65 protein-coding genes and 3 pseudogenes (1 of these 68 cut by a window edge) are annotated in these 57,671 nt (G+C 42.5%); 35 read left to right on the plus strand and 33 right to left on the minus strand.

Features of this window, described 5'->3' with window-relative positions; genetic code table 11:
* Nucleotides 1–595: 595 nt before the first annotated feature.
* The 9 genes from MKP07_RS21460 to MKP07_RS21500 form a co-directional block, all read right to left on the minus strand.
* Nucleotides 596–853 carry an arsenate reductase/protein-tyrosine-phosphatase family protein gene (locus tag MKP07_RS21460; protein ID WP_317236068.1) on the minus strand — a complete coding sequence of 86 codons (258 nt, stop codon included), beginning with the start codon at nt 851–853 and terminating at the stop codon, nt 596–598.
* Nucleotides 854–868: 15 nt separating this feature from the next.
* Entirely contained in the window at nt 869–1,600 is a 732-nt protein-coding gene (locus MKP07_RS21465) for a hypothetical protein (protein WP_240849007.1), read from the minus strand.
* 63 nt (nt 1,601–1,663) lie between these two features.
* The gene (locus MKP07_RS21470; RefSeq protein WP_240849008.1) at nt 1,664–2,227 is read right to left on the minus strand and encodes a DUF4097 family beta strand repeat-containing protein; all 564 of its coding nucleotides are present in this window, start codon (nt 2,225–2,227) and stop codon (nt 1,664–1,666) included.
* Between the two features lie 261 nt (nt 2,228–2,488).
* A complete protein-coding gene (locus MKP07_RS21475; protein ID WP_240849009.1) occupies nt 2,489–3,250 on the minus strand; it encodes a hypothetical protein in 762 nt (253 codons plus the stop codon).
* A gap of 69 nt (nt 3,251–3,319) precedes the next feature.
* Nucleotides 3,320–3,490, minus strand: coding sequence for an RNA polymerase sigma factor (locus MKP07_RS21480; protein ID WP_317236069.1), 171 nt, complete (start codon nt 3,488–3,490; stop codon nt 3,320–3,322).
* Nucleotides 3,454–3,867 carry an RNA polymerase sigma factor gene (locus tag MKP07_RS21485; RefSeq protein WP_240849011.1) on the minus strand — a complete coding sequence of 138 codons (414 nt, stop codon included), beginning with the start codon at nt 3,865–3,867 and terminating at the stop codon, nt 3,454–3,456. Before MKP07_RS21485 ends, MKP07_RS21480 begins: the two co-directional genes overlap by 37 nt.
* Nucleotides 3,868–4,010: 143 nt before the next feature.
* Nucleotides 4,011–4,352 (minus strand): hypothetical protein, encoded by a 342-nt coding sequence (locus MKP07_RS21490; protein WP_240849012.1) that lies wholly within the window; start codon nt 4,350–4,352, stop codon nt 4,011–4,013.
* Between the two features lie 216 nt (nt 4,353–4,568).
* Nucleotides 4,569–5,270, minus strand: a complete 702-nt coding sequence (locus MKP07_RS21495) for a helix-turn-helix domain-containing protein (RefSeq protein WP_240849013.1) — start codon at nt 5,268–5,270, stop codon at nt 4,569–4,571.
* 140 nt (nt 5,271–5,410) lie between these two features.
* Nucleotides 5,411–6,217 (minus strand): tetratricopeptide repeat protein, encoded by an 807-nt coding sequence (locus MKP07_RS21500; RefSeq protein WP_240849014.1) that lies wholly within the window; start codon nt 6,215–6,217, stop codon nt 5,411–5,413.
* A gap of 747 nt (nt 6,218–6,964) precedes the next feature.
* Between MKP07_RS21500 and MKP07_RS21505 the strand changes: the two genes are divergently transcribed.
* From MKP07_RS21505 to lipA, 11 genes are all read left to right on the plus strand, one after another.
* The gene (locus MKP07_RS21505) at nt 6,965–9,352 is read left to right on the plus strand and encodes a hypothetical protein (RefSeq protein WP_240849015.1); all 2,388 of its coding nucleotides are present in this window, start codon (nt 6,965–6,967) and stop codon (nt 9,350–9,352) included.
* 325 nt (nt 9,353–9,677) lie between these two features.
* Nucleotides 9,678–9,881 carry a hypothetical protein gene (locus MKP07_RS21510; protein WP_240849016.1) on the plus strand — a complete coding sequence of 68 codons (204 nt, stop codon included), beginning with the start codon at nt 9,678–9,680 and terminating at the stop codon, nt 9,879–9,881.
* A 667-nt stretch (nt 9,882–10,548) separates the two neighbouring features.
* Nucleotides 10,549–11,217, plus strand: a complete 669-nt coding sequence (locus tag MKP07_RS21515) for a MarR family winged helix-turn-helix transcriptional regulator (RefSeq protein ID WP_240849017.1) — start codon at nt 10,549–10,551, stop codon at nt 11,215–11,217.
* A 134-nt stretch (nt 11,218–11,351) separates the two neighbouring features.
* On the plus strand, nt 11,352–12,143 hold the full coding sequence (locus MKP07_RS21520) for a phytoene desaturase family protein (RefSeq protein WP_240849018.1): 792 nt from the start codon (nt 11,352–11,354) through the stop codon (nt 12,141–12,143).
* Entirely contained in the window at nt 12,110–12,490 is a 381-nt protein-coding gene (locus MKP07_RS21525) for a phytoene desaturase family protein (protein WP_240849019.1), read from the plus strand. The genes MKP07_RS21520 and MKP07_RS21525 overlap by 34 nt, the downstream gene beginning before the upstream one ends.
* Before the next feature lie 208 nt (nt 12,491–12,698).
* Nucleotides 12,699–13,424 carry a phytoene/squalene synthase family protein gene (locus MKP07_RS21530; RefSeq protein ID WP_240849020.1) on the plus strand — a complete coding sequence of 242 codons (726 nt, stop codon included), beginning with the start codon at nt 12,699–12,701 and terminating at the stop codon, nt 13,422–13,424.
* Between the two features lie 143 nt (nt 13,425–13,567).
* Nucleotides 13,568–14,026 (plus strand): SRPBCC family protein, encoded by a 459-nt coding sequence (locus MKP07_RS21535; RefSeq protein WP_240849021.1) that lies wholly within the window; start codon nt 13,568–13,570, stop codon nt 14,024–14,026.
* A 4-nt stretch (nt 14,027–14,030) separates the two neighbouring features.
* Nucleotides 14,031–14,486 (plus strand): sterol desaturase family protein, encoded by a 456-nt coding sequence (locus tag MKP07_RS21540; RefSeq protein WP_240849022.1) that lies wholly within the window; start codon nt 14,031–14,033, stop codon nt 14,484–14,486.
* Nucleotides 14,483–14,818: a lycopene cyclase domain-containing protein gene (locus MKP07_RS42825; RefSeq protein WP_394803592.1), complete on the plus strand. Its 336-nt coding sequence runs from the start codon at nt 14,483–14,485 to the stop codon at nt 14,816–14,818. The genes MKP07_RS21540 and MKP07_RS42825 overlap by 4 nt, the downstream gene beginning before the upstream one ends.
* On the plus strand, nt 14,719–15,192 hold the full coding sequence (locus MKP07_RS21545; protein ID WP_240849023.1) for a lycopene cyclase domain-containing protein: 474 nt from the start codon (nt 14,719–14,721) through the stop codon (nt 15,190–15,192). The genes MKP07_RS42825 and MKP07_RS21545 overlap by 100 nt, the downstream gene beginning before the upstream one ends.
* A gap of 303 nt (nt 15,193–15,495) precedes the next feature.
* Nucleotides 15,496–16,410 (plus strand): lipoyl synthase, encoded by a 915-nt coding sequence (gene lipA, locus MKP07_RS21550; RefSeq protein ID WP_240849024.1) that lies wholly within the window; start codon nt 15,496–15,498, stop codon nt 16,408–16,410.
* Between the two features lie 130 nt (nt 16,411–16,540).
* Here lipA and MKP07_RS21555 read toward each other — a convergent pair whose 3' ends face one another.
* From MKP07_RS21555 to MKP07_RS21570, 4 genes are all read right to left on the minus strand, one after another.
* Nucleotides 16,541–17,035, minus strand: coding sequence for a VOC family protein (locus MKP07_RS21555; RefSeq protein ID WP_240849025.1), 495 nt, complete (start codon nt 17,033–17,035; stop codon nt 16,541–16,543).
* Between the two features lie 217 nt (nt 17,036–17,252).
* A complete protein-coding gene (locus MKP07_RS21560; protein ID WP_240849026.1) occupies nt 17,253–17,432 on the minus strand; it encodes a hypothetical protein in 180 nt (59 codons plus the stop codon).
* Entirely contained in the window at nt 17,429–18,220 is a 792-nt protein-coding gene (locus MKP07_RS21565) for an ROK family protein (protein WP_240849027.1), read from the minus strand. Before MKP07_RS21565 ends, MKP07_RS21560 begins: the two co-directional genes overlap by 4 nt.
* 77 nt (nt 18,221–18,297) lie before the next feature.
* Nucleotides 18,298–19,740, minus strand: a complete 1,443-nt coding sequence (locus tag MKP07_RS21570; protein WP_240849028.1) for an MFS transporter — start codon at nt 19,738–19,740, stop codon at nt 18,298–18,300.
* Between the two features lie 154 nt (nt 19,741–19,894).
* On the opposite strand from MKP07_RS21570, the gene MKP07_RS21575 reads away from it, so the two are divergent.
* From MKP07_RS21575 to MKP07_RS39210, 9 genes are all read left to right on the plus strand, one after another.
* Nucleotides 19,895–21,316 (plus strand): glycogen synthase, encoded by a 1,422-nt coding sequence (locus tag MKP07_RS21575; protein ID WP_240849029.1) that lies wholly within the window; start codon nt 19,895–19,897, stop codon nt 21,314–21,316.
* Between the two features lie 59 nt (nt 21,317–21,375).
* The gene (locus tag MKP07_RS21580) at nt 21,376–22,191 is read left to right on the plus strand and encodes a sugar phosphate nucleotidyltransferase (protein WP_240849030.1); all 816 of its coding nucleotides are present in this window, start codon (nt 21,376–21,378) and stop codon (nt 22,189–22,191) included.
* Nucleotides 22,188–22,655, plus strand: coding sequence for a glucose-1-phosphate adenylyltransferase (locus MKP07_RS21585; RefSeq protein ID WP_240849031.1), 468 nt, complete (start codon nt 22,188–22,190; stop codon nt 22,653–22,655). Before MKP07_RS21580 ends, MKP07_RS21585 begins: the two co-directional genes overlap by 4 nt.
* 188 nt (nt 22,656–22,843) lie before the next feature.
* A complete protein-coding gene (locus MKP07_RS21590) occupies nt 22,844–23,137 on the plus strand; it encodes an MFS transporter (RefSeq protein WP_240849032.1) in 294 nt (97 codons plus the stop codon).
* Nucleotides 23,119–23,811: an MFS transporter gene (locus MKP07_RS21595; protein ID WP_394803684.1), complete on the plus strand. Its 693-nt coding sequence runs from the start codon at nt 23,119–23,121 to the stop codon at nt 23,809–23,811. The genes MKP07_RS21590 and MKP07_RS21595 overlap by 19 nt, the downstream gene beginning before the upstream one ends.
* Nucleotides 23,812–23,837: 26 nt before the next feature.
* Nucleotides 23,838–24,104, plus strand: coding sequence for a hypothetical protein (locus MKP07_RS21600; RefSeq protein WP_240849034.1), 267 nt, complete (start codon nt 23,838–23,840; stop codon nt 24,102–24,104).
* 22 nt (nt 24,105–24,126) lie between these two features.
* Nucleotides 24,127–24,447, plus strand: coding sequence for a cyclomaltodextrinase N-terminal domain-containing protein (locus MKP07_RS21605; protein WP_240849035.1), 321 nt, complete (start codon nt 24,127–24,129; stop codon nt 24,445–24,447).
* A gap of 8 nt (nt 24,448–24,455) precedes the next feature.
* Nucleotides 24,456–24,812 (plus strand): alpha-amylase family glycosyl hydrolase, encoded by a 357-nt coding sequence (locus MKP07_RS39205; protein ID WP_262919411.1) that lies wholly within the window; start codon nt 24,456–24,458, stop codon nt 24,810–24,812.
* 20 nt (nt 24,813–24,832) lie between these two features.
* A complete protein-coding gene (locus MKP07_RS39210; RefSeq protein ID WP_262919412.1) occupies nt 24,833–25,990 on the plus strand; it encodes a cyclomaltodextrinase C-terminal domain-containing protein in 1,158 nt (385 codons plus the stop codon).
* Nucleotides 25,991–26,061: 71 nt separating this feature from the next.
* Here MKP07_RS39210 and MKP07_RS21620 read toward each other — a convergent pair whose 3' ends face one another.
* Nucleotides 26,062–26,466, minus strand: a complete 405-nt coding sequence (locus MKP07_RS21620; protein ID WP_240849036.1) for a VOC family protein — start codon at nt 26,464–26,466, stop codon at nt 26,062–26,064.
* A gap of 443 nt (nt 26,467–26,909) precedes the next feature.
* On the opposite strand from MKP07_RS21620, the gene MKP07_RS21625 reads away from it, so the two are divergent.
* The 8 genes from MKP07_RS21625 to MKP07_RS41345 all read left to right on the plus strand — a co-directional run bounded on the left by MKP07_RS21625 (nt 26,910) and on the right by MKP07_RS41345 (nt 34,865).
* On the plus strand, nt 26,910–27,086 hold the full coding sequence (locus MKP07_RS21625; protein ID WP_240849037.1) for a hypothetical protein: 177 nt from the start codon (nt 26,910–26,912) through the stop codon (nt 27,084–27,086).
* Between the two features lie 11 nt (nt 27,087–27,097).
* Nucleotides 27,098–27,544 (plus strand): hypothetical protein, encoded by a 447-nt coding sequence (locus tag MKP07_RS21630; RefSeq protein WP_240849038.1) that lies wholly within the window; start codon nt 27,098–27,100, stop codon nt 27,542–27,544.
* 98 nt (nt 27,545–27,642) lie between these two features.
* The gene (locus MKP07_RS21635; protein ID WP_240849039.1) at nt 27,643–28,023 is read left to right on the plus strand and encodes a hypothetical protein; all 381 of its coding nucleotides are present in this window, start codon (nt 27,643–27,645) and stop codon (nt 28,021–28,023) included.
* A gap of 23 nt (nt 28,024–28,046) precedes the next feature.
* Nucleotides 28,047–29,318, plus strand: a complete 1,272-nt coding sequence (locus tag MKP07_RS21640; RefSeq protein WP_240849040.1) for a hypothetical protein — start codon at nt 28,047–28,049, stop codon at nt 29,316–29,318.
* A gap of 29 nt (nt 29,319–29,347) precedes the next feature.
* Nucleotides 29,348–30,703, plus strand: a complete 1,356-nt coding sequence (locus MKP07_RS21645) for a hypothetical protein (RefSeq protein ID WP_240849041.1) — start codon at nt 29,348–29,350, stop codon at nt 30,701–30,703.
* A gap of 33 nt (nt 30,704–30,736) precedes the next feature.
* The gene (locus MKP07_RS21650) at nt 30,737–31,105 is read left to right on the plus strand and encodes a DUF6443 domain-containing protein (RefSeq protein ID WP_240849042.1); all 369 of its coding nucleotides are present in this window, start codon (nt 30,737–30,739) and stop codon (nt 31,103–31,105) included.
* A complete protein-coding gene (locus tag MKP07_RS21655; RefSeq protein WP_240849043.1) occupies nt 31,030–32,460 on the plus strand; it encodes a DUF6443 domain-containing protein in 1,431 nt (476 codons plus the stop codon). Before MKP07_RS21650 ends, MKP07_RS21655 begins: the two co-directional genes overlap by 76 nt.
* A gap of 5 nt (nt 32,461–32,465) precedes the next feature.
* Nucleotides 32,466–34,865, plus strand: coding sequence for an RHS repeat domain-containing protein (locus MKP07_RS41345; RefSeq protein WP_240849044.1), 2,400 nt, complete (start codon nt 32,466–32,468; stop codon nt 34,863–34,865).
* An 800-nt stretch (nt 34,866–35,665) separates the two neighbouring features.
* Here the strand turns inward: MKP07_RS41345 and MKP07_RS21665 are convergent.
* The 8 genes and pseudogenes from MKP07_RS21665 to MKP07_RS21690 form a co-directional block, all read right to left on the minus strand.
* Nucleotides 35,666–36,592, minus strand: a complete 927-nt coding sequence (locus tag MKP07_RS21665; RefSeq protein WP_394803685.1) for an IS3 family transposase — start codon at nt 36,590–36,592, stop codon at nt 35,666–35,668.
* 21 nt (nt 36,593–36,613) lie between these two features.
* A pseudogene (locus MKP07_RS42830) lies at nt 36,614–36,762 on the minus strand (transposase); the annotation flags it as partial.
* 21 nt (nt 36,763–36,783) lie between these two features.
* Complete coding sequence (locus MKP07_RS21670; RefSeq protein WP_240849046.1) at nt 36,784–37,443, minus strand: DDE-type integrase/transposase/recombinase; 660 nt, start codon at nt 37,441–37,443, stop codon at nt 36,784–36,786.
* A 49-nt stretch (nt 37,444–37,492) separates the two neighbouring features.
* Nucleotides 37,493–37,782, minus strand: a pseudogene (locus MKP07_RS42835) (transposase).
* Nucleotides 37,783–38,025: 243 nt separating this feature from the next.
* The gene (locus tag MKP07_RS21680; RefSeq protein ID WP_317236070.1) at nt 38,026–38,436 is read right to left on the minus strand and encodes a DDE-type integrase/transposase/recombinase; all 411 of its coding nucleotides are present in this window, start codon (nt 38,434–38,436) and stop codon (nt 38,026–38,028) included.
* Nucleotides 38,433–38,816 (minus strand): helix-turn-helix domain-containing protein, encoded by a 384-nt coding sequence (locus tag MKP07_RS42840; RefSeq protein WP_394803593.1) that lies wholly within the window; start codon nt 38,814–38,816, stop codon nt 38,433–38,435. The genes MKP07_RS21680 and MKP07_RS42840 overlap by 4 nt, the downstream gene beginning before the upstream one ends.
* A 703-nt stretch (nt 38,817–39,519) precedes the next feature.
* Nucleotides 39,520–40,059 carry an energy transducer TonB gene (locus tag MKP07_RS21685; RefSeq protein WP_240849050.1) on the minus strand — a complete coding sequence of 180 codons (540 nt, stop codon included), beginning with the start codon at nt 40,057–40,059 and terminating at the stop codon, nt 39,520–39,522.
* Nucleotides 40,060–40,076: 17 nt separating this feature from the next.
* Nucleotides 40,077–40,703, minus strand: a complete 627-nt coding sequence (locus tag MKP07_RS21690; protein ID WP_240849052.1) for a L,D-transpeptidase family protein — start codon at nt 40,701–40,703, stop codon at nt 40,077–40,079.
* A gap of 292 nt (nt 40,704–40,995) precedes the next feature.
* Between MKP07_RS21690 and MKP07_RS21695 the strand changes: the two genes are divergently transcribed.
* The 7 genes and pseudogenes from MKP07_RS21695 (at nt 40,996) to MKP07_RS21720 (ending at nt 48,499) form a co-directional block, all read left to right on the plus strand.
* Nucleotides 40,996–42,081 (plus strand): 5-(carboxyamino)imidazole ribonucleotide synthase, encoded by a 1,086-nt coding sequence (locus tag MKP07_RS21695; protein ID WP_240849053.1) that lies wholly within the window; start codon nt 40,996–40,998, stop codon nt 42,079–42,081.
* Between the two features lie 65 nt (nt 42,082–42,146).
* Nucleotides 42,147–42,758: a GNAT family N-acetyltransferase gene (locus MKP07_RS21700; RefSeq protein WP_240849054.1), complete on the plus strand. Its 612-nt coding sequence runs from the start codon at nt 42,147–42,149 to the stop codon at nt 42,756–42,758.
* A gap of 155 nt (nt 42,759–42,913) precedes the next feature.
* Entirely contained in the window at nt 42,914–43,234 is a 321-nt protein-coding gene (locus tag MKP07_RS21705; RefSeq protein ID WP_240849055.1) for a hypothetical protein, read from the plus strand.
* Complete coding sequence (locus MKP07_RS21710) at nt 43,231–43,968, plus strand: efflux RND transporter periplasmic adaptor subunit (RefSeq protein ID WP_240849057.1); 738 nt, start codon at nt 43,231–43,233, stop codon at nt 43,966–43,968. Before MKP07_RS21705 ends, MKP07_RS21710 begins: the two co-directional genes overlap by 4 nt.
* Before the next feature lie 147 nt (nt 43,969–44,115).
* Nucleotides 44,116–44,577 (plus strand): efflux RND transporter permease subunit, encoded by a 462-nt coding sequence (locus tag MKP07_RS39220; RefSeq protein WP_317235870.1) that lies wholly within the window; start codon nt 44,116–44,118, stop codon nt 44,575–44,577.
* Between the two features lie 32 nt (nt 44,578–44,609).
* Nucleotides 44,610–47,241, plus strand: a pseudogene (locus MKP07_RS21715) (efflux RND transporter permease subunit).
* Between the two features lie 4 nt (nt 47,242–47,245).
* Nucleotides 47,246–48,499: a TolC family protein gene (locus MKP07_RS21720; protein ID WP_240849059.1), complete on the plus strand. Its 1,254-nt coding sequence runs from the start codon at nt 47,246–47,248 to the stop codon at nt 48,497–48,499.
* 381 nt (nt 48,500–48,880) lie between these two features.
* On the opposite strand, the gene MKP07_RS21725 is transcribed toward MKP07_RS21720, so the two are convergent.
* The 11 genes from MKP07_RS21725 to MKP07_RS21775 all read right to left on the minus strand — a co-directional run.
* Entirely contained in the window at nt 48,881–49,222 is a 342-nt protein-coding gene (locus MKP07_RS21725) for a hypothetical protein (protein ID WP_240849060.1), read from the minus strand.
* 35 nt (nt 49,223–49,257) lie between these two features.
* On the minus strand, nt 49,258–49,518 hold the full coding sequence (locus MKP07_RS21730) for a hypothetical protein (protein ID WP_240849062.1): 261 nt from the start codon (nt 49,516–49,518) through the stop codon (nt 49,258–49,260).
* Nucleotides 49,519–49,610: 92 nt separating this feature from the next.
* Nucleotides 49,611–50,993, minus strand: a complete 1,383-nt coding sequence (locus MKP07_RS21735; RefSeq protein WP_240849063.1) for a TolC family protein — start codon at nt 50,991–50,993, stop codon at nt 49,611–49,613.
* Nucleotides 50,994–51,082: 89 nt separating this feature from the next.
* Nucleotides 51,083–51,769, minus strand: coding sequence for an ABC transporter ATP-binding protein (locus MKP07_RS21740; RefSeq protein WP_240849065.1), 687 nt, complete (start codon nt 51,767–51,769; stop codon nt 51,083–51,085).
* Between the two features lie 39 nt (nt 51,770–51,808).
* The gene (locus tag MKP07_RS21745; protein WP_240849066.1) at nt 51,809–53,068 is read right to left on the minus strand and encodes an ABC transporter permease; all 1,260 of its coding nucleotides are present in this window, start codon (nt 53,066–53,068) and stop codon (nt 51,809–51,811) included.
* Between the two features lie 17 nt (nt 53,069–53,085).
* Nucleotides 53,086–53,787: an ABC transporter permease gene (locus MKP07_RS21750; RefSeq protein ID WP_240849067.1), complete on the minus strand. Its 702-nt coding sequence runs from the start codon at nt 53,785–53,787 to the stop codon at nt 53,086–53,088.
* Nucleotides 53,748–54,164, minus strand: coding sequence for an ABC transporter permease (locus tag MKP07_RS21755; protein WP_240849068.1), 417 nt, complete (start codon nt 54,162–54,164; stop codon nt 53,748–53,750). The genes MKP07_RS21750 and MKP07_RS21755 overlap by 40 nt, the downstream gene beginning before the upstream one ends.
* Before the next feature lie 68 nt (nt 54,165–54,232).
* A complete protein-coding gene (locus MKP07_RS21760) occupies nt 54,233–54,757 on the minus strand; it encodes an ABC transporter permease (RefSeq protein WP_240849070.1) in 525 nt (174 codons plus the stop codon).
* 8 nt (nt 54,758–54,765) lie between these two features.
* Nucleotides 54,766–55,137 (minus strand): ABC transporter permease, encoded by a 372-nt coding sequence (locus MKP07_RS21765; protein WP_394803686.1) that lies wholly within the window; start codon nt 55,135–55,137, stop codon nt 54,766–54,768.
* On the minus strand, nt 55,065–56,666 hold the full coding sequence (locus tag MKP07_RS21770) for an ABC transporter permease (protein WP_240849073.1): 1,602 nt from the start codon (nt 56,664–56,666) through the stop codon (nt 55,065–55,067). Before MKP07_RS21770 ends, MKP07_RS21765 begins: the two co-directional genes overlap by 73 nt.
* A gap of 14 nt (nt 56,667–56,680) precedes the next feature.
* On the minus strand, nt 56,681–57,671 hold the 3' portion of the coding sequence (locus MKP07_RS21775) for an FtsX-like permease family protein (protein WP_240849075.1). The gene runs 533 nt beyond the window's last position; 991 of the gene's 1,524 nt are visible here — the last part of the coding sequence; its start codon lies beyond the right edge, outside the window; the stop codon is at nt 56,681–56,683.

A 57,671-nucleotide genomic window follows, 5' to 3' on the forward strand; every position in this document is an offset into this window, starting at 1 on the left:
ATTAGCAGCCATTATCAGTTGGTCACTACGTAATATTACGTTTTGGTGACCTCTTTGAGAATAAACCCTGGTTATTTTGCCATTCAGTAACATAGGGTAGAAAGGTGATGGAAAGATGAAGTCGCCTCAGCAATCTAAATCAAAACACATAAAGATATTAAAGAGCGTGTTAGTAGGGCTAATACGAAAACCCCAGCTATAAAGCTGGGGAGGGCTTATACCTCCTGTTTCTACAGGGGGTCTTTTTTGAAAGATAGTAAAGTTTGAACAAAGTAGAGCATAAATCGTTCATTTTTAATTAAATGTAATTTTTTGTTTGCGTTTAAGCAGGGCAGCCCTGAACAATATGCTAAATTATTTTCAACCGAATGGAATACTTGGGCCTAATACTACTGGCATTTTAGGTAGATGAAAATGGATAGGTTTGCTTGCAAGCTACAGCCAGGTAAAAGGAACCCTTGTAACCACTCTTGCTGAACTGGTTGTAGCGCTAAGCCGAACATGGAATCAGCTATTAAAAGGATGTTTGGATCGACAGCTTTTAAATGTCGCATCTTCAGCAGGGTCAAAAATGTGGTGTCTCGAATCTTCAGTGTTACAGGTATTGATCTGCGAATTCCCTGCAATAGTTCTTAATCAGATCACGGGTATAACGGAATCGTTCATCTATTTCCGCCGGTGTTCCTGTAGCTTTGGCAGGGTCGGGGAAGTTGTAATGAAATTGCTGTGCTTTGCCTGGAAGCACGGTACAACGTTCTTTAGCGTGATCGCATACGGTGATGACGAAATCGAATTCGATACTGCTATGTTCATTAATGTTGTTGGATGCATGATCCGAAATATCAGCATGGATGTTGGCCGATCCCCATCATTTACTATTACGCAAATAAATATTGCCGAATTTTGAGCTTAGTTCGTAAGCCGGACCTTTACCAGGAAGCGCAGTAAGCGATGTGTAAAATGTTTTATCTTCTTTTTCAGTAGGCTTCAGATCAAAATCGGAATAGATCTTACCGTAGTGATTGGTAAGCTTGATTTTCCCGACCTCGGTTTCTTTCAGACGCGCATCTATCTTTCCATACTCTGTTTGAACTGTTAGCGGTCCCTGGTAGCTTTGCACTTCTACTAAACCAAATTTAGATTGAATCGTGATATAATCTTTTTCAGGTAACATTATTTCGATCTGAACATCCACATTATTTGTGCTGCTATAGGCTGCTATTTTTTCGCCCTTATGAGCGGCTCTGTAGCTTTCAAAATCTGCTTTCGTTTCAAATTGTTTTTTAACGCCATCCACCTCTACAAAATATTGCGGGTCTATATTTTTTAGGTCAACAGAATCGGAAATAATTAGCTTGCCGCCATTTATTTCGTCCTGCAAGGCAAAACGATCGTTTTGTTTGTTGTTATTGATATTTACCGTGGCTTTTACATAGATCTCGTCCTTGTTCCAGCTACTTACCTTTACTTTCGGATAGCTAAATTGTAGTAGTACCGGCTGGTCCTTCGATGCTTTATACCTTTTTTCAATAATAGTTTGTGCCAGTAAAAACTGTAAGCTACCTGTAAGTAACAGGCACAGCAATGCCCTTTTCATCATAGTATGAATTTTTTAGTAAGCAGTAAATAGAATTAGAAATACGTAAGGTAGAGGAACCGGCGTTTAAAGTTTACGCAGGTATATCTTTCCATAGCTTGTTTTTAAGATCAGGTCGATGCCACCACCATTCAGCCTGCCTTTGATTTCCGAAGACCGGCCGTGTTCGGTTAAGCCTGAAAGATCGGTACCGTCGCTGGTTTTATCTTTCAGCGGCTCTTTCTGTATATCCAGGCCTTCGGCAGCATAAATACCACCATTCCTCGCTGAGAAATTAACATTAGCTTTTAGGTTCTGCGGTATGCTTACATCTACAAATTTATTAACCGCAACCAGCGATATCGGGCCTTTTATTGTATTGGTAAATGTGGCGATCAGCTCTCCATAAATGGTTTTAGCATTTACCGGGCCTACTATATTATTTAAGTTAATAGCATTGTACATGGTACTTACTTCCACCGCCCCTTTAAAATCTTTGATATCTACCGACCAGCCTGCATTCATAATGCTGGTTGTGGTTACCTTTATAGCCATTGTGTTGGGTACTTTAATGACAATCGGTTCTTTTTCTCTTTTACCTACATCCTCTATGTCTACTGCTGTGCCATTTTCGCGAACACTTAAATTCAACCCGGTATTATCTGTTAAACCAGAGCCATTAACCAGCCTGAGTCCTGCAGCCCTTTCGTCTTTGTCCTCATTTTTTAATGGGGGTGCAGAAAAGAGAATTTCACTGCCATCATAGCCTTCGATTTTTACACCGGCCGTGTTAATATTAAGGGTGCCTGTTTTTTTAGATAACTTAAATTGACGATCCTGCGCGCCGCCATAGAAACGAGTACTACCGACAGTATAATGGTTGCTATTATTTTTTTCATTGTATCTTTTGTTTTAAAAATTAGTATTAGATCTCAGCAGCACTGCATAAGCCTCATTACGCACTGCATCAATAGTTAACGGGTTTTGGGTAATATCCAGCAATTGTTGCTCTACTTTTATTGCCTGAGCTGGTGATAAGGATGCAAGTAATTCTATTTGTACCAAGGGATCATCTTGTTTTTCAACAGACTGTAGAATAAGGTTGGTAGCTTTATCTCTCTTTTTCAGTACCTCCAGGGCCGCCAGGCGTACGTTGCTGTTTTCATCATGGTTCATAGTAGAGTAAAGTGTTTTCAGATCATTATCGGATAGTGTAGTGGTCTTATCCGAAGCCAACACTGCTGCCAGTCGCACCGATGAGCTTTCGTTTTGTAAACCTGCACGCCAGTTATCTGTTACAGGAGCCAATTTCGTTGTTACAGTAGCGGTGGCGGACTGAGCCTGCTTCGATTCTGTTATCCTGATCACCTGTGGCGCTTTAACTATTTGCTTGGGTTCTGTTTGCGCAATCGTTCCGTGTACAGGCGATAAACCGCCCGCTGGATTTTCCTTATTGTTAAGCGGAGCAGGTGCCACCATTTGCGTATCCGTTTTATTTGCAATTGTTTGCTTCGGGCCTGGAACTTGTTGCAACAAAACCGAAATGCCCGTGATCACCGCAATTACTGCGGCAGCCGCCCACCAATAGCGAAACTTCACCAATTTTGCCGGCTTTGGCTCAGCAGCGGCTGGTTGAATGCCTAGCCTGGCCTGTAATTGACCCAGTATATCCACATCGGGCAACTGATCGTCAAAATCGTCCCGGTTTTCGTCAACAAATTTTTTAAAATATCTTCCTTCATATTATACGGTCTCTTTTTGTAACAGCGTCAATATTTTCTTTTTGGCCCGGTGGTATTGGGTACGCACGGTGGCGTGTGAAATGCCCAGCAGTTCAGCGATCTCCTGTTGGGGGATTCCTTCCATTACATAAAGGTTTACGATAGTTCTGAACCCCTCGGGCAGCGCTTCAATGGCTTTTTTACACCTTCCACTTTCATTTCAAAAAGATCTTCGTCTTCAGCTTCATCCTCCACTATATTATCGCGACTATCCTCAAAAACCAGTACGTGTTTACGGGCACGCAAAAAGCTGATGGCTTTGTTGGCTGCCACACGTCTTGAAAAATGGGCGAAATGCTGAATGTCCCTGCCTTTCATAATCTCCTGGTACAGGGCAATAAAAGCTTCCTGCAGCAGGTCCTGCGCTTGGGCAAAATCAGTAATCAAACGCAGGATAGTATTGAAAACAGCCTTATTATAACGCCTATAGAGTTCGGTGAAGCCCTCGGCATGGCCCTGCCGGCACAGTTTCATCAGTTCCTGATCCTCTAATTGTGTTGATCTTTGCAATGCGTGTTTCTTATTTCCTGTTTGGTATAATTACTATATTTTTCCCATTCCTGGTATTAAGGCGCAAGGTGCTATAAAATGTTGCATGGATCACAAAAATATTTTTTTGATTATTCTGCGACGGGAACCGGTGTAGTGCCCATCTATGAAGCATATAACAAATCAATGCTCGGCGGATGATGATTGTTCCTGTCTTCGTTGTGCCGGATAGAATCTCCGGAGAGGTTGTCTGCCTGGATGAGATCGTCAGACCAGCATGAATCTTTACTCAAATTGGGATACCCGTTTTTAATGGATGATCTATGCTGCCCTTTCCGGGCGCATGTCTTTGCCGTTAATCCGGCGGCATAGCCACCGGTTGATATCATAGAGCTTTCAGCCTTTAAGGGGTAGTTATCTAATGTGCAAGCCTGAAGGGTTATATATAACCCGGCCCAGCAGGCCAGGGCAAGACGGGAATAGGGCACAACCTGATAGGGTAGCATATAGATTGTTGTTATATCCAGCGACGATGCATAAGGTTGATTTAATGTAAGGGGGAAGTTGCCTAATGTGCAAGCCTAAAAGGGTTGTATATATAGCCGGCCCGACGGGCCCAGGTAGGATATAGGTACGACCGCGCCCTGAAAGGGCAGCATACACTAGATGAGTGGCTGGCTCGAACCATCGTTTGTGCGATCGCTTATCAGCAATACCGACACTCAGTTTCCGGGCTCATTTTGCAGATGTTGTATAAATACCGAAGGCGACAAGCCTGTAACGCCCTTAAATATGGTGGTGAATTTGCCATGGGAGGAAAAACCCGCTTTTTCCGCGAGTACACTAATTTTATAAGTTCGCCATTGCGGTTGTTCCGTTAACTGATTAATGATATAATCTACCCTGAGCCGGTTGATATAGCTGTTAAAGTCCTGTTCTTTATAAGTTTTAATAATATACGATAGGTATTTGATATTGGTGTTAAACTGTGCAGCCAGCTGCGACAGCGTGATGGTGCCTGAGGTAAACTGCTGCTGTTGTTCAAAATCTTTCAGGCTATGCAACAGCCTTTGCAGGGTTTCCTCACCTGGAATAGAGCTAATATCACGTTTCTTCGGCCCCTGGGCTTCGTCCGGCTGTTCATCTATCTGCTCAATATCGGCTGGGATCACTTCTGGAATGTTATCATTTTTCGTGGCGGTATCTGGCAATACTGGTTCGGGTAGGAAAGCCTGCTGCTGCGGCGCCGGGTACTTTTTCTCTTCGAAATAAGCCATAAAAAGCCGCTGCTGCTGTTTTTGTTTGCGCCGGTAAACATAAAAATAGCCGCTGCCAAAAAGCAGGGCCAGACCGCCAGCTGCCAGCGGAATATTTTTGGCATTACTGTCTTGTTGTGCCTGTTGCGTTGTTTTTTCCAGCTCCACAAAGCTGCTGTCCAGGAAACTGTTATTGCGCTGGGTAATCTGTTCCCGTATCGAATCCTGTTTCTGGCGGGCTTCTTCAAACCGGGCCAGGTCTTTTACTTTTAAAAAATAGCTTTGGGTGGTTTTTAATATTTCATTCTTCAGTTGCAGGTATTGTGACTTCGCCGCCAGGGCATGGGCGCTATCCAGGTATTTTTTGCATCCGGTAGCTTGCCCTGGTGAATGTATACCGCGCTAATGCCGTTATAGGCCAGTCCGTGTATATGATTATCAGGCATATCTTTTAGCAGCGCCAGGCTTTTTGCGTAATGCTGCAGGGCTTTGTCTGGTTGATTCAGCTTAAAATAATTCAACCCGAGCAGCTGCTCATTTTCGGCGGTGAAGAATTTTTTGTTTTGGGTGATCTGGTCAAAATGCTGCTGGGAGCTTCGGATATGGTTAATAGCCGCTTCGTAACGATTAACCGACATAGCAGCATAAGCCAGCTCCTGGTTTACCAGTCCGGCTGCACTATGGGCGGCGCCCGGCTGCTGTATCTGCGGGATCAGCGCTAGTGCTCGTTCGCAAAAAGCCTTTGATTTTTTATACAATCGCAGGGTGCGGTATTGGGTAGCCAGGAAACCGCAGATCCGTACCTGCCAGTCTACATGATCGGTGGGGATGATGATATCAAATGCCTGTTCTGCCGTTTGTGTAGCTTTTTCCAGCTGTTGCTGCTGCTGGTATAAGGTTGCACTTAACATCAGGCTGCGGGTTTTAAATAAGGGGGTGGTAGACACGCCATACAGGGAGTCGGCAATGAAATGGGCACTGTCTATACTCGAAGGCGCTACTTCCAGGAAAGCCCGCTGGTAGATCTTATTGAAGGCATCGGCGTCCTGTGCCATTGCTTGTGTACCCCAAAAACAGTTCAACAAAAGCGCCAGCAGGCAGGATATATATTTCATTTTTTTAAAAGATGCGGCTGCAGCGCAGCCTATAGAAGGTGGTTGAGGAAGTAAAAATAGTCATTTGTACATTAAATGGAACCTGCTGATTTTGAGCGGTTTCAACTTGTCTTGCCGATTTCCGGAATATGGTAAGCTGGCTGTTCATATATATATGTTATCCAGTTGTTTAAATATTTTTTATTGTTGATCTATGAGGGTGTACACGCCACTTTTTGTGCATACTGTCAAAGGCCTTTTTCTGCATAATAGCAAGATAAACAGTTGTCTGTAATCAATACAGCAGCTATATTAGCGCCAGGTATTAAGGATCGGGAAATGCTTTCAGGCAACCCATTATAAACCCTGCGGTTTCTGCCAGGCGCATAGAGCTACCGGAGCGGGTAACTGCGGGGTTTGCTTTTTCGGTAACAACTGATAGATACTGGATGACAGATGCGGAGCCATCCAGGATCGGATGTCGATCAGGTAATCAGCAAACACAGGTTGAAGTTTTTGTTCCCTATCTTTTGGTTTTGTAACAGATGGCTTCTATCTTGCGCCTCTGCAAACAAACAACCCTCAATAACTGGTGTAGTACCAAAACTGCCCAAAGTAACTCTAAACTATTAAACCTCTTAAATAAGTAATACAAACTAAACACTTAAAACAACCCTTACATGTTTAAAAAACCTTCTAAGCTGCCGGCGGCGCTGTCGCTGGCAATGGCTCTCTGTTATGGGGTGGCACCCAATCGGCACAGGCACAATGCGGCTTTTTAGCGGCGACGGCTGCCCCGGCACCAACTACAGTAATTATGGCGTAGCATCAAGTGGTGCCGCTACACTGGAGTACGACAACCAGGTATCTACCTTTCACGCTACGGTAACCAGGGAATATACTGGCGTGTTCAAAATTTGGGGTGAGGGCGCAGCGGCAGATGGTGTTGCCAATCTGCTTTCACCCACCGAAATTAACGCCATGAATTTTCCGGGGCTCACTGGTCGGGTATTAAAGGCAGCTGTTGGTGGAAACACTACTCCCGGGCAAACTGTTGTGTTAACAACCGATGGACTTTTTATATGGGGTAATGTAGGTTCAGTGGTAAATGCTGCTATTGCACCTGGTACCGCTGTACAAGATATTACCGTTGACGGCAACAGCACGGGCCTGCCTGCCGGTGTTGCACCTACCCAGGTGAAAATGATGTATGTAGGGCCGCAAATGATAGCCATTACTACTTGTGACGGCAATGCTTACGTATTAAACAATAATGCTAGCCCTAATCTTCGTGGCGATGGAGGTACTGGCAATACTACCTGGGCCCATGTGCAGGAGTCAACTGCCGGAAACCCATTTTTAACCGGTGTGGTAGCTGTGAGGGGATCGCTAGGCCGTTTGATGGCCCTGAAAAGTGATAATACTGTATGGACCTGGGGCACTTCCGTTTACCCGGGAGGGGGCGGAGCTGCTGCTCAGGCAACCAGGGCTGTGCAAATGGTTTTGCCGGCCGGCGAAGCAGGTAACCCCATAAAAATGATAGGGGCTAATGTAGCCTCTCATTATGTATTGTATGAAAACGGGCATTTATATACGTTAGGATTTAATAATTTAAGGCAGTTAGGCGACTGGGGTAACACTACTACGGCCCGTCTTAACTGGGTGCAACCCCGCTATACCTCGGCTGCAGGCCCGGTTATGAACGATATATTATGGATATCGCCTAACGAACACATTGGAAACAACGCGGCTATTAATGTTATTAACGGCGCCTACCAGGTGTATAGCTGGGGTAGTAATAGTGGTTTGATGATTGGCCGACCAGTAGATGGCACCAGTTATGACCCCGGTATCCCTGCAGGTATTAGCCCTACCGTGTTTTCAGTAGAAACAGGGGGGCATACCAGTATGCTTACGAAAGCCTGTAGCCAAAATTTTGGTTATGTAGGGCATAGAACTTTTGGTAGTATGGGTAATGGTGAAGAGAGTGACGTAAATGAATCTTCTTATACATTTGCTACAGCCGATGTACAGATATGTGGTGCAACTACTGTACCTCAAATATTTACCGGCGGCAGTGGTACTACCGGTGCTTTAGGTCAGTATTGCAATGGAAGTTCGTTAACGCTATCTGGCCTGCCCACCGGCGGCACCTGGGCGGTGGTATCTGGTGCGGCAACTATCACCGGCAACCGTCTTACTTTTACGGGTGCAGGAGCCGGAGCGGTTACCATTTCTTATACAGCCACCACAACTGAGTGTGGATCGTCTGTAGCTACCGAAACCTTCCAGGTAGGCGATTGCAAAATGAATTCCGTATCCGGAACTATTTGGAACGATGCAAACGGCAATGCCAACCTTGATGGCGCAGAAGCAGGTATCGACAATGGGCTTTGGGTAAACCTGGTAGCGCCCGATGGTACGGTAGCCGGTTCGGCTAAAATAGCTAACGATGGTACTTATACTATTGCCATTTTGCAGGAAAATACCGTTGCGGGTAACTACTCCATTATTATTACCAATGGCCAAAAGCCGTTGGGAACAACTTTGGCTAGTGCCGATGCACCTAATGCTGATTATGGCTATACCGGAACCAGCGTAGGCGGTGTACCTAATGCCGGCAACCGTACCGGTATTATATCTATTGGTGCCATGTCTGGTGCCATTACTGCAGTAGACTTTGGTATCAGCAACGACCCCGCTGTATTGCCGGTGAAATTTGGCTTTGTAGCCGCTGAGATCTTAAACAACCAGTTACTGGTAAAATGGAATACAACCAGCGAAACCAATAACCGTTATTTCGAAATTGAAGCATCGGTTGATGGTACTAATTTTATCAGCATTGGCAAAGTAGATAGTAAAGCAACCAACGGTATTTCTGCCGATGCACTGGAATATGAGTTTACTAAAGACGCCAGTGCAGGTGTGGTAGCAGCAGGTATTGCTTTATTAGCTGTAGGCGCTGGTTTATTTAAAACCCGTCGCACACGTTATGCAATGGCAGCTGTTGCTTTGGGCATTATCGTTTTTGCAGCAGGCTGTAATAAAAACAGGCGCGATGTATTGCCGGAAGGTAAAGTATATGTACGCGTGGCGCAGGTGGACAAAGATGGCACCAAGAGCTACTCGAAAGCAGTGGCGGTGGTGAAGCGATAAGGATAGTGAATAGTGAATAGTGAATGATGAACGTACATCAAACATCATACACAGTAGAACGTACATCTTACACAATAAAAATCCCTGTGGTTATTCTTCTTAAGAGGAAGGTAGCCGCAGGGCTTTTTTATACTGTACCTTCAAGGCCCATATGTTTATAACCCGGTACAGCCGCGGCATTGCCCCTGCCTGGCACATGAAAGGCCTTCCACCTTTGAACGGTTATTGCAGGAGTAAGAGCCGGCACGAAAGGCTTGTAGATCCATAACCTGGCATATGCGCCGGGTTTGTTGCGTAATCAGAAGTAAGAATAAATGCCAGCGTATTGGCTGCCTGGATATCAGCTATGGTAGCGAAACCTGCTGCCTTCGTGGGAGCAAAAACGGCGAGCGGACCTGTACCTGATAATGCGGCAGCAACATACGTAGAGCTGATACTGGCTCTTACTACTGCAGCCATCAGTAATGAAAAATTAGAATGGATTGAGCAAATTGCACAACGTTGGCCAACGGCGTCAATACTTTATTAATTGCATGAACTACGCCATTTTTTGCATTAACATCGGCTGGCCTGCTTTAGCGCCGCTCACAAAAAAAGCCTGAACCGTTCTTAGTTACATCGGTTTTAATATTGGCTGCGGCATTTAACTCCGTGATGCCTGAGGGAATGCTTCCCGATGTATATTTTAACCCAATACGTGCTAGAGTAATATTTTTAAGGTCATCTACCCGTATCGCATTAACGGCAGCATCTGTGCTCAGCCCGGCTACCTGGAAAGCGCTGTATCCGGCGTAATACTGTGATGATACTATTGGACGATAAAGTTTCAGTAAGGCCGGCTCTTATTACAGCCGTTTTTAAAGAGATAAACTGGAGTTTTCACTTGCCGGTATAGTATGACTTTAGAATTGTCCGAGGGCTTGTCTTCATCTTGCGATAAGCACGGGTGTGAGTAACTAAATCATGTTGTTTGTTTTTTAATTATTGTCTTATTTAGTTTTATAAAATACCTTTTTTGTGTATTTATATACCACGGTAGCGATGAAATATAAATGCTTATTTCAGGTAAGGTATATATTTGTACTTTTTATTTAATTTTGATACTCTTTTACGCAAACGGTAAGATTTATTTGGTTTATTTATACACTATTTTTAATTTGCTTTGAAATAAGTTGTTTAATAAAAAAGTAAGAGCTATGAATTATAGTTTGATTACAGATGTGATCCGTCTTACTGAGTCGTTTGAGTTGGCCAGCCAGTCAGGGTCGTATACTGCCGATATCAATGGTTTCAGGCAGTGGATAATGGATACACAGGCCGGAGTACAGGAAAATGCCGAGCCCTACTGGGAAGGTAAGGAGAAGGGACGTAGCCCGGAAAGTGCTATCAGCACGTTGTTGGTGCACATGAACCGTTATGCAAAATCTTATTCCAGGTCGGCCATTTACGGTTCGGAATTTTCTACACAGGAGGAGTTTTTTTATCTGATCAACCTGAAGGCCTACGGGGCTATGAGTAAAATGAAGCTGATCAGGAAAAACATACAGGACAAGCCAACCGGTATGCAGATCATTAACCGCCTTTTGAATAATGGGTGGATAGCGCAGCAGCCTTCGTCTGAAGACAGGCGAAGTAAAGTTGTTGACATTACCCCAAAAGGAGAGCAGGTGCTGCAACAGCAGATGGGCCAGATCAGGCAGGCTACCCAAGTGGTTAGCGGGGATCTTTCGCGGCAGGAAAAAATGGAATTGATCAGGCTGCTTAACCGGCTCGACCATTTTCATAAGCCCATATTCGAAGCCGGCATTGAGAGTGCCGCACTGCTGGAGCGCGTAACCCACGACTTTATGCCAACCCGTAATTAATATTGGTATGCCCAAAAAAATTGCAATCATAGGATCTGGATTTTCCGGAATTTCAGCGGCAGCCTATGCGGCGAAGGAGGAAATGAAGTGCATGTTTTTGAAAAAACGATGCAATTGGCGGTCGCGCCAGGCAGATGATTACTTCTAATGGCTATGTGTTTGATATGGGCCCCAGCTGGTACTGGATGCCGGATATTATTGAGCAGTTCTTTAAAGATTTTGGCCACCAGACCACGGATTTCTTTGAGCTTGTGCCACTGGATCCGCAATTTGAGATGGTTTTTTCGGATGAGACGATTGCTGTTCCAAGGTCTTATGACAAGTTGAAAGAACTGTTTGAAACCCTTGAAAAGGGGGCGGGTGCCCGGCTTGATACTTTTATGCAATCGGCCCGCCATAAGTATGATGTAGGAATGCGTGAATTAGTGACCAGGCCTTGTTATAGCTGGCTGGAGTTTGCTACGCCTGCCGTAATCAGGAGTGTGTTTAAATTGAACCTGCTATCTCCATTCAGGCGGTATGTGGCCCGTTATTTTACCAATCATAAATTAAAAGCGCTGATGGAGTTTCCGGTAATCTTCCTCGGAGCTTCTCCCAAAAATATACCTGCTCTGTATAGTTTAATGAACTATGGAGGATATGTACTGGGAACCTGGTATCCTAAAGGAGGTTTTCATGAACTGGTGAGAGCAATGAAAACCGTAGCCGAATCGAAGGGTGCGCAATTCAACACCGGTTGTAATGTAGAGCAGATCATCACAAAAAACAACAAAGTGACAGGTATTGTAGTAAATGGCGAACAACTGGAATTTGACTTTGTTATAGGCTCGTCTGATTATCAACACACCGAATCCCTGCTGGATGCGTCTTTGAGAAATTATGGAGAACATTTTTGGGAGAAAAAACTTTTGCGCCCTCTTGCCTGATCTATTACCTGGGATTTAAAGAGCGGATACCTAACCTGGGGCATCATACGCTTTTTTTTGAAAACGATCTGGACGATCATATCGATGCTATTTACAAGGACAAGAAGTGGCCGGAGCATCCGCTGTTCTATACATGTTGTCCTTCTAAGACAGATGCCGGAGTCGCACCCAAAGGTCATGAGAATGTTTTTTTGCTGATGCCGCTGGCTACGGGTATTAACGACGATGAGCCGACAAGAGAGCGCTACCTGCAATTGATGATAAAAAGACTCGAACGATTTACGGGTACCACCGGTTTGACAGAGAAGCTGGACTATAAAAAAGTTACTGTGTCAGCAACTTTATAGCTGATTACAATGCCTACAAAGGAAATGCTTATGGTTTGGCCAACACACTTCCTCAAACTGCTGTATGGAAGCCCTCTATAAAAAATAGACATCTTGATAATTTGTTTTATACAGGGCAATTAACCGTGCCCGGACCGGGTGTGCCGCCTTCTATTATATCCGGTAAGATTGTAGCAACAGAAGTTAATAATATCAAAATGCCCTCGTTATGAAAAAGATATTTGATGACCTGTCTTACCAGGTAAGTAAGCAAACCACTCATCGGTACAGTACCAGTTTTTCAATGGGCATTTTTGCGCTTCAACCTTCCATCAGGCCTGCTATTTATGCCATTTATGGTTTTGTAAGGCTGGCTGATGAAATTGTAGACAGCTTTCATGGTTATAACAAGTCTTTATTACTTACCCGCTTTAAAGAACAGGCCATAGAAGCTATTAACGAGGGTATTTCGCTTAACCCTATTATTAATGCCTTTCAGCAAACTGTAAGGCGCTATAATATTGATACTTCATTGATCGGCCAGTTTCTGCATAGCATGGAAATGGACCTGGAGCAAGTATTGTACAATTCGGAGTTGTACAAACAGTATATCCTGGGATCGGCAGAAGTGGTAGGACTGATGTGCCTGCAGGTTTTTGTAAATGGCGACGCCCGCCAATACGAACGGTTAAAGCCGCAGGCCATGAAATTGGGTTCGGTCTTTCAGAAAGTTAATTTTTTAAGAGATCTGAAAGATGACTACCATACTCTTGGAAGAACCTATTTTCCCAACGTGGATATGCAGGTATTTAATAATACCATCAAGAAACAGATCGAAGAAGATATTACAACAGAATTTGACGAAGCGCTTGCTGGTATTAGGCAATTACCCCGTTCGTCCAGGTTTGGCGTGTACCTGGCGTACAAATACTATTGGTCTCTTTTTAAAAAATAAAAAGAATGCCGGCCGAACGTATTTTAAAAGAAAGAATACGTATTCCCAATGGCAGGAAGTTGTCTTTGGCCATGAGTAGTTACTTCCAGTATAAAATTGCATGGTTCTAAATTAGCTCAACAGCAGCATAATAATAATGAATCATGTATAGTCTGGAAAGAACGCAGCAATTGAATTGTACATTACCTGAAGCATGGCGATTTTTTTCGTCGCCGCATAATTTATCAGGCATCACACCGCCGGATATGAATTTTGTGGTATTGTCCGAATTGAACGACGGTGAGTTTTATGAGGGTATGATTATTGACTATAAAGTATCGCCCCTGTTGAACTGGCCTTTACAATGGAGAACGGTGATCACACAGGTACAGGAACTAAAAAGCTTCATCGATTTTCAGCAGAAGGGACCCTATCAATATTGGGAACATTTTCATGAGTTCACTCCCAACGAAAACGGAGTGCTTATGAAAGACTTAGTGAAATATGAACTACCCTTCGGCTTTTTGGGGAGTTGGATGCATCGCCTGGTAGTTCGTAAAAAATTACATGATATTTTCGATTATCGTTACAGAGTATTGGAGAAGTTGTTTAATAAAAAATAATGCTGTGAATTTTTTGATTGTACTGATTACGTTTGTGTTGATGGAAGGGGCTACCTGGCTCATTCATAAGTACATCATGCATGGGTTTTTATGGGCCCTGCATCGCGATCACCACGATCATAGCAATGAAGGAGATCTGGAAAGGAACGATTGGTTTTTCGTGATTTTTGCTATACCTACAATTATTTTATTGTATTGGGGTGTAAGAAATGATTTTAGTGCAGTGTTTTATATGGGGGTGGGCATTTTTTTATATGGCATGTCTTACTTTTTTGTTCACGACATTTTTATACACCAGCGTATTAAAATATTCAGGCATACCCAAAATCCTTATTTCCTGGCTATTCGCAGAGCCCACAAGCAACACCATAAGCATATTGATAAGCATGAGGGAGAATGCTTTGGCTTTTTGTGGGTGCCGGTAAAATATTTTAAAATGTATTTTAAGAAAAGCCAGTGATACAGTCTTATACCTATTTGTTGATCAATTTTTTTACGGTAATTATCTGTTTTGTTTTTTCGTTTGATAAGCGTATTCGCTTTGACGTGTATTTTAGGGCTTTTTCTATAGCTGCATTGCTCACAGCTATTCCTTTTATAGCCTGGGATGTATGGTTTACAGCTCACGGTGTTTGGTGGTTCAATAAAGATTATACAATAGGTGTGATGTTGGCTGGCTTACCCGTTGAAGAATGGCTTTTTTTATTTGTATTCCTTTTTCCTGCACATTTACCTATTTCTGTCTGCGTAAATTTTTCGACATCAGCTGGGCTAACGGATTTAATAATATGATCGCGTTCACTACCTGTATTGGCTGTGTATTGATCGCCCTGCTATACCATGACCAGCTGTATACATTTGTAACCGTTGTGGCTGCAACATTGACCATGATCTTTCTTCACTTTATTTCCAGGGCTGCGTGGATTGGAGAAGCTTCTCTAATCTACTTTTGTCTGATGCCTGGCTTTTTTATGGTGAATGGTATTTTGACAGGCACGGGCCTGGAAGCGCCCATTGTGAACTATAATCCGGACGAAATTTTGAATATAAGAATGCTGACCATCCCGGCAGAAGATGCGGTGTATGGATACACACAGTTTCTGCTGGTGATTTATTTTTTCAAGCGGTTTTCTCCGATGCTGACCCCGCAGAAGACAAATAATTAAACACTGTTCGTCTGCATGGTCCTTCTGCTATTTGTTTAACTATATCAGAACCATTTACAGCAGGTGGCAATTCAGTAGTTCATTCTCAACCTTCCTTAATACCTCGTATTGATTTACAGCGTTTATAATGCGAACAACTGTTGTTATTTATTGTTAGTAGAAGGGCTGCCGTGCCTGGAAGGTTTAGCCCCAAAGGGGCCGAAGCCTGGAAGGGACGGAACAGGGCCTGGATATATTCGCAGTTGACAGCCCACAACTATACCATAGAACGGCTTTCAGCTTAAAAAACATTATTTTCGCAGCATGACGGAATTACCTGTTACAACAAAGATTAAAAAACCAGATTGGCTACGCGTAAAACTACCGATAGGTGAGGAGTACAAGCATGTACGCGGGCTGGTGGATACGCATAAATTACATACGATTTGTGAAAGCGGCAACTGTCCCAATATGGGCGAATGCTGGGGCGCCGGTACGGCAACTTTTATGATATTGGGCAATGTGTGTACCCGCAGCTGTGGCTTTTGTGCCGTGGCTACCGGCCGCCCTTTAGCAGTGGATTATGATGAGCCTCAACGCGTAGCGGAAGCTATTTACCTGATGAAGGTGAAACATGCGGTAATTACCTCGGTAGACCGCGACGAACTTAAAGATGGTGGCGCTGAAATATGGCATAACACCATCAAGGCGGTAAAAACCCTGAATCCCGGCACTACGCTGGAAACCCTGATTCCTGATTTTAAGGGTAAAAAAGAAGATATTCAAACCGTAATGGCGGCAGCGCCGGAAGTGATCTCTCATAATATTGAAACGGTTGAACGCCTCACCCGCCAGGTACGCATACAGGCCAAATATTGGCGCAGTATGGAAGTGATCCGTACCCTGAAGGAAGGTGGTATTCGCACCAAAAGCGGTATTATGCTTGGACTGGGGGAAACCAAAGAAGAAGTAGTGCAAACTATGCAAGACTTAAAAGACAATGGTTGTGATGTAGTAACTATTGGACAATACCTGCAGCCTACCCAAAAACATTTACCGGTACAACGCTTTGTACATCCCGATGAATTTGCTTATTATAAGGATGCGGGTTATGAAATGGGCATTGATTATGTAGAAAGCGGCCCCTTGGTACGTTCATCCTACCATAGCGAAAGACATGTATTTCCAGGCCTTGGCCGCAAAGAGTGGGAGCAGAGCAAGAAGTTTTTGGTGGGATAGAGTAGTTCATGGTCGATAGTTGATCGTTCATGGCGCGTAATATATGAGATTTTACAGGATGTACCAGGTACTATAGTAGCGTTGGTTCGAGAAATATGATCCATGAACATTTTCCGCTGTCCACTATCAACTATTCTCTCTGTCCGCTTCTTTCAGTAGTCCGTCTATGTCCAATCTCTTTGTAAACATATCCAATGAGCCGTCGGGTTTCGTTGGCCATTCTTTTTGGCTTGTCCCAATAAAGTTCTACACCATTGCCATCCGGGTCATCCAGGTATAATGCTTCAGATACGCCGTGGTCGGCCGCACCACTGAGCGGGTAACCGGCATCGATCAGTCTTTGAAGGGCTACGGCCAGGTCTTTGCGGGTAGGGTATAATATGGCTGTATGGTACAGTCCGGGTGCGGTTTCTGGCGCAGACTTACCACCCAGGCTATGCCAGGTATTTAAACCAATATGATGGTGATAGCCCCCGGCAGAAATAAAAGCTGCCTGCGAACCATATAAGGTTGTTATTTCAAAGCCCAGTAGTTCAACATAAAAATCGAGAGACTTTTGCAGATCGGATACCTTTAAATGTACATGCCCGATACGGGTTTGTGCAGGAATTTTGTAAGAGGCCATGGTAATGAGTGATGAATGATGAATGGTGAGTAGTAGATAGTGAATGGTGAGTAGTGAATAGGATGTTTCTGCTTGTCGCGTTAAAAGTACCTGCTTGTCTGAACTGGCTACTGAATTTCTGGCAAAGTACGCAGAACAATGAAGACGCGTAGGTAAGAAACTTTGAACATGAAACCTTAAACCCTACTTGCCACTAGCCATTCCCCACTAGCTTCTCTCACTGTTCCCAAACCAGCGCACTCGCGCCCAAAATAGCTGCATCTGCTTCTTTCAGCTCGCTAAACACGAGCTTTACTTTATCCTGGAAAATAGGCAATAGGTTTTTCTCCATATGCTCTTTGGTAGGCTTCATAATATAGTCGCCGGCTTTGATCACGCCACCAAATAATACAATCACCTCAGGGAGGAAAACATAATAAAATTAGCCAGGGCCTCGCCGAGTATCTGGCCGGTATACCGGAATACTTCACGCGCTACCGCATCGCCTTTTTCAGCAGCATCAAATACCGATTTGGAATCGACCTGTTCTTCGGGTATATGGTTCAGGATGGAATCAGGATTTTCTGCTCTCAGTTTCTTCGCAGTTACTGTGATACCTGTTGCCGAGCAATAGGCTTCCAGTGAACCATGTGCGCCTGTACTGTAATGCTTACGTCCGCCGGGGCGCACAATTACATGTCCCAGTTCGCCGGCAAACCCGTCATGCCCATATACTACCTGCCCGTTACAAACAATACCGCTACCTACTCCGGTACCCAGGGTGATCATAATAAAATCTTTCTTACCGCGGGCAGCGCCATACATCATTTCGCCCATGGCTGCTGCGTTGGCATCGTTGGTGAGGGTGCAGGGTACGCCAAATCTTTTGCTGATCAGGTCGGCGATCTGGAGCGTTCCTTTCCATGGCAGGTTGGGCGCATATTCGATAGATCCGGTGTAATAATTACCATTGGGGGCACCAACGCCAATTCCTTTTAGCTGGTAGTCTTTTTCAAATTTTTGTATTAAAGGGTATATGGCCGAATGCAACGCATCTACATATTCTTCAATAGTAGCATAGCCATCGGTCTTGATGTCACCTTTATCAAATATCTGCCCCCGGTGGTTAACTAAACCATACTTGGTATTAGTACCACCTATATCAATGCCAATCACCATTTCATTTGATAAATCATATATGCCCATTAGTTTGAATTAAATTTTTGTTATTAATGAATCAGGCGTAAAAATACTTAGATGTGTTATAACTACACATTTTTTTCTTAGTGTCCGCCGCTCACCTGGCTATCATAACTAATTCCCTGTGATTTTAGAATGCGTTTCACTCTAATTGCGTAAAATGTTAAATAGGCGAAGCAAATAATGCCTACAATATAACTATAATGTATAGAAGTGGAATCTGCGATAATACCTTGCAGCCAGCTGACAATACCGCCGCCCATGATCATCATTACCAGGAAACTACTTCCCTGACTCGTGTTCTTGCCCAGTCCGGCCAATGCCAAAGTAAATATACAAGGCCATAAAGTGCTGCAGAAAAGGCCCACACTTGTGAATGCATAAACGCTAATCATTCCGGTCGTAGCCATTCCTATTGCCGTAGCAATGATTCCCAGTATAGAGAAAATAAGCAGCATTCTCACCGGACTGCCCTGGCTCATATAGTCGGCAGCAATCAAAACCAGAATGATCGCAGCATAAATGTAAAAAGCCCCCAATTCGTGTCCGGCGATAAAATTTACCAGTAAGAAAACGCTAAATGCAAGATAGGGAGCAAGTAATTTTACAAATTTTTCTGTCGATTTACTTAGATTAAAAGCTTCTACAGCGCCGGACCAGCGGCCGATCATCATGCTTGCCCAATAGAGTGAGATGTAGGGAGCTACGTCTTTAACAGAAAATCCAAGGTCTTTTTCCATATAAGCTGGCAAATTACTGGCTGTTGAAACCTCAACGCCTACGTACACGAAAATGGCTAACATTCCTAAAACCAATTGAGGATAATGAAGTGCAGACTTCCTGGAGATCACATTTTCGTAATTGGTCCCATCGGTCGCCGCTTCTTCAACCTCAGGTTTGTTAGGCACTTTTGAAAATTTCAAAAAGATTGCTACCAGCAAAAAGGCAACGCCCAGGCATAAATAAGGAATTTTAACACTCTCAATACTTGCCGTTGTATCAGAATTAGTTGCCGAGCCAAAAATGGCAAAGCTTACAATTAACGGGCCGATGGTTGTTCCAAAATTATTGATGCCGCCAGCCAGCGTTAGCCTTTGTGACCCCGTTTTCTCGGGGCCCAACGCAATAGCCAGAGGATTAGCAACTGTTTGCTGAAGTGAAAAGCCCAGGCCAACTATAAATAAGCCGGATAGCATTAACGTAAAAGATCCTGTATTAGCGGCAGGATAGAATAAAATAGTGCCCAGCGCAGAAACCACAAGCCCTAGTACCAGCGCGTTTTTATATCCTATTTTATTAACCAGGTCTTTTCCGATTGCCAGGGAGATAATCATGTAAATCACGGAGCCAACAGTGTATGCCACGTAAAATGCAACTGCTACTAACTGACTCTGCCCCTGGGTTAAGTCAAAGGCCTCTTTAAATACTGGAATTAGAATATCGTTACTGGCTGCAACAAACCCCCAAAAGAAAAAAACAGTAACAAGAGATATAAACTGACCCCATTGGGTAGAGCTTTTATTCATATAGCAAAATTGATTTTTCAGTTTTTATTTGATGGGTAAATATAAAATAAACCATTCACATTAGCGGTGATTTTTATCAGGTTAAATATGTTTGCATAAAATGATGTTTGTTCATATTTTCTTCCTACATTAGTTGCAACGTAAGATGTAATATATGGAAATTGTGCACGTATCGGCGGAGTGTTATCCTATGGCTAAAGCAGGTGGACTTGGTGACGTTGTTGGAGCGCTTCCCAAATATCAAAATGAGCTAGGCCATGTGGCGAAAGTGGTGATGCCGATGTATCGTACCAAATTTTTATTCGACAATGAATGGGAACTGGTACATGAGGGTGGACAGGTATTAGGTAACCATTGGTTTAAGTATAGTGTTATAAAAGAGAAGACCGGTAAGCTGGGCTTTGATTTGTACCTGGTGGATATTAATGGGGTACTAGACCGGGAAAAGATCTATGGCTATGACGATGATGCCGAAAGATTTATTTCTTTTCAGCTGGCAGTTTGCGATTGGCTGAGCCGTTGGCAGGACAAGCCGGATATTATTCATTGCCACGATCACCAGGCAGGTTTTATACCTTTCTTTTGTAAATATGTACATGCGTTCAGGCATCATTTATCAGATATACCTACCATTTTTACGATACATAACGGGCAATACCAGGGACAGTTTAGCTGGGACAAATATTATATGATCCCAGCGTACGATACGGTTAACTGGGGATATCTCGACTGGAACAACCTGATCAATCCTATGGCTTCAGCAGTAAAATGCGCCTGGAAGGTGACCACAGTTAGTCCGAATTACATGGAAGAGCTAAGGCAATCAGCTGCGGGGTTGGAAGCCTTGTTTGAATATGAGAGAGGAAAATGCAGTGGCATAATTAATGGTATTGATACCGAAGTGTGGGACCCTGCAACCGATCCCTTCCTGTTGAAAGGCTACGATGCCACTACGGTGACTGCAGGAAAGGCAAAACATAAGGCTGAACTGACCAAACAATTTGGATTAGACCCCAAAAAGCCTTTAATCAGTTTTATAGGAAGACTGGTGGATGAGAAAGCAGCGGATCTGTTGCCTGAAGGTATCAGTCAATCTATTTACCAGTACGGTGGTAAAGCGTCCTTCCTGGTATTGGGGTCGGGCAACCCTTATGTGGAAGCAGCGTTGGTAGATATGAATAAAACATTAAAGGGCTACGTGAATACTTATATTGGTTATAGCGAATCGTTGAGTCATTTAATTTACGCCGGCTCAGACTTTTTGCTGATGCCCAGCAGGGTGGAGCCTTGTGGGTTGAACCAGCTGTATGCATTGCGATATGGTACGGTGCCCATCGTACGTAATGTTGGGGGATTGAAGGATACAGTGACCGATTATGGCGCACCGGGTGGATTTGGTATAACGATGGAACAGTCAAGCGTGGGTGATATTGCATATGCGGTAGGACGAGCTATTGATCTTTACGACAATAAACCAGGCCAGTTTAAAGAGATCAGGGAGAAAATGATGGGTATTAACCATAGCTGGACAGAATCGGCACAAAAATACCTTGAATTGTACGAATCAGTATTATAAACAGATATAGATAGCAGTGTTGTACAACTTTAAAAGAACAAACTTTAAAAAATAAACTTATGAGTATCTCGCAGGAAGTTATCGCAATGATTTTAGGTGGGGGTGCCGGAAGCCGACTTGCTCCTTTAACGAGCAGCAGGTCGAAGCCTGCAGTGCCTATTGCTGGTAAATACAGATTGGTGGACATTCCTATCTCCAACTGTATCAACTCTGATATTAACCGGATGTTTGTATTAACGCAATACAATTCAGCTTCTTTAAACAGGCATATTAAAAATACCTACCGGTTTAGCGCCTTCAGCACCGCCTTTGTAGATATACTTGCTGCAGAACAGACGCCTGATAATCCGGCCTGGTACCAGGGAACCGCCGATGCGGTGAGACAATGTTTGCGACATCTGTCCGCTTTTCCGAGTGAGTATGTGCTCATTCTTTCTGGTGACCAGCTTTACCAGATGGATTTCAATAAAATGATCGAAAACCATAAAGCAACGGGTGCTGACATTTCAATTGCTACGATACCTGTGGGCGATCGCGAAGCCCCTGAGTTTGGTATTCTGAAATCGGATGAAGACAACATGATCAGTTCTTTTATTGAAAAACCTTCCAAAGATATCCTGGGTGATTGGGTAAGCGATACCGGTGCAGCTATGCAGGCAAAGGGTAGAAACTACCTGGCTTCTATGGGTATTTATGTTTTTAACAGGCAGTTACTTTTAGATTTATTGTTGAAAATTCACCCGGATACTACTGATTTTGGAAAGGATATCATTCCTTCTTCTATCGGTGAATATAAAGTAGCCAGCTACCAGTATGAAGGATATTGGACGGATATCGGAACCATCTATTCTTTTTCGAAGCCAACCTGGAGTTGACAGCCGATATTCCTGAGTTCAATCTCTTCGATAATACAAAATCTATTTATACCCGCCCGCGTATGTTGCCACCGGCTAAAATAAGCGGTACTACCCTTGAGAAAACGGTAATTGCTGATGGATGCATCATCAATGCTTCACGCATAGAACATAGTGTAATCGGTATCAGATCGCGCATTGGTTATGGCTCTACTGTGGTAAGCTGCTATATCATGGGTAGCGATTATTACGAAACGATTGATGATATCAATAACGATCAGAATAAAGGCTTACCACCAATCGGTATTGGTAAGCGTTGTTACCTGCGCAATTGCATCATCGACAAAAACTGCCGTATTGGTGATGATGTTCGTTTAAATGGCGGCCCGCATCTGGCCAACACCGAAACCGAATTATATACCGTAAAAGATGGAATAATTGTAACCAGGAAGGGAGCGGTATTCCCTAATGGTTATGTAGTATAGAATTGAAACCTTCCGCCAGGCGGAGGGTTTTTTTATTACCTTTTTTAATGTGTACTAAATACATAATGTATATATTTGCGCAATAAAACGATTGCAATGTCTTTAACACAAGATTTGACTCCTGCACAGAAGCCCCGCTTGTCCCTTGCCCGGATCATTAATATGAGCATGGGTTTTTAGGTATACAAATGGCTTTTGGATTACAGAATGGTAACGCCAGCCGTATACTCGCCAATTTTGGGGCCGACGTGCACCAGCTTTCCTGGTTCTGGCTGGTTGCACCCATAACTGGTTTAATTGTACAACCCATTATCGGGCACATGGGTGATCACACCTGGGGCGCTATGGGACGTCGTAAGCCTTATTTTTTAATAGGAGCCATTCTTTGCGCATTGGGCCTGGTGTTTTTACCCAACTCCGCCAGTGTTACCCATTTTTTACGGCCAATGTATTATTGCTGGCCGTGGTGTTTCTTACTTTAATGGATGCATCTGTAAACATTTCTATGGAACCATTCAGGGCCCTGGTAGGAGATATGTTGTCCAAGGAGCAGGGCACGGTAGGCTTTAGTGTACAAACCATATTGATCGGTATTGGCGCTGTCATCGGCTCTTCCTTACCCGCCATATTAAGCTGGATGGGCGTATCGAACGTTGCTCCGGCGGGGTTTGTTGCTCCCAACGTAATATATGCGTTTTACGCCGGGGCGCTTATTTTGCTGGCCGCTATTTTGTATACAATCGCTACCACCAGGGAATATACGCCGGCAGAATTAAGTGCTTTTGCCGGCGAGAACCATGATGCTGAAGCGAAAGCCAGTTTCTCAGATATGTTTAAAGATTTTGCCAACATACCTGCGAACATGAAAAAGCTGGGTGTAGTGCAGTTCTTTTCCTGGTTTGCCTTATTTTCTATGTGGGTATTTACTACCAGTGCCATAGCTACTCATCATTTTGGGTTGCAGCCGGATGATACCCACTCCGAAGCTTTTAATAAAGCCGGTGATTTTACAGGATCCTTATTTGGCTGGTATAATTTCTTTGCGATACCTTTTGCTTTTGTACTGATACCATTAGCGGCCAGGATCGGGAAAAAGCAGACCCATGCTTTGGCTTTGGCCAGCGGTGGGTTGGGATTGATCTCCTTTTCTTTATAAAAGACACCAGCCTTTTATGGATCAGCATGCTGGGTATTGGTTTTGCCTGGGCCAGCATACTGGCGATGCCCTACGCCATGCTGATAGAAAGTATCCCTCAGCGCAAGATGGGCATTTATATGGGCATTTTTAATTTCTTTATTGTAATCCCGCAGATTATTAACGGGGTAATCGGCGGTCCCATCGTCAGCAAATTATTTCATAGCCATGCGATCTACTATCTCGTAGTTGCGGGGGTGCTGATGCTGATAGGAGCAGTATATGTATTGTTTATTAAACTGTCGGATAAATAGTTTTCAATTAAAAGTAAAGCAGATGATGAACCGGTTGATTTATATAATCGTATTGTTGAGCGTTTTTAGTTTTGCAAAGGCGCAGCAGGTGACGGTTTATCCCACCCATTGGTGGACAGGTATGAAATGGAATCAGCTGCAACTTATGGTGCGGGGCGATAAAGTAGCTGCAACGGTGCCCATGGTAAAAATGAAGCCCGAAGGTATGGAACTGGCGCCGGGTGTGCATTTGAAGCGGATACAAAGGGTAGCCAATAGTAATTATATCTTCTTTGACCTGGAGATTGCCGGCAATGCGCAACCGGGCTGGATCACTTTGCCATTTGTAGGAAAAAAGGTTTGAGATACGAGTTGAAGCAACGTAGAACGGGTAATGGTATAGCTTATGCGAAAGGAGTTACTTCTGAGGACCTGATGTACCTGATCATGCCCGATCGTTTTAGCAATGGCGATGAAAGCAATGATAGGGTAAAAGGAATGAAGGATCAGACCCTGAGACGGGATACCGTTTTCAACCGGCATGGCGGTGACTTGAAGGGTGTACAAAACCACCTGGATTACCTGCATGATCTTGGTGTAACGACTATCTGGCTCAATCCTGTTATAGAAAATGACATGCCCGAACGTACCGAACATGGCTATGCTTTTACGGATCATTATAAAATTGAACGAAGGATAGAGGGGAGAAAGCTTATCATGAACTGGTAGATGCGGCGCATGAAAAAGGAATGAAGATTGTGCAGGATGCGGTGTATAACCATATAGGTACAGAGCACTTTTTATTTAAAGATCAGCCGGACAGTAGTTGGTTTCATCGCTGGCCAAAGTTTACTCAAACCAGCTACAAAGACCAGGTAGTGTTTGATCCTTATGCTGCGGCAGCTGATAAAAAGGTTATGTCTGATGGGTGGTTTGTTCCTTCTATGCCTGATTGGGATCAAAGCAATGAAATGGTGCAGCAGTTCTTAATACAGCATGCCATCTGGACGGTGGAAGAATTTGGTATTGATGGTTGGCGTATTGACACCTACGCTTATAACGATCTGCCCTTTATGAACCGTTGTAACCAGGCTTTATATAATGACTTTCCCAGGTTGACCATATTCGGGGAAACATGGGTGCATGGTGTACCTAACCAAAGCTATTTCTGTGAAAATAACTACGAAGTACCGTTTAAAAGCAACCTGCAGGCTACTACCGATTTTCAGACCTTGTTTTATGGTATACAACCGGCATTAACACAGTCCTTTGGCTGGACAGAAGGGGTGAATAAATTATATACTACACTTGCCCAGGACTTTTTATATAAAAATCCCATGCGCCAGGTGATCTTTCTCGATAATCACGATATAGCCCGCTTCTACAGCGTGGTGAATGAAGATACAGCAAAGTACAAAGCTGCGTTTGCCTGGCTTCTCACCAGCAGGGGGATACCCCAAATGTACTATGGCAATGAAATATTAATGGCAGGCACTACCTCGCCCAACGATGGTTATGTACGACTCGATTTTCCCGGTGGTTGGAAGGGCGATACAGCAAATAAATTTACAGCGGCCGGGCGAACAGCCAAAGAGAACCAGGTGTTTGATTATATACGAAAGCTGGCTAACTTCAGGAAAAGCTCATCGGCTATTAAAACCGGTAAGCTGATGCAGTTTGTACCTTATGATGGTGTGTATGCTTATTTCAGGTATGATGCGCAACAAACTGTTATGTGCATCATGAATACCAATGATAAACCTTTTACGCTTGCGCTGCCGAGGTTTGCTGAAAGACTGGCTGGTTTTACCACAGGCAGGGATGTGGTAACGGGTACTACATTTTTGCTAAAAGACTCCATGACACTTCAGCCTATGTCGAACCTGGTATTGGAGTTGAAAAAATAATGGATTGTTTTTTTCAACAAGTAAAAGGCTTTCCGGATAGAGAAGCCTTTTACTTTGGTCTTTATTATCAATTATTGAGGAAACTGGCTCATGTCCATATAAGTGATTTCCCAGTTATGACCATCGAGGTCTTCAAAGCAACGCTGCTGCATAAAACCATAGTCCTTTGGCTCGGCGTATTCATTGCCACCAGCTGCAATAGCTTTATCCACTACCTCATTTACCCCCTCCGCGCTTTCAACTGAAAGGGCGTTTAAAACTGCTACTGTTTTTCGGGTATCGGCAATTTCTTTTGAAGTAAAATCTTTAAAGCGTTCGTGTATTAAAAGCATCACGAATATGGTATCGCTTACCACCATACAGGCTGCTTTGTCGTCAGTAAATTGGGGGTTGTTGGTAAAACCGATTGCTGTGTAAAAGTCCATCGATTGTTTCAGATCCTTTACAGGCAGGTTGATAAAGATTTGCTGGCTCATACTTATTGTTTTAATGAATGATTGTTTGTTGATACAAATTTACTAAGACAAGAAGTATTGATTGAGGTGAGAACAAGTCAATGAAGGGGTGTTTTGCGGCAGGAGGAATAGACCTGAAATAATTTGAAAACTGGTCGCAATAAAATACTTTTAAAAAATATTTGTTGAATTATTACGGAGTTGTATTTTTGAACACGCTAGTTATAACCAAAATGAAATAAAAGCAATAGCTATGATAAAACAAACTGCCCTGGCCTCATTTGAGTTTTTTCCCTTTGTAATTTTTTAGTTAAAAGCGAAGTATAGTAAAGTACTGAATATCCCCCGGAAGCAGATGCTCACATTGTTAGCACGTGCTTTTGTTGTGAAGGCGCAATATCAGGTATTTACTTTCAGCAAACATGAGTGCATAGATAAACTATAACCATTAAAACCAATTAATAATGAAGGGACTTATAACATTTATTATTTTGACTCTTACCTCTTCTCTAGCCTCTTCTCAAAATAACAATACTTACGAGGATTCAGTTGTATTTGATCCTAAAAGCAAGCTGGGAGATTATATAGAATTTGTCAAAACGATCCCGAAAAAAACGGATCGCCTGCATCCTATGAGATAGGTTTGGGTAATATGCGTAATAAAGCCAATGAAATAGTATATGTTGTTAAAGTTTCGGAATCCGGTCGTGGATCGTGGTGGGAAGCTGTTCGGGTAAATAGTAATCCTTACAAACTGCTGAATGGAGTGAATTTAGCTATTGACTACAATGCCGGTCAGAACGAGAACAAATTAAGGCTTAGAATAACAGGCTCCAGCCGTTTTGATACATCTGTAAAAGTGTATTTAAAAGTCAGGTCTGTAAGCGGAAATGCAGAGTGGAAATCCGTAAAACAAAAGGGTAACGAACCCGCCAGGATTAAATCATCCAGATTTGCCAGGAAGACTAATCCATTCTCTCAGAATTTGTACCAGCAGGCTGTAATGTCTATAAAAAGCGAATCACTTTTCCTATTTAAATCAGCGGATACCTTCAAACTTGAAAAAAATAGGGTACCAATAATAAGAATTTTTGGGTAATACTAATACTCTAGCTAATGTCCTCAATATTAAAGAATTTGTAATTGTAATCTATGTATCCATTTTATCCTAATTATATAAAAAACACATTGTTGCTTTTGAAGATTAAGATCGCCGTCTTTTTTGCTTTGTGCCCGTTTGTTTCGGTGCTTTCTCAAAGCACTCCATTTTTATCTAATCCTCAGGCCAGTTCTGCTGCTGCTGGAGGAAGTGCTTCTATGGGCCGGTTTCAGTTCTCCGTTCCTATTTATACTATACAGGTCGGCGACATGGCTATCCCTATTTCCCTTGATTATACAGGTGGTAGTGGTATTAAAACAGGTGATATAGCTTCCAATGTAGGGCTGGGGTGGAATTTAAGCATCGGAGGATCTGTTTCTGCCGTTCCTGCGGGTGTTACGGGCAATAATTTTTCATCAGAAAATATGTACTATTTTGCTTCGCCTACTGTGGGAGGAAAATATTTTTTGGGAGCCTGATACCCAGAACCACCGGTACATCTATGTTCCTCAATCCGTCTTATGCAGGATTTAGCAAAATTAAAACGGTATTCAATTCTTATGATCATCTACAGCCAATGCCGTCCACGGATACGGCTAAATACATAATAAATGAAATTAGTATAAGTGATAAAAACAATAATTTTTACCAGTTTATCGCTGAAAAAACAGTCGCAAGAAACAATCATCATATCGAGTTTGCAATAGGTGAAAACTCAACCACCACACCCAGGTTCGATGCATATGCTGCAAGCTGGGTTCCCAAGCAATTTTCTAATATTGAAGGAGTGGTGCTGTATCATTATGATACTATATATACGGCACACACCGCTTCTATAAGTTCTACTTTTAACCGTTATATAGGAGGTAATAGCAGCTATCCCTTGTATGGTTATGCTGATGTTAATAGTGTTACTTATTACAATGAAGAGCTGCGAATTAAGCAAATACAATTCCCTTTGGGTAAAGTGAATTTTGTTTATAATACCCAAAGCCGGGCTGATTATATCGGATCTTATTCTTTAAAGAAAGTGACCGTTGAGAACAATAAAGGAGAGATCATTAAAAGTATTGCTCTTAATTACAGGTACCTGATCGGTAATCAATCATTTCGTGAAGATAGTGTTGCTATTGATCAGTATGATAATAACTTTAATGTATACGATCCTAACTACAATTCGCTACGCCAAAGTACTTACAGACGCCTGATTTTAAATGGCGTTAACCAGGAGGACGTAAATGCAAATAATATGGACCTGGGTTATACTTTTAGCTACAACAATAGTATCGGACTACCTTCAAGATTGGAAGCCTGGATCTATGACGATTATTGGGGCTATTATAACGGGAAAAACAAAGATATTCAGGTAACCGGGGACAGTATTTATTATGCCAATGGATGTGCTGATGGCGACGAGGTAAAAGGGCAGCAGGGAATGCTTACCTCTGTAACGTTCCCTGGAGGAGCGGTGAGGCAGCATTATTTTCAGAGAATATATGGCAGTTTTCTTTACCCTGGTACTTTTAGCTCTGGTGTTGTCGGAGGCTATTTATACGCCGGATACCAGGATTATGATCCTGTTACGATGAGTAATGCTACACAGGTTAATTACCGTTATCACAATCCGATTAGTTTGTTAAAGCCAGTTTCTTTTAGCCGGTTTTCCATAAGTGTGCCCCAGGATATTAATCCGGCTAATGCAAACAATTGTAACACCTATCAAAATTTCGCTAGCCTGAGAAGTAATATGTCTTTTCCCTGGTTGGTTTATTAGGACCTTCTTATTGTTTTGACAGTGTAGAAGTGTATTCCAGCGATGCAACAACAGGGCATACCACCTATGTATATAAGAATTATGATGTTTTAGGTGTTAATCAATTCATTGGCGATACTTATATTTTTAACACCTATAACGGCTACAATAGGTGGGTTTATAAAGATCGTTATATGCCTTACAATGGCTATTTTGATTTGCCTGCAGATGATTGGCCCGAACCCAATATTGACGAAGCGGTAATGGCTGTTTTTGGTAATAATGCAATCATTGGCAGTCTTACCCAGGTTAAGAAGTATGATGATGTTGACCCCGGAGGAACTACTAATGTTTTTGATTCATTTGAAGGGTTCATGTTAGATTCCATAGGCAAATACGGCCGTGCCAATTATGACGAAAATTTTTCCTTGTGTAGCCCGTCAAGATATTCTGAGTATATGTACTATAATGTATATGCTCCTACTGCGCTTTATAATAAATCCGCAGTAAGTACCGAAAATAGAAAAGGCATACCACATACTTTAAATGATTATACGTATTTCTACCCCAATACAATGGATGTGCCTTCGTACACCAATCAGAATTTTTTACGTTACTCCTATAACGTTACTACCCCGCTACATAAATATCACCCAATAGAAATAGTTCAAGCGGAGGCATCTGTAAATTATAACAGGAAAATTAAAAATGGCGTATACTACGACAGGGATCTTAGTACCTTAAGACTAAAAAATATTCTAAACCTGGCTATAGATAGTGCATTGGATATTACTACCGCTAATTTTAAATTTGCAACCAGCCTTCCAGGAGACCCGGTGCCTCCTACAAGTTTTTTGAGCCATCCAATGCCAGATCCTAATGGTACTGAAGAACAGCAAAGAGCTTACTACTGGATGAATCCCAGCCCCGACTCCCGTTACGATACAACGATCAGTTTTAGGTGGGACGCGCAATTTGTCAGTCTTCTCGAAAAGAAAGTGAAAGGACAGCCTAAGGAAGTATATGTATATGGCTATAATACCGACACTTATGGAAAGTTGCTGGTAGCTAAAATTACAGGGAACGTTACCTATGAGCAGGCTGTGTCCTTAATAGATCAGTCATTGCTGAATAATGCGATTAATTATTCCGATGCCGCTGTACGAACTGAGTTGAATAAATTAAGAAACGGCTTACCAGGCGCTTTTGTTGAAACCTATACTTATAAGCCTTTAGTAGGTGTTACTTCAGTCACAGATGCGAGGGGGATAACTGTCTATTCCGAGTATGATAACTTTAATAGGCTCAGTGTTACAAAGGACCATGACGGCAATGTGCTGACGAAAAAATGCTATAGTGGTTATGGTCGTGAAATCAATTGCGCAACCGGAACACCTGTAAACTAATTTCCTATGAACCTAATTGTTAACATATCACATATGCAAGCTATTAAAAGACGCCGGGAGAAACTATTACTTGCTATTATTTCTTTATGGTGTATTAGTTTTGATATTTATGGCCAGCAGCCTTATGGATTACCCACCTACAACACTTCCAAACCGCTGGCATTTGAAAAACAATGGTCTACAAAAGCGCCCGGCATCACCAGCGAAAATATCCAGCTTAAGGGTATAGCTGAAGTGCAGGAAACGACTACCTACATGGATGGTTATGGCAGGCCCATACAATCTGTAGCAAAAAAGCGGCTCTTGCCACAAATGGGAGCAGCCTTATGGATACTTCAGGTGCTTCAGATCTTATTGCACCAGTGGTTTATGATGCTCTGGGAAGGAACCCATACGGATTGATGCCTTTTGCGCACAGCTCTCAAAATGGTCAGTTTGATGCGGCCGTATTTACCCACCAATACCAGGCTTTGTCTGCAAAATATGCAACCGATGGGGAAACAAAATTTTATAGTGAAGCGGTATTTGGTACAGGGGCGTTAGATGTTGGAAGTGCGATAGAATCTTATGCACCGGGTAATTCCTGGGTAGGAAGTAAAACTAACCCTGATCCGAGTGCCCGCAGATCGGTACAAACAAGTACTTATTTCAATACCAGTGCAGATTCTGTTTATGTTATTCAAACTGTAAACGGAAGCCCAGGCAGTTTGGGTGCTGCAAAATTGGGAATAGGTCTAATAGGAGCTTCATCCTTTTATGAGCAGGGACAATTGACTAAGATCGTTTCATCGAATGAAGATCACAAACAGGTGGTTCAATATATCGATGATAAAGGTAAAATGTTGCTGCAGAAAACGCAGCTAACAGCTTCACCCGACAATAGCTTGGGTTCAGGTTATGAAGGCTGGATCTGCACTTATTATGTTTATGATGATTTAGACAGGCTAAAAGTAGTGATACAGCCGGAAGGTATTAAGACGCTGTTACAAAATGGGTGGAATTTTACCAGTACCGTTTTAAATGAACAATGTTTTCGCTACGAGTATGATAAATATGGTCATGTGATCATGAAAAAATTTCCTGGCTCGGGTACCGATTATATGGTATACGATAAAGCTGGAAAATTGGTGATGACACAGGACGCCCGAAACCGCCCGCAAAATATCTGGAATTATATTCAATATGATACGTATAACAGAACTACCGCTACTGGAACCATCGTCAATAGTAATAGTGTAACAAGTATATGGGCTCAGGCGCAATCAAGCAATACCTTTCCTGTATTGGATTACACAGCCCACGAACTATCTGCTAGCTATTACGACAATTATAATTGGGTGGGCAATAATGGAGCGCCTTTTATCCCGGCAGATGTGGCTTATTCAACCAGCCATGAAAGCTATTTTGTTACAGGATCAGCAGGTAGTTTTCCGTTTCCGGAAACTAATGCGATGACCAGCAATACTAAAGGAATGGTTACCGGTGGGAAGATGGCAATATTAAACAGCCCACAATATTTGTATTCCTTATCGCTTTACAATGATAAAGGCCGGAACATTCAAACCAAGAGCTTTAATCACACCGGCGCAGCAACACCCGACGTTGTCACTGCACAGTATAGTTGGTCCGGGCAGGTATTAACTGCTGTAAATACAGTGAATAAAGCAGGTGGCAACGCACTTCAAACGGTAACTGCAACCAGTTATAGTTATGATATGTTGGGTCGTTTGTTGACTACCGGGAAAAAGTTGCGGTAACTATTGTGGCTACCAGCTCAACAGTGACGACCGAAAAAATACTGGCCCGGCATTTATACGATGAAATGGGGCAGGTTAAAACAAAATATTTAGGTGTAAACCCACAAAACCTGTCGCAGGTAGTAGAAACCCAGGATTTTGAATACAATATAAGAGGGTGGCTCAAGGGAATGAACCGGCCTTATATCACCGAGACTTCCGGTGGTGGCGGTTCAGCGCCGGCTCATCTTACCGTCAACCAATATCAATCGGGACAAACGTCTTATGTAGCCTCGCAAAGCATTACGTTTACCGATGGATTTGAATCGGGGCCCAATGCTAATTTCAGGGCTTATATCGATCCCAATCTGCCCTCATCCTCCGGTAGTCGCTATTTTGGGTATGAGCTTGCTTATGATAAAGTGAGCACGGGCACAGGTTTACCGGCATACAGTAAAGGCCAGTTCACCGGTAATATTACCGGCATTACATGGCGGGGGCAGGCCAACGGCGCCAAAGTAAACCGTTATGATTTTGATTATGATGCCACCGGCCGGTTATTAAAAGCAGGCTTTGGCCAGTTGAGTGGTGGTGTTTTTAGTAATAGTACCAGCAATTTCAATATGCAGGTGGGGGATGGCCAAAACCCGTTAACGGCCTACGATGCCAATGGGAATATACTCAAACAAAGCCAGTATGGGTTAACCGCTGCCGGCGGAAGCTCCATACCCGTAGATGACCTTACTTATCAATATACTGCCGGTACCAATAGGCTGGCAAAAGTTACAGATGCCATTACCAACACGGCTGCCTATAACCTGGCCGATTTTAAAGACGGGGCTAATGGTGGGGACGACTACGACTATGACGTGGAAGGGAGCCTGATAAAAGACGAGAATAAGGGCATCTCCGGTATCGGCTACAACCTGTTGGGTCTGGTGGAGCAGATAGTAGTACAGGGTAAGGGTACCATCAGTTACCAATATAGTGCAGATGGTAGTAAATTAAGTAAAACCACCTCACCTCTATCAGGTAGCCCGCGTACCACATTGTATGTGGGCGGTATGGTATTTGAAGATAATTACCTGCAGTTAGTATCAATGGAGGCGGGGCGCATCCGTTTCAATGCGGGTAATACTTTGGTAGCTGATTATTTCCTGACCGATCATTTGGGTAATATTCGTGTGGTGGTGAGCGACGATGCCAGCTTACCGGATAAGGTTCTGGAAGAAAATCATTACTATCCCTTTGGTTTACATATGAAGGGTATGGGTTATCAACAGAATATTGCCGGCGTTACCCCCAATAAATATAAATTTAATGCGGGCAGTGAGTTGAATACGGATTTTGATATTCAGATTTATGAAACGGCTTTTAGAGGATTGGACCCGCAAATAGGAAGATTTTGGCAGGTGGACCCTATGGCTGGCTTGTATCTGGTTAATTCTCCCTTTCACTATGCGTTAAATAACCCAATTGCCAACAATGACCCTACGGGTGCGGTTACCAGAAATGATATATACGGTTATATTGGCGACTTGTATGGAAGTGGTCATGGGGGATCCTGGGAAAAAGGTAAAGGATTTTCGTTTTGGGGTGCCGATGACCCGATGGCCTGGTATACCGGAGCCAGTATAATTCAAGAGTTTGGATTATACGGACAATTAGGAATTACAGATTCCTGGGAAGGTAGTCGAAACTCATTTTACCGGAGTGGTGGTAGGAGAGGGTCTGACTTTCTCTTTGAAGGAACCACTACTGTCGGAGAAATTTCCAAACCGGTATTAGTAAAGGGGAAAATCAAAAACAATACCTGGCAAACAAATGAAATAATTTATCCGGATGACTGGGGTGGCTCGAGCAAATGGTTGGGCCCTGAGAATTCACTGGGAATGCTAAAGGCTCAGGCGTACTTTGAACAAAATGCGATACATAATGGACTGGAGGCAGCACAGGCAAAAGCGAAAGCGGAAGGGTTAGATCCCTATCACCTAACGAAATTTAGCGATGCTGCCCAAGCTGCAATTGGTTTTAGGCAAATGTCTTATGGCGCAGTGGCAATTTTGGCATCACCTTTCATGATGGAAGCTGGGGTTGCCGCATTGCCGTCATTATCTAATGGGATTGTTAATGCAGCTACTCAAATTGGAGGTGCCATACAAAATGCAGGCATTTCCACACATTTCTACATAAATAGTGGAATTAACTCAGCGAAAGATGCATTGGTCTATACTTATCTTCGTACGTTGTCTATTCAAAATTTTGCTAAAATAGTGGCAGCCCAAAAAATTCTAATGAATTCTATAGATCTCAAGCAAGGGGATGTTTATGCTGCTTGGTCCGTATTAGGAAATATTTCAGGCGCTTTTGTACCTCCGTTAAAACCAAGAGGTATTCCCAATGCAAATACAGTTGGGTTAAAATAAAATCGTTAATATATTTGATAGATGTATGAGAAAGATATCTTGATGTCAAGATTTAAAAATATTCTTTATCGAATTGATCGATCTAAGTGGCATTTATTACATAATATCACTGTGGAGAATTATATTCATCATTTAGGTGATATAAATGATGATAAAGAAAATAGTATTTGTAGAAAAACTATTATACTATATCTAGAATTATTGGAAAATTCTCAACTCTTAGACATTGACTATAATTTTAGCACTAATCTTTTTATAATTACATTAACAAGCTGAGATCATTTTATTCAGAAAGAGTCGGGTTTATATTGGTTCCATCTAAAAGCACATCGATCGTTTATCTTATTATTCTGATTTTAATCCTATTCCTCTTGAACGATCTCTATTTCACAATATTTATTTGCCTACTTTTATCAGGCTACTTGTTATTTGTATTCTATAAATGGAGGCAGAAAAAGATATGTGGGTTATTCGTTTAGTACAATACTATCTGCTACTTGGTTTCATCGAGTCAGCCTGCAACTAGATAGGTGGTTATATATCCATATTGGCCTATCTCTAGCTGGAATAGTAATTCTGAGGTCCTCCCATATTTAGTAGCAGCCTAAACTAGAAAATTGGCGCTATTGAGGTCCTCCCATATTTAGTAGCAGCCTAAACTAGAAAATTGGCGCTATTTTCCTGAGATATTATGCCTGCGTGCGGAATGATGTGTGGTTGCTTTTTTACTTTTTTTCTTAACTCAATCCACACATCATTCCGAACGTAGGAGCCGCCGGCAGGCATAAGAAAAGTCTTTTTTATTGCTGTTGTTGAACCCATTTAATAAATTCTGCCGGGGTCATATCATTTAAAGAACTATGCGGCCTAAATTCGTTATACTCAATTCGCCAAGCTTCAATCTTTTCACTTGCGTCTTGTAAAGATAAGAACCAGTGGGCATTTAAGCACTCATCCCTTAAACTGCCATTGAAAGATTCTATGAACGGGTTGTCTGTTGGTTTACCTGGCCTGGAATAGTCCAGAGTTACTTTATTTTCATAAGCCCAACGATCAACTTCTTTTGAGATAAACTCACTTCCATTATCTGTTTGTATCCGTTTCGGAACCAAGCCTCTCTTAGATTTAATCTGTTGCAACGCTGTGACCACATCGCTGCCTTTTAATGACTGCCCCGCTATAATGGCCAAACATTCCCGACTAAAATTATCCACTATAGTTAATGCCCTGAATTTTCTGCCGTCAAAGAGCGCATCGCTCACAAAATCCATCGACCAAAACTGGTGCAATTCAGTATTCACCAGTCTTTCAAGCCTTTGTGCCGCAGCCCTGCATCGCCGCGGCTTTTTGCTTCTTAAGTTTAATCCTTCTTCTTTATACACCCGGTACACTCGTTTATGATTATCCCTCCAGCCTTCCCGCCTCAGCAGTATATATATCCGCCAAAGGCCATATCGCACACGTGTAACAGCAATCTCACGGATCCTGCTTCGTAGGGGTGCATCTTGCCTTCGATGGTGTTTGTAATAGTATACCGAATGATAAACCATCATTAACCTGCACGATCTTCGTGTTGATACCTGGTATTGCTGCCTCAGATATATCGCTAATTCCTTTTTCTGTGCAGGCTTCAGAGCTTTTTTTTTTATTACATCCTGTAGCATTTGCCTGTCAAGACTCAAATCGGCTACAATCTGTTTTAAACGGGCGTTTTCTTCTTTTAGCATTCTTAATTCCCGAAGTTCGGATACGCCCAATCCTCCATATTTTTTCTTCCAGTTGTAAAAGTAGCTTCCGAAATCCCCAGCTTCCGGCAGATCTCTTCCACCTTTACTCCCTGTTCTGATTGACGAATCGAAAACACAATCTGTGCCTCCGTAAACTTTGACTTCTTCATACGCAATATTTAATTTTTAAGTTATCGATATTGCGCCAATTTTCTACTTTTAATCGCTACGTTTTTTAGGGAGGAGGTCACGCGCCTTATACTCCCGTTTTTTCGTTCTATAAAAGCGTTTTGCATCGGCCTGCCAGGCTGAATAAACTGCAAGGTTATTGGTTTGTCCTTTTCGCTACACCATTGTTCCAGTTTATGCGATATAAATTCAGGCCCGTTATCACAACGAATAGTTGTCGGTATACCCCTGTGATTGATAAGCTTTTCCAATACTCTTATCACACGCAATGAGGGCAATGATGTATCTACTTCAATAGCTAAAGATTCCCTGTTAAAATCGTCTATGACATTGAACAAGCGATATCTGCGCCCATCCACAAGACTATCGCTCATGAAGTCGATACACCATACCTGATTGGGCCCTGTAGGCACTTCCAGGGGCTGCTTCACCCGTTCTGGCAATCGGCGTTTAGCTCTGCGGCGTATGTTGAGCTTCATATCTGTATACACCCGATAAATTCGCTTATGATTCCACCAATAACCTTTATTCCAAAGCCGGTAACAACATTGCCAAAAGCCGATCGCAATATGTTTGGTAGTAAGATCTGTTAATGCATTTTGTAGCTCTGTATCATTCTTAAGTTTTGCTTTATACTGATAGCTGGTTCGGGATAAACTCATCAGTTTACACGCCTTGCGGTTACTTAGCTGTCCATCTTTGGTAAGACATTCAACAGCTTCCCTTTTCTCCTGAGACGTTAGAACTTTTTTCTATCAAAATCTTCATTGCTCGATTCTCCAAACTCATCTCTGCAAACATCTTCTTTAACTCGGCATTTTCCTTCTCCAGTTCCCGCATCCTGGTCACATCTTTAACTTCCATACCTCCATATTTCGCTTTCCAGTTGTAAAAGTGGCATCACTGATACCTATCTCACGACAGATATCCTTAACTGCTATGCCGCCTTCCTGCTTCTTGATTGCTGCCACGATCTGGCTCTCTGTAAATTTCCTTTTCATCGCTATTTAAAATTTAAAGTTAACAAACCCATTCTGTGATATTTCAAGACATGTGAGACAAAATGCCTATCGATTTCTGTAGTACATTTTGCTGTTTCTTGGTATTATTTCGACTTCCTTTTCCCAATACTTTGTTGTTACATCTGGTTGAATAGGTATCAGGTGTTCCAGTTCAAGAAGTTTTTCGTTTGGGGTTTTACCATTCAATGATGCATGAGGGCGTTTGTAGTTATAGAAATTTTGTCATTCAAGTAATTTCATAGCAAGATCGAGAGTTCTTTCTTTACGATTAATGGTTGAATAAAACTCTGATTTATCTGTGAGTTGGGATCTTTCGACCTTTCCATTCAGATGTGGACTCCTAGGCTTAATGGGCCTGAATTTTATAAAATGAACCATTAGCTCTTCCTGGAATATATCATTGAAAAATTCGGTTCCCCAATCAGTTTGTATGCTATGTACAGGGAATTGAAAAGTATCAAGCACATAACCTAGAAAATCTACAGTTGATTCTGCTTTTTTATTGGGATAGAGTTTCATTGCTCTCATCCGGGTACAATCATCAATGGCCGTAAATTGATAGCATTTAGCGCCAATTTTAGTAACATCCATCTGAACCCGATCTCCTGGAATGGGCCTGCTGTAGCGGGTTATATGCCCATGCTTCCTATATTTTTTATATTAGACATTCCGCTCCCCTTAATTACTCGCCAAACTGTAGGTGCAGAAATGTCGATATTATGGACTCGAAGAAGATGAAGGCTTATTCTTTGTGGGCCAAAATTATACTCAACCCGTATGGCCTTTATAAGTGTGACTAATTCATCACTAACCTTTTGTTTAGCTAAAACTTTTGGGCGTGTGGAATGACCTTTTAGGGCATCCTTCCCATTATCTTTAAATCGCTTTATCCATCTGTACAAGGTAGATCGGGGAATACCACACTTTCGAGCAGCTTTACTTACTGAGCCCAGCTGTTCATAACACCTTATCCAGGTTTCTCTAGCTTTGATTTGCCTTTGCTTAGCATCCATTGAAAAAGGAATTAATAAATAACCTCCAACGCTGACCGCCTGCCGCGGGCTTGCTTGTTTTAAATAGTTGCCTTTAATAATTTTAACTTGGTAATGCCCGAATGAAGACAGGCAACTATTTAAAACAAGCCTTAACCAAATCTACGTAAATTAAGCAAAGAAAAAATGTAGCGAATGTGTTGAAACTTTACAGCTTATGCTATTCAACTTTATTCTTTTCCTAATGAAACAAATGAAGTTTTTACGCTTTGTGGTGATTCATATAGTAAGGTTGCTGACTCTTTTTCATCATTTATTGATTTGTACTTGAATAACTCCATTAAACTTCAGTTAGGCACATAAGCATTTTTTTGCAAAAAAAGTTTTTCTTCCAGCTTGTTTTTTACAAAGACCAGGCCCTTGCATATTTTGAACATTAGGACCCTAATGAGCTAAAACCGCAAAAGCCCAAAAAGTTGTTGGCTCCATTATTTGCCAAGCTTACATGCTCTTTTTCTTTTTTACATTAAGCGTAGAGCCAGAAAAGTGTACGGCCTTAACTATTAAACTGTGGTCAACTTAGTTTGATTTGCTGTTAGAGGCTAAGACCTATATGACAATGGGGGTTGCTAGTTGAACAAATAGAATCATTATTATCCCAGGGTACAAATGAAAAAATAAGCGCAACTTTTTTGATTGCGCTTTATTATAACTAAATTTCTGTTTAATCAATCCCTACTGTTACAGTCTGCACCATTTTCTTTGCCGTCGGTTTTTCGCGGTATATAGCGGGCGACCACTTAGGCATCTGTTGCATTTTTTCTATCAGCATATCATTAAATTCCTTATCCAGCCCTCTCAGTATCTTAAAATTGACAGGCGTGCCATCTTTGTCTACAATGAACTCTACCTGTGCATAAGTATGGGTAACACTATCAGGTAGGGATGGGATCATTTCTTTTCCCAGTTTTTTAAGAAAGGTTGTATATGCCTCAGTGCCTCCCGTAAATTCGGGCCATTTGGCTACCGCAGCTGTCTCCAGGTGTATTTCCCTTACAATAGGTTTAGTAGTGGTTTTAGGACGAACCTTTATTATTGGCTGAAACTTCGGTACTTTAGGCAAAGCATTGCTCACCACATATTGCCCGTCATCCTTGATCATAACAATAGGGATCTGCTTGTACTGCTCAAAGTAATCGTAAGCATCCTCCATTTTGTCCGAAAAATCTTTTAGCTCTTTATTTTCTTTGGTCAGCTTGCCCATGTATTCGTAACTCTTCTTTACATCATACTTAATAGGAAAATGTGCACCGGTATAAAGTCCAGGCCAACGGATTTACTGCTGGCTGTTAAAACATATAGCTCATCGATCTGGTCATCTTTAATAGGAATACAGCCCACTGTTGCACAGCCACCATGTATATAAATATCACCGCCGGGCTTTACAGGATCGCTCAAAACCCTGTCTGAAGCATTAGGGTAGTTGATGCCTAATGACAAATAATAAGCACTATTGGGGTTGAACTCATTAATATGGTAAAATCCTTCCGGTACCTGGTAGTCGCCTTCAAATCGCTTAGGTCCGAGTGTGCCTACCAATGCGCAAACCTTATAGATCTTTAATAATTTGTAGGGTTCTGTTACCGTATTCTTTACCCAAACCTCCAGCTGGCTATCGTACTTAAAAGAGCGGATATACATGTAGCGGGCAGGCCATTTCAGGTTTTTGGCCTCAAATAGTGCCTTTAAATTCGCTTCTTTGCGTGCAAAGGATTCGCGCGGACGTTGAAAGCCCATTTGGTAGGTGACAAAAGATGCCGTGGCTGAATTGCCGGCATAAGACGTTTGTGCCTGAACCTGGAAACCGCCGGAGAAAACAAGGATAATCCAAAAAATATTTTTCATCATCGAAGATAAATTGCCCGTTATAAAGATAAAACCGGAAGGCTCAAAACTAATTGTCAATACCAATATTTACAACGGTCCGGGAGCTGAATTGTTGACAATCAATGATTAAATAATTCATCGGACCAGGCATACACTATTTTGAGCCCACCTGATTCACTGTCTGCAAATTTAACAGTTACCACGCAAAATATGCATAAGTAAATGTTATAAATGGCAGTCCGCCAAAGCTGTTGCATACCTATCTTTGCGGCATGCAAAAAATAGGAATTCTCGGTGGGGACAATTAGGCAGAATGCTTTTACAGGCGGCCGCTAATTATCCGGTAACTACTTATGTGCTGGAAAATGATGAACATAGCCCGGCAGCTCATTTATGCCATTACTTTACCAAGGGCGATATCAAGAACTACGATGATGTATATAACTTCGGTAAAAACCTGGACGCCATTACTATAGAAATAGAAAATGTGAACATCGAGGCCCTGGAAAAGCTGGAACAGGAGGGCAAAACTATTTTCCCGAAACCGGCTGTTTTGAAGATTATTTGCAATAAAGCCACCCAGAAAAACTACTATACAGAACACCAGATTCCCACTTCTGCTTACATATTGACGCATAATATCGATGACCTGGCGCAACATACAGCGTTTTTACCTGCGGTGCATAAACTAGCTGAAGGCGGTTATGATGGGAAAGGTGTTCAGGTGATCAATGAAGAAAGTGATATCACCAAAGGTTTTGATGCATTGAGTGTTTTAGAAAAGAAGGTGAATATAGCCAAGGAAATAGCCATGATGATTGCCGTGGGCGTAGATGGGAAGTTGGCCTTGTACCCGGCTGTAGAGATGGTATTTGATACCAGCCTGAACCTGTTGGCTTTCCAGCTTTGCCCGGCTGAAATTTCTAAAGACATATATTATAAGGCCGAGGCGATTGCATTAGCTTCCGTGAAGAACCTTAATTCTCCAGGCATTTTTGCGGTAGAAATGTTTGTTACTCCAGAAGGAGATGTTTTGGTAAACGAAATGGCACCGAGAGTGCATAATAGCGGCCACCACACTATCGAGGCTCATTATAGTTCGCAGTTCGATATGCTTTGGAGGGTGATGTTGCAATATCCTTTAGGCAGTACCGATCCTATTAAATCTTCGTTAATGCAAAATATTATAGGTGCTGAAGGACATAGTGGTACTGCTCATTATGAGGGATTGGAAGAGATGCTGAAAATTGAGAATGCATTTTTCCATATTTATGGAAAGGCTGAAACCAAGCCTGGTCGTAAAATGGGACATGTAACCATCGTAAGTAATGAAAAGGTTGACCTGCTGCATAAAGCTAATAGGATCAAACATAATTTATCAGTGATCAGTAAGAAGTAGTCAATAGTGAAAAGTCAATGGTGAATAGTGAATAGTGAGTAGTGAGTAATCTGTAAATAGTTGCTATGAAGTGGTTGAATGAAGTTGTTTTGGAAACCGATAATGTACAGCTGATTCCTTTGAGGCTGGAGCACCGGAACGATCTGCTTGCTGCCGCCACCGATGGAAATCTTTGGGAGCTGTGGTTTACAAGTGTTCCATCTGAAGTAAACATTGATGCGTATTTAAGTAAGGCTTTATCTGATTTTGAAAACGATACAGCATTGCCTTTTACTGTTATAGACAAAAGAACGAATAGCATTATTGGTACTACCAGGTTTGCAAACGTGGTTAACGAACATAGACGGGTGGAAATTGGCTATACCTGGTATGCAGCATCCTATCAAAAAACCTATGTCAACTCAGAGTGCAAGCTCTTATTGCTGCAATATGCTTTCGAAGAATTGAAAGCGATTGCGGTTGAGTTTCGCACCAACTGGTATAATTTCTCTTCAAGGAATGCCATAGCCCGCCTGGGCGCCAAACAGGACGGCGTTTTAAGAAATCACCAATTCATGCCCGATGGCTCTTACCGGGATACCGTTGTATTCTCGATCATAGAAAGCGAATGGAACGCTTGTAAAACATCGCTTTTATACAAAATAGCTCAAATACACCAGCGGAACAAAAACAGCTGAGAACGAATACTTAATTATTTAAGATATTCCCGAATGTATAAAATGGAAGACCTAACGCGCCTGTTCTACTAAAAAATAAGGTTTCAAGCAGGAATTTTTATTTTTTAGCGTCTTATGTTGATTACGTACTTAATTTTAAGGCATAACGATATTTGATGATCCCAAGATATGTTCACCAAACTATAATCAGTGCAACGATCGCCTGTCTTTTTGCTGCATGTGGTTCTAAAAAGCAAGAGGCAAAATCTAAGCCCGCCCAACAACGTACTGCTCCCAAACTGGAAGCTTACATTGTTTCTACCCAATCTTTTTCCGACGCCATAGAAGTACCCGGCTCCATTGTTGCCAACGAGGTTACTGAAATACGGCCAGAAGTATCCGGCCGCATCGTGCTATTAAATATTGCCGAAGGTAAGGCGGTAGGAAAGGGGCTTTACTGGCAAAAATCTATGACGGCGATCTGCAGGCGCAGTTGAAAAAGCTGCAATCCCAGTTAGCCATCGCCCAAACGAATGAGAACCGGGCTTCCCGTTTGCTGGAAATACAGGGAATCAGTCGTAACGACTATGATATAACCTTATTAAATCTCAATAATATCCGTGCAGATATAGATGTGATCAAAACACAGATCTATCGAACAGAGATCCGCGCCCCTTTCAGCGGTAAGCTCGGGCTTAGAAATATAAGCCCGGGGGCCTATGTATCGCCTGCAGATATTATTGCTACCATTAACCAGGTAAGCGACCTGAAGCTGGACTTTTCCATTCCCGAAAAATATATTGGCAGCATTGAAAATGGTCAGCTGGTAGATTTCACGGTACAGGGAAGTGATAAAGTGTACACGGCCAGGGTTTACGCTACTGAATCTAATGTGGGCATTACCAACCGTAGCCTGTTGGTGAGAGCCCGGGTTAACGGAGCTACCAGCGCGTTGGTGCCAGGTGCGTTTGCAAAAGTAAAACTTGGGTTTGCAGCAAATAACAATGCCATATTTGTTCCTTCCCAATCGGTGGTGCCTACGATAAAAGGTAAACAGGTTATTTTATACCGTGGCGGTAAGGCTGTATTCAGCGATGTGGAGGTTGGCGCCCGCGATTCTGCAAGTGTTGAAGTAACCCGCGGATTGAAAGTTGGTGATACCATTCTTACCACAGGCATCATGACGACAAAGCCGGATGCGAAGGTGGAGATCGGGAAAATTGTGAAGTAGTGAAGGGAAATAGTGAATAGTGAATAGTGAATAGTGAATAGTGAATGGTGAGTAGGAATGAATATTTTATCCTGCATTAGAGCATCCCGTATCCAGTATCTCGTTTACAGCATCTAATATCTAAAATCTAAAGTTCAACGTTTACCAGTGAATATTTCTGAATTAAGTTTAAGAAGGCCGGTGCTGGCGATAGTGATGAATGTGGTCATTATCGTGTTTGGTGTTATTGCCTTCAAGTTTCTTGGGGTAAGAGATTACCCGGCTATTGATCCTCCTAATATTGGCGTACGCACCACTTATGCCGGTGCCAACGCAGATATTATTGAGTCACAGATCACCGAACCCCTGGAAGACGCGATTAACGGGATACCTGGTATTAGGAATATTACATCGAGCAGCAGTAACGGTAGCAGCAGCATTAACGTGGAGTTCGATGTGGGGGTAGACCTGGAAGCTGCAGCCAACGATGTGCGCGATAAAGTAGCCGCTGCGCAAAGGCAATTACCTCCCGACCTTGAAGCGCCTTCTTCAGTAAGCAAGGCAGATGCCAGTGCAGAGCCCATTCTTTCCATGACGGTACAAAGCGATACCAAGAACCCCTGGAGCTGACCGAATATGCCAATAATATTTTAATAGACCGTTTGCAAACCATACCCGGTGTAAGTAGTATTGATACCTGGGGTGAGAAAAGATTCGCCATGAGGCTTTGGCTGGATCCCAATAAAATGGCAGCTTTTAATATTACGCCCGAAGAGATCCAATCTGCTTTACAAAGAGAAAATATTGAGCTGCCTTCGGGTAAGCTCACCGGCGATAATACCGAGCTGACGATTCGCACTTTCGGCCGGCTGGATACGGAAGAAGAGTTTGCTAATATTGTAATAAAAAATGTAAACGGAAGCGATATACGCGTTAAAGATGTAGCTAATGTTGTATTAGGTCCGGAAAATGAAGAAAGCGCTTTAAAAGAAAGTGCTGTGCCGATGGTGGCGCTGGCAATTGTTCCGCAGCCGGGAGCTAACTATGTGTCAATTTCAGATGAATTTTATAAGCGCCTGGAAGATATTAAAAAAGAAGTACCTGCTGATATCAAGCTGAATATAGCGTTGGATCAAACGGAGTATATCAAGAAATCGATCCTGGAGGTAGAAGAAACGCTGATTATAGCTATTGGGCTGGTGGTATTGATCGTGTATTTGTTTTTTAGAGACTGGTTACTGTCTATCCGTCCATTGATTGATATTCCTGTATCATTGATTGGCGCTTTTTTCATTATGTACATTATGGGGTATACCATCAATGTATTAACGCTATTGGCAATTGTACTGGCAACCGGGCTGGTGGTGGATGATGGTATAGTGGTGACAGAGAATATCTTTAAGAAACTGGAGCAGGGCATGAGCAAGCGGAAAGCCGCGCTGGAAGGCTCTAAAGAGATCTATTTTGCGGTAATTGCAACTTCTATCACCCTGGCCGTTGTGTTCCTGCCTATTGTATTCCTGGAGGGGTTCGTAGGCCGTTTGTTCAGAGAGTTTGGGATTGTGGTAGCAGGCGCAGTGTTGATCTCGGCATTTGTATCGCTAACCCTTACACCGGTCCTCAACGTTTTTATTTCGAAGAAAGACGTGCATAAGCACTCCTGGTTCTACCTGAAAACCGAACCGTTTTTTACAGGAATGGAAAGCCTGTATGAGCGTACACTGAAAGCCTTTATGAAGCTGCGCTGGATTGCCTGGGTTGTGATTGCAGCTTGTTTTGTGGTTATTTATTTCCTGTTTACCAATATACAATCAGAGCTGGCGCCGATGGAAGATAAAAGCCAGTTCAGGTTAAGCTTAATGGCACCCGAGGGAACCTCTTTCCTGGCCATGGACCAGTATGTAAACAAAGTGTCACAGTTCCTGATCGATTCCGTACCCGAACATGAGATTGTACTTTCAATAACAGGCTCGCGAATGAGTGGCGCCGCTAATAACGGGATGATCCGGGTAAGACTGGTAAAACCCGGAGACAGAGATCGTTCACAAAAAGAAATAGTAGAATATGTAAATAAGCATGTTTCTCAATATACCGAAGCAAGGGCTTTTGCCAACCAGGATCAAACCATACAAGTAAACCGGCGCGGCGGGCAGGCCGTACAGTTTGTGTTACAGAATAATGACTTTGATAAGCTGTCCGAAATACTGCCGAAGTTTTTAGATGAGGCCAACAAGAGTGATATACTGACACAGGTAGATGCGGATCTTAAATTTAATAAACCCGAACTGCGTGTACATGTAGATCGTCTTAAAGCTGCACAATTAGGAGTTTCTATTGCTGATGTGTCGCAGGCGCTGCAAACCGCTTACAGTAATCAACGCCTGGGATATTTTACCCGCAGCGGTAAACAATACCAGGTAATGGCACAGGTAGACAGGATAGATCGGGATGATCCAAACGATTTGAAAAAGATCTTTGTACGCAATAATGCGGGCAGCTCATCAGCCTTGATAATATCACCAATTCTGTTGAATCTACCACGCCGCCTACGATCTATAGGTTTAACCGTTACAAATCTGCAACCGTCTCTGCCAACCTTTCCGAAGGTCATACTGTAGGTGACGGAGTTAAGGAAATGGAACGTATTGCCAATAAGATGCTGGACGAAACATTTACTACTTCTTTAACCGGCTCCGCCCGGGACTTTGCGGAGAGCAGTGGTAACACTATGTTCGCCCTGTTGCTGGCCATAGGGTTAATATACCTCATTCTGGCTGCACAGTTCGAAAGCTTTATTGACCCCTTCATCATTATTCTTACTGTACCGATGGCTTTTGCCGGGGCTTTTATTTCTCTTTGGATATTTGGACAGACCTTTAATATCTTTTCGCAGATCGGTATGATCATGCTGATCGGTTTGGTAACCAAGAATGGTATATTGATCGTAGAGTTTGCCAACCAGAGCCGGGAGAAAAAGGTATGGGCAAAACGGAGGCGGTGGTGTATGCTGCTGGTCAGCGTTTGCGCCCGATATTAATGACAAGCCTGGCAATGGCTCTGGGCGCATTGCCGATCGCTATGTCATTAGGTGCTGCGGCAACCAGCCGTATCCCGTTAGGTATTGTAATTGTTGGAGGTATTATATTTTCGCTGGTACTAACACTATATGTGTTGCCCGCTATTTATAGCTATATGGCATCAGGCAAAGAAGTAAAAACATTTGAAGAAGTGTTGGCAGACGAGGAAAAGGAGCTGGCTAAAACAAGCGGAGATGAGGCGCATGACAAAAAATAGTAAAATGAAAGGATTGTACAGGCATCGGTTGTTGATGATACTGGTGGCATTGATGGCATTGAGCACCAGCTCCCGGGCACAGCGCATATTAACGCTGGAAGAGGCAATTGCTACTGCATTGCAGAATAATTATGATATACAGATCGCTAAAAATGATTCGCTGGTTGCAGCAATAGATTATAGCTATCGCAACGCTGTTTTTTTGCCAACGATTAATGCTGATGCGGCACGAACCTATAATAACAATAACCAGCGTCAAACGCTGGCGGACGGAACAGAGCGAAAGTCGAACGGGATCCGCTCCAATAACCTGCAGGCGAGTATAGGGCTGGATTGGGTATTGTTTGATGGTTTTCGCATGTTTGCCACAAGGGACAAAGCTGCGGCTTTTTTGCAAGCGGGCTCTCATACTGCTAAAGCCCAGGTCATTAATACAGTGGCGCAGGTAGTGAATACTTACTATAATATTTCACGCCAGCAACAATTGATCAAAGCTACTGATGTACAGATAAGGCTGAATAACGACCGGTCGCGCCTGGCGCAATATAAACTGGAAATAGGTAGCGGCGCAAAGCCCGATGTACTGCAGAGCAAGGTAGACCTGAACGAGCAAAAGTCTTTGAAAATGCAGCAGGAAACACTAATAGGCCAGCTAAAGCAGCAGCTGATACAGGCTATGAACAGTAATATAAAAGAGCATGAGTTTTCTATACCTGATACCATCCCGTTAAATGCGTACATTGCCCTGGGTGATATACAGGAAGGTATTGACCAAACAAATCCCGACCTTTTGCTGGCCCGTTCCAATATCGAAATAGCTAAATATACATTGAAAGAAACCAAGGCGGGTTTATGGCCCACTATTGCATTTGGCTCAGCCTACAATTACAGCCGTACGGTTAATAAAAGAGTATTGAATAATTTTTCTACTCTATTCAACCAGTTAAATGGTTATAATTATGGTTTTACTGCTACGGTACCCATCTTTAACCAGTTCAGGGTGCGCCGGCAGATAAGGCAGGATCAATTAAGCGTCAACCTGCAGGAACTCAGTTATGAGAACCAGCGCTCACTAATCAACCTCTCAGTGATCAATGCTTTTAAGGATTACCAGCAGCAGCAAAAGTTTTTAAAACTGGAGGAAGAGAGTATTGCGCTGGCAGAAGAAAACGTGACTATTGTATTTGAAACCTATAAGCTGGGCAGCTACCCTGGTACAATTAAGGGAAGCGCAGCTGAGTCTGGCACAGGCTTATGACCGTTTGATAGCGGCACGTTATAACCTGAAACTGGCAGAAACAGAGTTGTTGCGCCTGAAGGGCGATATCGTTAAATAGTTCATATAGGTCAACTATTATATCCAGCCAAAACTTATGTATAGATACTGATTTGGCTGGATTTGTATTTACTTTTTCCGCTGGTTAATCAATGCTAATAATAGTTGGCTAAATTCTTATTGCTATGAAATTTTTTGCGGAAGTATAAGGTTAGAAACGGCCTGTAACAGTTCAACTTTGATCTTTACTTTTTTACTACCTCGTCCTTGTTTGTTACACGAAATGTTATTGTGAAATAAGAAAACCCATATATAATGGGTTTGGTGGCTCAGATATATTTGAGCGCGGAGCAGAAGCGATACTTATTTTGATTTGTTGATGAGCTTTCCTTCAGGAGTTACCTCAAAATTCAATTCATAGTAGTTGGTCGTGATCATCCTGCCATTTTGCTTTGAAGATTCTCCTTTTTTGGTGGTTTGAATATCAAACTCATGACCGACACCTCCTTTTGCAACCTTTAAAGTGTAATTACCTAACCCGGCATATTCATAAGCATTAGCATCAATCTGCTGAATGGCCTCGGTAACATACTGGGCTATTTTCGAAAAATCGAATTGGGATAATGGCTTTGCATTTCGAACCATGTCTTTATACCAGGGAAATTCTTCCATACTCTTTGCACCTATAGAATCTTCAGTGTTCAAACTGATCTTTATGGCTTTAAAACCTTCCGCTTTTACTACTTCAACCGATTTTGCTTCCTGCGTAAAGGACTGGCTGTTATTAAAATCAAAATCGATTTCAAGAAGCTGCTCATCTGGTTGTACTTTTTAGCGATAATTCCGGGGATTTTGTTTACCTGGTCTTGCTGGCTCATATCTACGCCTCCGCCGAAATTTTCTTTAACAGCATTGCAGGCAGATAAACTTACAACAGCAAAGCAAACGACGGCCGCAATAATATTGTTGAATTTCATAACACTTAAAAGTTGTTTGTTCAAATATAAAAGCGTTATGAATCGTTCGGCGACCTGATCAATATTCGCGGGCGTTGAAAAAATATTCGTGCCTGCTATCGGTTTTTTAGCGGATGTTATTCGAGGAAAATATCTAATGCCCCCGGGAATAACTTGTTAAAATGTATTGTTGCTATAGAAATCAAGTACTTTTTTCTTAGAATATAATCGTAGCGCGCGTTAACAAGATTTCGGTTCGCCCGGTCCAGGTTGTTTTTGGCTGTTAGATAGTCGATGGAATTACCCACGCCTTCTGTGAACCTCGCTTCGGCAGCTTCAAAAGATTCTTTATAAGCAGCAACCTGCTGAAGCAGGGTTTGATATTTTTCTACCGCCGTCTGCATATTTAATGTTGCTATATCAATATCCTGCTGTAATTGCCTTTTGGTATCGGCAGCTATGGTAGCATTACGCTTTACCTCCAGCTGTGCCTGCTTGATCCGGGTACGTTGTTGAAACGCATTAAATATGGGAATACTCAACGTGAGGCTCAGTGAGGAGTTCAGGTTATTGTTGAGCTGGGTGCCATAGGGAATGGAACTGCTCAGGTAATTATCCTGCTTTACAAATAGTGGATATTGCTGTTCATTAATGGTTACATAGTCCTGAGTTTGCCTGAAGCTGGTATTTTGCAGCAGGTTTTGTCTTGCTACGCTGGAGTATTGTGTGTAAGCGTTTCCGCCCAGGCTTAATACAGGCCACAACCCACCTCTCGCCATCTGAACAGACTTTATGGAGCTGAGTGTGCGTAAGTCAACCGCTTTTACTAACGCGAGTTGCTGTAAAGCGGTGTGGTAAACACTATTCGCATCTCTGTTGTCGGCCTGCGGAAAGTCACTATTTAGCGCTTCGAAGCTGATCGTTGAATCATAAGGAATGTTCATTAGCCTGAACAAACTTAAACGAGCGTTACCCAGGTTGTTTTTATTGTCGGTAATAGTAAGCCGGTCATTGGCAAACTGACCTTTGAGATCTGATAGCTCCGATGGTTTGATAGCGCCTTCTTTATTGAGTATATTCAGTCGTTCTACCTGTTGTGCAGATAGTTTCGCCTGGTCTTCTACCAAATGGGCCTGCTCGCTTAAACTCAACACCTGCAGGTAAGCCAGGATAATATTAATGGCAAGATTATCTTTTTCCTGTCGCAATTCCATTTGTGAGGCTTTCCAGCTGAGATCCGCTCTTTTGATATTGTTCATCTTCGAAAGACCACTAAACAATACGATACCACTACTCAAACTAAAATTGGAGGAGTTAAACGATTGTGTTACCGGCGAGTTGGTGAAAGGATCGATGCTTCGTCCCTGGTTGAAACCATGACCGGCGTTCCCGTTTAAATCGGGTAGCAGGTTGAGTTTGCTTTGCCTGTAATCTAATTGTTCTGATTTTTCTGCAATGCGCCGCTGCTCCACATCAAAATTGTTATGAATACCGGTCTCTATGCATTGCTGTAAAGTCATTGTTTTTTGAGCATAACTTGTGATGCTTATGCCCATTAAAAAAACACTAAAAATATCCCCGTTTGTTCCTTCATTATAATAAAGCTGTTTTAATTATCCTGCCTGCTTCTTAGCTTAATTTTCAATAGTGCCATCCAGTAAACTGATGATGCGGTTGCCATAAGCTGCATTTTTTCTGAGTGAGTTACCTGTATAATGGTCGTGCCTTCTTTGTTCACTTGTTGGAAGAGCTCCATGATCTCTTCGCCTTGCTTTGAATTAAGATTGCCGGTAGGCTCATCTGCCAGTAAGAGTTTGGGCCTGGCGATCAATGCACGGGCGATACCTACCAATTGTTGCTGGCCACCCGATAATTGTGCAGGAAAAAGATCCTTCTTGGCCACAATATTAAAGCGGTCAAGTATGTCGGCTACCATGGCTTTGCGGTCGCTACCTTTTACATTCTGGTACAATAAAGGTGTTTCTATATTCTCATAAACGGTTAATTCATCTATCAGGTGATAAGCCTGGAATACAAATCCTATATGTTGCTTGTATAGATTGGTTCTTTGCTTTTCTTTTAGCTGGTGAACCGATTCTCCCACAAAGTTGTAGATGCCCTCATCGAAGCTATCCAGCATACCTATCACATTTAAAAGGGTAGACTTGCCCGATCCGGACGGCCCCATAATAGAAACAAATTCCCCTTCGTTGATGGTGAGATTAATGTCTTTTAACAGGAAGATGCGCTGGTTGCCGTTGTTGACCCACTTGTAAACTTTTTTCAGTTCTAACATATAATTAATTGATTCGGATTTTGATAATGATTTGATCTTTTACTCTGTTCTTAAACTTTTTACCGGGTTGGCTATTGCAGCATGCGCCGATTTATAGATGATTGTTATCAATGCCATGCCGAATATAGAAGTGAATAAGGTGCATAGCAGCAATAAGTTTACACCATAGCTGTATACAAATAATTTCATGAATAAATAGCAGATAACATAGCCAAGTGGAAGTGATATGAGCCCGGAAATTAACGTCAGTTTTATAAAGCTTTTAGAAAGTTGTCTTATGATCTCTCTTACGGGAGCGCCCATTACTTTTCGAATGCCTACCTCTTTTGTGCGCATTTCGTTATGATAGGTTACAATGCCCAATAGACCCATTAATGCAATGGTTAGTACTACTACGCAAAATGTTCCGACAATATTCATATCGCCCCCGGGAAAATAGCGTTCATACATATCTTTTTGATAATTAGAAAAGCTGAGCTCGGTGTGAGGGAAATATTTTTTCCAGATGGTATTCATTTCCGATTTAAACCGCTGTTCCTCTACTTTGTTTTTAGTCTTGATATTTAATACATGAAATTGTTGAGGATTGTATTGAATGATCAAAGGTTTTGCAGTAAATTGATAATTGGAATAACAGAAGTTAGATGTGACGCCGCCGATGGTTACTTCCTGCTTGTTATTCATCATAAATGTTTTCCCCACCGCATCCTGCGTCTTTCCCAGGCCAAGAGCAGATAGTAACTGTTCATTAACCAATACAAAAGCGGAAGCAGAGTCGCTAACCGACGATATAAGATTACTCCCAGCCAAAATAGAAAGATTCATATTGATTATAAAATCACTATTGGCGGCATAGTAGCTGGCTGCTACACTTTCACTTTGAGCATTTTTGGCGACGGAGGCCTGGGCGGCGTTACCTCCAAAAGGTGTGGATACCAATCCGACCCGCTCCACATGTTGGTTTGCCAAGATATCCTGCTGCAACAGGCGCTGGTTTTCAGATACAGCAATATTGTAAATGTTTTCCCGGTTAAAATTGGTGTTGTCGGTAGCCATGTATTGGAATTGACCAAACATGCTGGCTACGATGAAAATAAAGCAAGCCGATGCCACAAACTGGATTACCACCAGCATATTGCGTAAAAAGGTTTTCCCCATCGCAGCAGGGGCTATGGTTCCCTTCAATACATTTACCGGTTTGAAGCGGGACAATATTTTGGCGGGTATAAATCCGGCCAGCACTCCTAATAGCATGGCGAACAGAACGAAGCTGGACCAAAGTATCCATTGATTGTCCACATCCCAGGCAAACCAGTTTACATAGCTGAATTTTTTAATAGTTGTAGTACTATAAAGCCTACACCCAGGGAAAGGCTGGTGGTTAGTATTGCCTCGCAGATAAATTGCGTGATTAATTGATACTGCCGGGCTCCTACAGTTTTACGCAAGCCTACTTCTTTTGCCCGGCTAACCGATCTTGCCAAAGTCAGATTTATGTAATTAAAAGTGGCCAGGATCAACAAACCTATAGCGAATGCAAAGTTTACAGAGAGATCAGAGATTGAGTCAACGTAGGTGTTCCCCTCCAAATCCTGGAAAGCAGGTGCCATCTGTTCAATTCCCTGTTTTTTGAAGCTGAGCAATTCTTTCTTTGATTTTGCCGCAGGTTGCCCGCTTAACTTTGCGGCAACAGAGTTGAGCGCCGCGTCTACTTGCTGCGGAGCCACATTGGGATGCATTAAAACATAAGTAAATCCGGTAAGCGATGTAGCACTCGAATCGCTTTTATGAAATTTTTTCCAGGTGCTCATCGATACCATGACATCGGTTTTAAAAACCGTGTTTCTTTTAAATGGCGCTAAAACGCCGGATACTACAAAGTCTCCGTAATCAGGATGAGATAGGATTTTACCTATGGCATTAGAAGCCCCAAAAAAGGCCTCGGCTTTTTCTTGGGTAATTGCAATGCTGTTAGGCTCTATCGGCTTGTTACCCGAAATAAATTTGAAACCGAACATATCAAAAAAGAGGGTTCCACATAAATGGGATTTGCCGAGATCGTTTTCAACTTGTCGTTGAGCTCCCAGTCATAATCGCGTATTGTAAATGTTGCTTTTTCTATCGCCGGGTAATTGTTTTGTAAGATCTCAGCGATTGGTTGTGGTGACAGGGCATAATTGGTAATGCTGCCTCCATTGTCTTTTACATCCGTTATGATCCGGTAGGTGCGCTGAGGATAAGGGTGAAAATTGTCTGCCTCAAAAGCGCTTTGTACCTGTATCAGGGACAACAATGCAAACGGCAGGGATAATCCCAGGCCAACTATATTAATTAGCGAGAATAGCTTGTTCTTCATCAGATTTCGCCATGCTATTTTTACATAGTTTTTAAACATAAATCGATTTTGAGTTTCTTAAAATAGTATTTTACATGGTACTCATTCGGTAGAGATCTCCGTTTTCGTCATTCCGATCTTAAGCTTTTCACCGGATTGGCAATGGCTGCTCTAACCGTGTGTACACTAATAGTAATAATTGCTATGGCTAAAGAGATAACCCCTGTAACAGCAAACAGCCACCAGCTTATTTCGATGCGATACGGGAAGTCAGAAAGCCATTTATTCATTAACCACCAACTCAAGGGCGCAGCAATAACTATCGCCAATACAACCAATAGCAGGAAGTCTTTGGATAAGAGTGTCGCAATATTTTGAACAGAAGCTCCCAGCACTTTTCTGACACCTATTTCCTTGATCCTTTGTCCGATCATCAAAGCAGACATCGCAAACAATCCTAGGCAGGACAGGAGCGTAGCAACACTGGTAGCGATACCCAATATTTTAGAGAAGTTCTTTTCTTTACTATACCATCTGCCCACATTTTCATCTATGAATGATCCATTGAAATCGGCTCCGGGATCCGCTTTCTTATAAGCTTCTTTTACCAGGTTCATAGCAGCTACCGGATTACGATGGGCTATTTTTATCAATGCATAATCTACGAAGTCGGTATGGTCATTAGCGAGGTAAACAGATAGTGGCTTTTTTCCTCGTGCAGTGAATACAGGTGTATATCCGGGATAATACCGATAATAGTAGACCGTGGCTCTAAACTATCGGTAATGAACGAAAGGCCTAGCGGATTTTTAACGCCAAATGATTGGGCCATGCTCTCCGTTACGATCACATTTCTTGAGGTGTCGGTACCAAAGTTCCTGCTAAAATCCCTGCCCGATAGTAGCGGTATTCCCATGGTTTTTAAAAAATCATAATCCACCGTTATTACAATGGTGCGGATCAGGCGCCCGTTGTAATCGAACCCTGATGAGCTCCGTGAAGTGCCTCCATCTTTTCCAACACCGAAATTAATATCACTGCCTGTAACGCTTTCAACAGTTGTTTGAGCAGATAACTGTGAACGAAGGTCAGATATGATCTTTTGCCCTTTTCGGGGTGAGATATGGGAACGCTGATTACAGACTCCTGCGTAAAGCCCAAAGGTTTACTACGCATGTATTCGAACTGCCGGAAAACAATTAAACCCGAGACCATTAGCAGGCAGGCCATTATAAACTGCACTACGATGAGCGCATTCCTGAAAATGCCGGGACGCTTTACCGTAATATTGCCCTTTAGTACGCTTATCGTACTTAAGCGGGATACCGTAGTTGCCGGGTAGCCACCTGCCAGTAAAGATACCAGTACAATTAGTAGGAGGGTGAAAATGATGGGGAAGGGCTGGAGCAAATAACCCAATGAGATCCGCTGTTTTAATAATTGGTTAAGCGGTTTGATGCAAATACTAAGTGCGGCTATGCCTATGACTACTGAAGCCAGACAGATTAAGAAGCTTTCGCCCCATACCTGAAGAAAGATCTGCCGTTTACCAGCTCCAAGGCTTCTGCGTACACCTACTTCTTTTATGCGGGTAAAAGCCTGGGCAATGTTGAGGTTGATGAAGTTAAATACAGCAATAATCAATATTAAAAGCCCAACAGTTAATAAAGTGTATAAATAACTTTTGGCGGTTACCGGCCCCGTTCCTTTCTCAATATCAAAATGTATTTGAGAGAGCGGTAAAAGCCGGAGCGCAATAATATCACCGCTTTCATCAGGTTTGGCGCCTCTTTGTTTCATTTCCTGAATATCAGTAGCACGGTATTTCTGCACTACCGGACGTATTCCTTTTTCAGCATCTGTAGCTGGTATACCAGGTGCCAGTTTAATATAAACATCATGATCCTGTGTATTCCACCGGTCTTTAATGTTAGTGTAATCAGGCCTTAGTTCCGTTCTTACCAGTAAGTCGTAGGTTACAGACGAATTGTCTGGAAAGTCTTTCAATATAGCCGAAATGGATAAGCTTTGCCAAACGCCATCTATATTTACTTTTATTATTTTCCCAATGGGATCTTCTTTTCCGAAAATGGCTTTGGCTGCATATTCGCTCATTACAATGCTGCCCACATCTTGCAGGGGTGCTTTCGTATTACCCGATATGATGGGGAAGGAAAAAATCCTGAAGAAATCATCGTCCACATAATTGAGCTGCAGGTTAATTTCTTTGTTGTTGTAGGCTACGGCGCCATTACCATTCTTGTAACGTGTTGCCAGCTCTACTCCCGGAACTTCTGTCTTCAATGCAGGCGCTACTGGTAAACCCATAGTTGCAGAGCGTCTGGAGCCTATTTCGCCCTGGTCATCGCTGTAAAAGTTGTAGACCTTAAAAACAGAAGATCTATTTTGATGGAAGTTGTCGAAAGAAAACTCATAATAGGCAACCAGGAACAGGAAGATACTACATAAGAAGGCCACAGACATGCCCAATACATTAATAGAAGTATGGAGCTTGTACTTTCTGATATTCCGCCACGCTGTTTTTATATAATTTCTAAACATAGCCAGGTATTGAATTATTCGTTTCTTAAACTTCTTACAGGATTGGCTATGGCCGCTTTAATGGATTGGAAGCTTACTGTAACCAATGTGAGCAACATAGCCGCAGCGCCCGCAATCAGGAATACCCATGCATTGATCTCTGTGCGATATTGATAGTTTTGAAGCCACTGTTTCATTACCAGCCAGGCTACCGGATAAGCAATTAAACAGGAGATCGCTACTAGCAATAAAAATTCTTTTGAAAGGAGTTGGGTAATACCCGTTATGCTGGCGCCGAGTACTTTACGGATGCCAATTTCTTTGGTACGTTTTTCAGCTGTGTAGGCCGAAAGTCCAAATAAACCTAAACAAGAAATAAGTATTGCTAATACGGCAAATATTTTGGACAGGGTACTTATTAGCTGTTCATTCTGGAACATCTGGTCGAACTGCTCATCTACAAAGTGACTGCTAATAGGGTAAGAAGGTGTATGCTGTTTGATGGCAGCGGTTATTTTGGTTATAGCCTGTTCTATATCAATGCCCGGCTTTACACGCAGGTACATATTGTTAATACTGCTCATATTGTTGCAATAAAATACCACCGGGTCAGGTTGCGCATACATATCTCCATAGATATAGTCGTTCACCACGCCAACAATAGTAAATTCACCACCTTCGGTGTCTCCCTCCCAGTACATTTTTTTGCCTACAGCACTGCCATCGCCCATCATTTTTTCTAAAGCCCGTGTAATGATAATATTAGGATTTTTGGTTTGAGCACTGTCCGATACCACCAGGTTGTTGCCTGAAATCAGCTGCATCCCGTAGGCATCGAAGAAACCCGGGTTAATGCCACGCGTGGAAATAAGCGTTTTGTCCTTATTGAGTTTTCCTTTCCAGGTAAGACCACCTGTATTATTGCCGCCGTATAGATTATTGTAATCGCTTAGCCCTATATGTTCAACAACATGGGTATTTAAAATATCCTGCTGTATGGCCGCATAGTTCTTTCTTATTTCATCA

This window comes from Paraniabella hibiscisoli (assembly GCF_022512515.1).
Lineage (GTDB): Bacteria > Bacteroidota > Bacteroidia > Chitinophagales > Chitinophagaceae > Niabella > Niabella hibiscisoli.

Coding starts and splice junctions, on each gene's coding strand:
- MKP07_RS21490 (WP_240849012.1), bottom strand. CDS start 4,352: ATGCTACCCTATCAGGTTGTGCCCTATTCCCGTCTTGCCCTGGCCTGC.
- MKP07_RS21530 (WP_240849020.1), top strand. CDS start 12,699: ATGAAAAAGATATTTGATGACCTGTCTTACCAGGTAAGTAAGCAAACC.
- MKP07_RS21580 (WP_240849030.1), top strand. CDS start 21,376: ATGAGTATCTCGCAGGAAGTTATCGCAATGATTTTAGGTGGGGGTGCC.
- MKP07_RS21630 (WP_240849038.1), top strand. CDS start 27,098: ATGCGTAATAAAGCCAATGAAATAGTATATGTTGTTAAAGTTTCGGAA.
- MKP07_RS21570 (WP_240849028.1), bottom strand. CDS start 19,740: ATGAATAAAAGCTCTACCCAATGGGGTCAGTTTATATCTCTTGTTACT.
- MKP07_RS21650 (WP_240849042.1), top strand. CDS start 30,737: ATGCAAGCTATTAAAAGACGCCGGGAGAAACTATTACTTGCTATTATT.
- MKP07_RS21705 (WP_240849055.1), top strand. CDS start 42,914: ATGATCCCAAGATATGTTCACCAAACTATAATCAGTGCAACGATCGCC.
- MKP07_RS21740 (WP_240849065.1), bottom strand. CDS start 51,769: ATGTTAGAACTGAAAAAAGTTTACAAGTGGGTCAACAACGGCAACCAG.
- MKP07_RS21500 (WP_240849014.1), bottom strand. CDS start 6,217: ATGAAATATATATCCTGCCTGCTGGCGCTTTTGTTGAACTGTTTTTGG.
- MKP07_RS21625 (WP_240849037.1), top strand. CDS start 26,910: ATGAAGGGACTTATAACATTTATTATTTTGACTCTTACCTCTTCTCTA.
- MKP07_RS42840 (WP_394803593.1), bottom strand. CDS start 38,816: ATGGATGCTAAGCAAAGGCAAATCAAAGCTAGAGAAACCTGGATAAGG.
- MKP07_RS21620 (WP_240849036.1), bottom strand. CDS start 26,466: ATGAGCCAGCAAATCTTTATCAACCTGCCTGTAAAGGATCTGAAACAA.
- MKP07_RS21670 (WP_240849046.1), bottom strand. CDS start 37,443: ATGAGTTTATCCCGAACCAGCTATCAGTATAAAGCAAAACTTAAGAAT.
- MKP07_RS21465 (WP_240849007.1), bottom strand. CDS start 1,600: ATGATGAAAAGGGCATTGCTGTGCCTGTTACTTACAGGTAGCTTACAG.
- MKP07_RS21520 (WP_240849018.1), top strand. CDS start 11,352: ATGATTACTTCTAATGGCTATGTGTTTGATATGGGCCCCAGCTGGTAC.
- MKP07_RS21545 (WP_240849023.1), top strand. CDS start 14,719: ATGGCTTTTTTTATTTGTATTCCTTTTTCCTGCACATTTACCTATTTC.
- MKP07_RS21685 (WP_240849050.1), bottom strand. CDS start 40,059: ATGGGCAAGCTGACCAAAGAAAATAAAGAGCTAAAAGATTTTTCGGAC.
- MKP07_RS21755 (WP_240849068.1), bottom strand. CDS start 54,164: ATGTTTAAAAACTATGTAAAAATAGCATGGCGAAATCTGATGAAGAAC.
- MKP07_RS21665 (WP_394803685.1), bottom strand. CDS start 36,592: ATGCTAAAAGAAGAAAACGCCCGTTTAAAACAGATTGTAGCCGATTTG.
- MKP07_RS21695 (WP_240849053.1), top strand. CDS start 40,996: ATGCTTTTACAGGCGGCCGCTAATTATCCGGTAACTACTTATGTGCTG.
- MKP07_RS21690 (WP_240849052.1), bottom strand. CDS start 40,703: ATGATGAAAAATATTTTTTGGATTATCCTTGTTTTCTCCGGCGGTTTC.
- MKP07_RS21535 (WP_240849021.1), top strand. CDS start 13,568: ATGTATAGTCTGGAAAGAACGCAGCAATTGAATTGTACATTACCTGAA.
- MKP07_RS21750 (WP_240849067.1), bottom strand. CDS start 53,787: ATGTTCGGTTTCAAATTTATTTCGGGTAACAAGCCGATAGAGCCTAAC.
- lipA (WP_240849024.1), top strand. CDS start 15,496: ATGACGGAATTACCTGTTACAACAAAGATTAAAAAACCAGATTGGCTA.
- MKP07_RS21555 (WP_240849025.1), bottom strand. CDS start 17,035: ATGGCCTCTTACAAAATTCCTGCACAAACCCGTATCGGGCATGTACAT.
- MKP07_RS21605 (WP_240849035.1), top strand. CDS start 24,127: ATGATGAACCGGTTGATTTATATAATCGTATTGTTGAGCGTTTTTAGT.
- MKP07_RS21600 (WP_240849034.1), top strand. CDS start 23,838: ATGCTGGGTATTGGTTTTGCCTGGGCCAGCATACTGGCGATGCCCTAC.
- MKP07_RS21575 (WP_240849029.1), top strand. CDS start 19,895: ATGGAAATTGTGCACGTATCGGCGGAGTGTTATCCTATGGCTAAAGCA.
- MKP07_RS21770 (WP_240849073.1), bottom strand. CDS start 56,666: ATGTTTAGAAATTATATAAAAACAGCGTGGCGGAATATCAGAAAGTAC.
- MKP07_RS21735 (WP_240849063.1), bottom strand. CDS start 50,993: ATGACTTTACAGCAATGCATAGAGACCGGTATTCATAACAATTTTGAT.
- MKP07_RS21640 (WP_240849040.1), top strand. CDS start 28,047: ATGTTCCTCAATCCGTCTTATGCAGGATTTAGCAAAATTAAAACGGTA.
- MKP07_RS39210 (WP_262919412.1), top strand. CDS start 24,833: ATGAAGATTGTGCAGGATGCGGTGTATAACCATATAGGTACAGAGCAC.
- MKP07_RS21515 (WP_240849017.1), top strand. CDS start 10,549: ATGAATTATAGTTTGATTACAGATGTGATCCGTCTTACTGAGTCGTTT.
- MKP07_RS21590 (WP_240849032.1), top strand. CDS start 22,844: ATGGCTTTTGGATTACAGAATGGTAACGCCAGCCGTATACTCGCCAAT.
- MKP07_RS21565 (WP_240849027.1), bottom strand. CDS start 18,220: ATGGGCATATATGATTTATCAAATGAAATGGTGATTGGCATTGATATA.
- MKP07_RS21700 (WP_240849054.1), top strand. CDS start 42,147: ATGAAGTGGTTGAATGAAGTTGTTTTGGAAACCGATAATGTACAGCTG.
- MKP07_RS21655 (WP_240849043.1), top strand. CDS start 31,030: ATGGATACTTCAGGTGCTTCAGATCTTATTGCACCAGTGGTTTATGAT.
- MKP07_RS21505 (WP_240849015.1), top strand. CDS start 6,965: ATGCGGCTTTTTAGCGGCGACGGCTGCCCCGGCACCAACTACAGTAAT.
- MKP07_RS21720 (WP_240849059.1), top strand. CDS start 47,246: ATGAAAGGATTGTACAGGCATCGGTTGTTGATGATACTGGTGGCATTG.